The sequence below is a fragment of the Bradyrhizobium oropedii genome, assembly GCF_020889685.1.
Classification (GTDB): domain Bacteria; phylum Pseudomonadota; class Alphaproteobacteria; order Rhizobiales; family Xanthobacteraceae; genus Bradyrhizobium; species Bradyrhizobium oropedii.
Genome location: NZ_JACMYO010000013.1, coordinates 1 through 57,123, shown reverse-complemented (window position 1 = coordinate 57,123; position 57,123 = coordinate 1). Strand labels below are relative to the sequence as shown.

At 64.1% G+C, this 57,123-nt stretch carries 50 protein-coding genes, 1 tRNA gene and 3 pseudogenes (1 of these 54 only partly in view); 24 read left to right on the top strand and 30 right to left on the bottom strand.

The features are described from left to right. Positions 1–42, top strand: a tRNA-Thr gene (locus H8A95_RS06295); it begins 33 nt to the left of the window's first position. Between the two features lie 44 nt (positions 43–86). Here the strand turns inward: H8A95_RS06295 and H8A95_RS06290 are convergent. Both H8A95_RS06290 and H8A95_RS43730 read right to left on the bottom strand, forming a co-directional pair. Continuing rightward, positions 87–1,601 (bottom strand): restriction endonuclease, encoded by a 1,515-nt coding sequence (locus tag H8A95_RS06290; RefSeq protein ID WP_229182378.1) that lies wholly within the window; start codon positions 1,599–1,601, stop codon positions 87–89. 192 nt (positions 1,602–1,793) lie between these two features. Continuing rightward, positions 1,794–2,018, bottom strand: a complete 225-nt coding sequence (locus H8A95_RS43730; RefSeq protein WP_229182377.1) for a LysR substrate-binding domain-containing protein — start codon at positions 2,016–2,018, stop codon at positions 1,794–1,796. Positions 2,019–2,400: 382 nt separating this feature from the next. Between H8A95_RS43730 and H8A95_RS06280 the strand changes: the two genes are divergently transcribed. Further along, positions 2,401–3,054, top strand: a complete 654-nt coding sequence (locus H8A95_RS06280) for an FkbM family methyltransferase (RefSeq protein ID WP_229182376.1) — start codon at positions 2,401–2,403, stop codon at positions 3,052–3,054. 42 nt (positions 3,055–3,096) lie between these two features. Here H8A95_RS06280 and H8A95_RS43725 read toward each other — a convergent pair whose 3' ends face one another. Further along, on the bottom strand, positions 3,097–3,222 hold the full coding sequence (locus H8A95_RS43725) for a hypothetical protein (RefSeq protein ID WP_274613517.1): 126 nt from the start codon (positions 3,220–3,222) through the stop codon (positions 3,097–3,099). Between the two features lie 202 nt (positions 3,223–3,424). Between H8A95_RS43725 and H8A95_RS06275 the strand changes: the two genes are divergently transcribed. The 6 genes and pseudogenes from H8A95_RS06275 to H8A95_RS06250 all read left to right on the top strand — a co-directional run bounded on the left by H8A95_RS06275 (position 3,425) and on the right by H8A95_RS06250 (position 13,341). Further along, on the top strand, positions 3,425–3,745 hold the full coding sequence (locus tag H8A95_RS06275; RefSeq protein WP_229182375.1) for a hypothetical protein: 321 nt from the start codon (positions 3,425–3,427) through the stop codon (positions 3,743–3,745). A gap of 227 nt (positions 3,746–3,972) precedes the next feature. Continuing rightward, positions 3,973–4,722, top strand: coding sequence for an outer membrane protein (locus H8A95_RS06270; protein WP_229182374.1), 750 nt, complete (start codon positions 3,973–3,975; stop codon positions 4,720–4,722). Between the two features lie 240 nt (positions 4,723–4,962). After that, entirely contained in the window at positions 4,963–7,107 is a 2,145-nt protein-coding gene (locus H8A95_RS06265; RefSeq protein ID WP_229182373.1) for a methyl-accepting chemotaxis protein, read from the top strand. Between the two features lie 133 nt (positions 7,108–7,240). Beyond that, positions 7,241–8,305 carry an MBL fold metallo-hydrolase gene (locus H8A95_RS06260; RefSeq protein ID WP_229182372.1) on the top strand — a complete coding sequence of 355 codons (1,065 nt, stop codon included), beginning with the start codon at positions 7,241–7,243 and terminating at the stop codon, positions 8,303–8,305. A gap of 183 nt (positions 8,306–8,488) precedes the next feature. After that, a pseudogene (gene hemA / locus H8A95_RS06255) lies at positions 8,489–9,717 on the top strand (5-aminolevulinate synthase). Positions 9,718–9,831: 114 nt separating this feature from the next. Further along, positions 9,832–13,341 carry a PAS domain-containing hybrid sensor histidine kinase/response regulator gene (locus H8A95_RS06250; protein WP_229182371.1) on the top strand — a complete coding sequence of 1,170 codons (3,510 nt, stop codon included), beginning with the start codon at positions 9,832–9,834 and terminating at the stop codon, positions 13,339–13,341. A 2-nt stretch (positions 13,342–13,343) separates the two neighbouring features. On the opposite strand, the gene H8A95_RS06245 is transcribed toward H8A95_RS06250, so the two are convergent. Further along, entirely contained in the window at positions 13,344–14,765 is a 1,422-nt protein-coding gene (locus H8A95_RS06245; RefSeq protein WP_229182370.1) for an MFS transporter, read from the bottom strand. Between the two features lie 94 nt (positions 14,766–14,859). Between H8A95_RS06245 and H8A95_RS06240 the strand changes: the two genes are divergently transcribed. Next, positions 14,860–15,495 (top strand): helix-turn-helix transcriptional regulator, encoded by a 636-nt coding sequence (locus H8A95_RS06240; RefSeq protein WP_229182369.1) that lies wholly within the window; start codon positions 14,860–14,862, stop codon positions 15,493–15,495. Between the two features lie 3 nt (positions 15,496–15,498). Here the strand turns inward: H8A95_RS06240 and H8A95_RS06235 are convergent, their stop codons facing one another. Continuing rightward, positions 15,499–16,173, bottom strand: a complete 675-nt coding sequence (locus tag H8A95_RS06235; RefSeq protein WP_050630075.1) for a response regulator — start codon at positions 16,171–16,173, stop codon at positions 15,499–15,501. Between the two features lie 315 nt (positions 16,174–16,488). Here H8A95_RS06235 and H8A95_RS06230 point away from each other — a divergent pair, with 315 nt between their 5' ends. Continuing rightward, positions 16,489–18,153: an MFS transporter gene (locus tag H8A95_RS06230; protein ID WP_229182368.1), complete on the top strand. Its 1,665-nt coding sequence runs from the start codon at positions 16,489–16,491 to the stop codon at positions 18,151–18,153. 80 nt (positions 18,154–18,233) lie between these two features. On the opposite strand, the gene H8A95_RS06225 is transcribed toward H8A95_RS06230, so the two are convergent. The 3 genes from H8A95_RS06225 to H8A95_RS06215 are packed head-to-tail and all read right to left on the bottom strand — an operon-like array spanning position 18,234 to position 19,927. Next, on the bottom strand, positions 18,234–18,707 hold the full coding sequence (locus H8A95_RS06225; RefSeq protein WP_229182367.1) for a secondary thiamine-phosphate synthase enzyme YjbQ: 474 nt from the start codon (positions 18,705–18,707) through the stop codon (positions 18,234–18,236). A 54-nt stretch (positions 18,708–18,761) separates the two neighbouring features. Further along, a complete protein-coding gene (locus H8A95_RS06220) occupies positions 18,762–19,271 on the bottom strand; it encodes a hypothetical protein (RefSeq protein ID WP_229182366.1) in 510 nt (169 codons plus the stop codon). A gap of 32 nt (positions 19,272–19,303) precedes the next feature. Then, positions 19,304–19,927: a 2-hydroxychromene-2-carboxylate isomerase gene (locus H8A95_RS06215; RefSeq protein ID WP_229182365.1), complete on the bottom strand. Its 624-nt coding sequence runs from the start codon at positions 19,925–19,927 to the stop codon at positions 19,304–19,306. Between the two features lie 274 nt (positions 19,928–20,201). Between H8A95_RS06215 and H8A95_RS06210 the strand changes: the two genes are divergently transcribed. The 5 genes from H8A95_RS06210 to H8A95_RS06190 all read left to right on the top strand — a co-directional run bounded on the left by H8A95_RS06210 (position 20,202) and on the right by H8A95_RS06190 (position 22,851). Continuing rightward, positions 20,202–20,573, top strand: a complete 372-nt coding sequence (locus H8A95_RS06210) for an AtpZ/AtpI family protein (protein ID WP_163153092.1) — start codon at positions 20,202–20,204, stop codon at positions 20,571–20,573. Positions 20,574–20,645: 72 nt separating this feature from the next. Continuing rightward, positions 20,646–21,395: a F0F1 ATP synthase subunit A gene (locus H8A95_RS06205; protein ID WP_229182364.1), complete on the top strand. Its 750-nt coding sequence runs from the start codon at positions 20,646–20,648 to the stop codon at positions 21,393–21,395. Between the two features lie 55 nt (positions 21,396–21,450). Beyond that, a complete protein-coding gene (locus H8A95_RS06200; RefSeq protein WP_016847054.1) occupies positions 21,451–21,681 on the top strand; it encodes a F0F1 ATP synthase subunit C in 231 nt (76 codons plus the stop codon). Between the two features lie 114 nt (positions 21,682–21,795). After that, positions 21,796–22,362, top strand: a complete 567-nt coding sequence (locus tag H8A95_RS06195) for a F0F1 ATP synthase subunit B (protein ID WP_229182363.1) — start codon at positions 21,796–21,798, stop codon at positions 22,360–22,362. A 3-nt stretch (positions 22,363–22,365) separates the two neighbouring features. Continuing rightward, positions 22,366–22,851 carry a F0F1 ATP synthase subunit B family protein gene (locus tag H8A95_RS06190; protein ID WP_229182362.1) on the top strand — a complete coding sequence of 162 codons (486 nt, stop codon included), beginning with the start codon at positions 22,366–22,368 and terminating at the stop codon, positions 22,849–22,851. Positions 22,852–23,005: 154 nt separating this feature from the next. On the opposite strand, the gene H8A95_RS06185 is transcribed toward H8A95_RS06190, so the two are convergent. From H8A95_RS06185 to H8A95_RS06160, 6 genes are all read right to left on the bottom strand, one after another. Further along, positions 23,006–23,659, bottom strand: a complete 654-nt coding sequence (locus H8A95_RS06185; RefSeq protein WP_229182361.1) for a hypothetical protein — start codon at positions 23,657–23,659, stop codon at positions 23,006–23,008. A 130-nt stretch (positions 23,660–23,789) separates the two neighbouring features. Further along, positions 23,790–24,377 (bottom strand): GNAT family N-acetyltransferase, encoded by a 588-nt coding sequence (locus H8A95_RS06180; RefSeq protein WP_029079870.1) that lies wholly within the window; start codon positions 24,375–24,377, stop codon positions 23,790–23,792. A gap of 234 nt (positions 24,378–24,611) precedes the next feature. After that, positions 24,612–25,901, bottom strand: a complete 1,290-nt coding sequence (locus tag H8A95_RS06175; RefSeq protein WP_229182360.1) for a M16 family metallopeptidase — start codon at positions 25,899–25,901, stop codon at positions 24,612–24,614. Continuing rightward, positions 25,902–27,317: a threonine synthase gene (gene thrC / locus H8A95_RS06170; protein ID WP_229182359.1), complete on the bottom strand. Its 1,416-nt coding sequence runs from the start codon at positions 27,315–27,317 to the stop codon at positions 25,902–25,904. Positions 27,318–27,728: 411 nt separating this feature from the next. Then, the gene (locus tag H8A95_RS06165) at positions 27,729–28,355 is read right to left on the bottom strand and encodes a glutathione S-transferase family protein (RefSeq protein WP_229182358.1); all 627 of its coding nucleotides are present in this window, start codon (positions 28,353–28,355) and stop codon (positions 27,729–27,731) included. A 329-nt stretch (positions 28,356–28,684) separates the two neighbouring features. Next, positions 28,685–29,278, bottom strand: coding sequence for a GNAT family N-acetyltransferase (locus H8A95_RS06160; RefSeq protein WP_229182357.1), 594 nt, complete (start codon positions 29,276–29,278; stop codon positions 28,685–28,687). A 150-nt stretch (positions 29,279–29,428) separates the two neighbouring features. Here H8A95_RS06160 and H8A95_RS06155 point away from each other — a divergent pair, with 150 nt between their 5' ends. Beyond that, positions 29,429–29,710 carry a hypothetical protein gene (locus H8A95_RS06155; protein WP_229182356.1) on the top strand — a complete coding sequence of 94 codons (282 nt, stop codon included), beginning with the start codon at positions 29,429–29,431 and terminating at the stop codon, positions 29,708–29,710. A 186-nt stretch (positions 29,711–29,896) separates the two neighbouring features. On the opposite strand, the gene H8A95_RS06150 is transcribed toward H8A95_RS06155, so the two are convergent. The 5 genes from H8A95_RS06150 to H8A95_RS06130 all read right to left on the bottom strand — a co-directional run bounded on the left by H8A95_RS06150 (position 29,897) and on the right by H8A95_RS06130 (position 37,237). Beyond that, the gene (locus H8A95_RS06150) at positions 29,897–32,341 is read right to left on the bottom strand and encodes a penicillin acylase family protein (RefSeq protein ID WP_229182355.1); all 2,445 of its coding nucleotides are present in this window, start codon (positions 32,339–32,341) and stop codon (positions 29,897–29,899) included. Between the two features lie 62 nt (positions 32,342–32,403). Beyond that, positions 32,404–33,906 carry a glycerol kinase GlpK gene (glpK, locus tag H8A95_RS06145; protein WP_229182354.1) on the bottom strand — a complete coding sequence of 501 codons (1,503 nt, stop codon included), beginning with the start codon at positions 33,904–33,906 and terminating at the stop codon, positions 32,404–32,406. 267 nt (positions 33,907–34,173) lie between these two features. Then, a complete protein-coding gene (locus tag H8A95_RS06140) occupies positions 34,174–35,181 on the bottom strand; it encodes an SGNH/GDSL hydrolase family protein (RefSeq protein WP_229182353.1) in 1,008 nt (335 codons plus the stop codon). Positions 35,182–35,195: 14 nt separating this feature from the next. Next, a complete protein-coding gene (locus tag H8A95_RS06135) occupies positions 35,196–35,969 on the bottom strand; it encodes an SGNH/GDSL hydrolase family protein (protein ID WP_229182352.1) in 774 nt (257 codons plus the stop codon). Continuing rightward, positions 35,966–37,237: an OpgC domain-containing protein gene (locus tag H8A95_RS06130; RefSeq protein ID WP_229182351.1), complete on the bottom strand. Its 1,272-nt coding sequence runs from the start codon at positions 37,235–37,237 to the stop codon at positions 35,966–35,968. Before H8A95_RS06130 ends, H8A95_RS06135 begins: the two co-directional genes overlap by 4 nt. 342 nt (positions 37,238–37,579) lie before the next feature. Here H8A95_RS06130 and apaG point away from each other — a divergent pair, with 342 nt between their 5' ends. Further along, complete coding sequence (apaG, locus tag H8A95_RS06125; RefSeq protein WP_229182350.1) at positions 37,580–37,978, top strand: Co2+/Mg2+ efflux protein ApaG; 399 nt, start codon at positions 37,580–37,582, stop codon at positions 37,976–37,978. Between the two features lie 23 nt (positions 37,979–38,001). Here apaG and H8A95_RS06120 read toward each other — a convergent pair. Further along, a pseudogene (locus H8A95_RS06120) lies at positions 38,002–38,180 on the bottom strand (IS5/IS1182 family transposase); the annotation flags it as partial. 102 nt (positions 38,181–38,282) lie between these two features. Here H8A95_RS06120 and H8A95_RS06115 point away from each other — a divergent pair. From H8A95_RS06115 to H8A95_RS06095, 5 genes and pseudogenes are all read left to right on the top strand, one after another. Next, the gene (locus H8A95_RS06115; protein ID WP_229182349.1) at positions 38,283–39,398 is read left to right on the top strand and encodes an efflux RND transporter periplasmic adaptor subunit; all 1,116 of its coding nucleotides are present in this window, start codon (positions 38,283–38,285) and stop codon (positions 39,396–39,398) included. A 5-nt stretch (positions 39,399–39,403) separates the two neighbouring features. Further along, positions 39,404–42,469: an efflux RND transporter permease subunit gene (locus tag H8A95_RS06110; protein ID WP_229182348.1), complete on the top strand. Its 3,066-nt coding sequence runs from the start codon at positions 39,404–39,406 to the stop codon at positions 42,467–42,469. A gap of 157 nt (positions 42,470–42,626) precedes the next feature. Beyond that, entirely contained in the window at positions 42,627–43,115 is a 489-nt protein-coding gene (locus H8A95_RS06105) for a phosphoribosyl-AMP cyclohydrolase (RefSeq protein WP_229182347.1), read from the top strand. Between the two features lie 33 nt (positions 43,116–43,148). Then, complete coding sequence (locus H8A95_RS06100; RefSeq protein WP_229182346.1) at positions 43,149–44,786, top strand: SulP family inorganic anion transporter; 1,638 nt, start codon at positions 43,149–43,151, stop codon at positions 44,784–44,786. 196 nt (positions 44,787–44,982) lie between these two features. Beyond that, positions 44,983–45,530 (top strand): annotated as a pseudogene (locus H8A95_RS06095) (c-type cytochrome). A 246-nt stretch (positions 45,531–45,776) separates the two neighbouring features. On the opposite strand, the gene H8A95_RS06090 reads toward H8A95_RS06095, so the two are convergent. The 3 genes from H8A95_RS06090 to H8A95_RS06080 form a co-directional block, all read right to left on the bottom strand. Then, complete coding sequence (locus tag H8A95_RS06090) at positions 45,777–46,778, bottom strand: Hsp33 family molecular chaperone (protein WP_229182345.1); 1,002 nt, start codon at positions 46,776–46,778, stop codon at positions 45,777–45,779. A gap of 227 nt (positions 46,779–47,005) precedes the next feature. Next, entirely contained in the window at positions 47,006–47,932 is a 927-nt protein-coding gene (gene argF, locus H8A95_RS06085) for an ornithine carbamoyltransferase (protein ID WP_229182344.1), read from the bottom strand. Continuing rightward, entirely contained in the window at positions 47,932–49,140 is a 1,209-nt protein-coding gene (locus H8A95_RS06080) for an aspartate aminotransferase family protein (RefSeq protein WP_229182343.1), read from the bottom strand. The genes argF and H8A95_RS06080 overlap by 1 nt, the downstream gene beginning before the upstream one ends. Here H8A95_RS06080 and H8A95_RS06075 point away from each other — a divergent pair. After that, entirely contained in the window at positions 49,139–49,378 is a 240-nt protein-coding gene (locus tag H8A95_RS06075) for a hypothetical protein (protein WP_229182342.1), read from the top strand. The genes H8A95_RS06080 and H8A95_RS06075 overlap by 2 nt on opposite strands. A 260-nt stretch (positions 49,379–49,638) precedes the next feature. Next, the gene (locus H8A95_RS06070; protein WP_163153111.1) at positions 49,639–50,151 is read left to right on the top strand and encodes a GcrA family cell cycle regulator; all 513 of its coding nucleotides are present in this window, start codon (positions 49,639–49,641) and stop codon (positions 50,149–50,151) included. 217 nt (positions 50,152–50,368) lie between these two features. On the opposite strand, the gene phoB is transcribed toward H8A95_RS06070, so the two are convergent. From phoB to H8A95_RS06035, 7 genes are all read right to left on the bottom strand, one after another. Then, positions 50,369–51,079 (bottom strand): phosphate regulon transcriptional regulator PhoB, encoded by a 711-nt coding sequence (gene phoB, locus H8A95_RS06065; protein WP_016844067.1) that lies wholly within the window; start codon positions 51,077–51,079, stop codon positions 50,369–50,371. A gap of 128 nt (positions 51,080–51,207) precedes the next feature. After that, positions 51,208–51,924 carry a phosphate signaling complex protein PhoU gene (phoU, locus tag H8A95_RS06060; RefSeq protein WP_050403109.1) on the bottom strand — a complete coding sequence of 239 codons (717 nt, stop codon included), beginning with the start codon at positions 51,922–51,924 and terminating at the stop codon, positions 51,208–51,210. 97 nt (positions 51,925–52,021) lie between these two features. Then, positions 52,022–52,840, bottom strand: coding sequence for a phosphate ABC transporter ATP-binding protein PstB (pstB, locus tag H8A95_RS06055; protein ID WP_029079896.1), 819 nt, complete (start codon positions 52,838–52,840; stop codon positions 52,022–52,024). Then, the gene (gene pstA / locus H8A95_RS06050; RefSeq protein WP_163153113.1) at positions 52,837–53,682 is read right to left on the bottom strand and encodes a phosphate ABC transporter permease PstA; all 846 of its coding nucleotides are present in this window, start codon (positions 53,680–53,682) and stop codon (positions 52,837–52,839) included. The genes pstB and pstA overlap by 4 nt, the downstream gene beginning before the upstream one ends. A gap of 4 nt (positions 53,683–53,686) precedes the next feature. Continuing rightward, positions 53,687–54,676: a phosphate ABC transporter permease subunit PstC gene (gene pstC / locus H8A95_RS06045; RefSeq protein WP_229182341.1), complete on the bottom strand. Its 990-nt coding sequence runs from the start codon at positions 54,674–54,676 to the stop codon at positions 53,687–53,689. Positions 54,677–54,916: 240 nt separating this feature from the next. After that, on the bottom strand, positions 54,917–55,927 hold the full coding sequence (gene pstS, locus H8A95_RS06040) for a phosphate ABC transporter substrate-binding protein PstS (protein ID WP_229182340.1): 1,011 nt from the start codon (positions 55,925–55,927) through the stop codon (positions 54,917–54,919). 136 nt (positions 55,928–56,063) lie between these two features. Then, the coding region (locus H8A95_RS06035; protein ID WP_229182339.1) for an ATP-binding protein at positions 56,064–57,123 on the bottom strand (1,060 nt) is incomplete at its 5' end.

Genomic DNA, 57,123 nt, shown 5'->3' with positions numbered 1-57,123 from the left:
GTAATGGAGAGGTCGACAGTTCAATCCTGTCTGGCAGCACCATCCCATCTCCAATGAACCGCTGCCTGTCCGCCCGAGGAAACAGCCTAACTCGCTGACCGGGCCTCCGCCTCCATTGCCTTGCGCGCCTCGGCCAGATTGATCCGAAAATTCCGTCCGTGCTTTCGAAGCATCGCAATGAGGTGCTGACCATCCACGAGGGAAAGCGGCTTGTCCTTAGCGAACTCATAAGCGTCCGGCCCATACGTACTCGTCGTGACGATGATCCCACGATTGGCACCCTCGTTCATAACAGTACCGTACAGGTCCCGAACGGCGGCGACATCAACCGGCCGCGTGTAGCGTTTTGCTTGGAGAACATATTTTCCCCCGCGCAAGGGATCCGGATCGAACATGATTGCGTCCACGCCGCGATCACGAGATGCGCGGGTAACTTTTACCTCCACACCGTTCTTACCAAACTCCCACTCGAACAATTGACTAACGAGATGCTCAAAATCCTCCCAAGGCATGGCGGCAAGATTGGTTTCCGCTTCCAGCGTCTCTGCGACATCTTTGTTTTCGACGATGCGGTCATCCTCTTTGCTCATAACGAAGATGGGCCGAACTGGAGCGACCGACTCAACCGATGGCGTCGAAATGCCTTTGAGATGCCGAAAGCAGGCCTTCGGGTCGACCTTATGGAGTTGGAGTGCGACGAGGTCAGCTTTCGACGCCTGAAGGCTCGCGATAATACCTTCTTGCGGCGCGCCGGTCGCAGAATCGAACCAGCTTTGAGCGATGTTAATAGCAACGGTATCGAACCAGGCCCCCTCATCTGACATGGCAACGAGATAGGCCGCGCGCAGGCAAAGTGCGTAGAGCAGAGTTTCCGTTGCTCGCTTACGCTCCGCCGCGGACACCAAAGTCCAATCGGAATTCCAAGACTTGCTTCCCTTTGGCTTGACGATGGGAAGCTGCTTGAAGTCGGGCACGCGCACAGTCGTAAGTATTACGCGAGATGGCTGGTCGATCTCGACGTCGAAGGCCAACATTAGCAACGGATGCAGATGGTGCCGTACGTGTGAGATTGACATGAGCAACCGCAACGCGGCGTCATCGCCTTGCTCGCAAGCCTGTTTGAGCTGAGCGAGTTGTGTAGCCTCTCTCTTATACTGATCAAGGAACTGCTCAAAAAGCTGTTGGGCCTTCGCTTCTGCTTTGCTGGCGCGCTCTACAATGTACAGTTCGTATTGGCCTGGCACCGTTTTAGGACGCTCCGGAGCCTGCGGAAACTCAGGTATTGGAACGGGATTGAGCAATGCGTATCCGTGCGGCGGGCCCAAAGATTGCTCGGAAAGAATGCCAGAGGCCTCGGCGAGGCTGAGGGCCGACGGGTCTGTTCGAACCGAGAAAAATCCGAATGCGTCACTCTGCTCTTGAGGCTTCAGCGCTCCTGAATACGTCAGGTGCTTGAGGCTGCCTTCATAGGAGTCAAGTCTGTATCCGTATTGTCGCCATGGATCACGGGACACGTGGCACACGCTTGGGTTGGTGGAGGTCCGGTTCCCATATTGGTGAGCAAGCTTCCCTGTGTCGACGGCAAAGTAGCGGTCCGACAAAAAGTCGCTTCGCTGCGATATACGACAACCCGGACCTATCGATCGAAGGCGAGGAACGGCCACCAGCGCCTCCATCCAGATCCCTTGTTTTCAAAGACTTACGGGATCCGGCTTAGCGATCCCATCACCCCGTTGGCGGCACCATCCCTTTCCGCTGACCCATCAATGACTTACTGCCGAGTTTGGCGCCACTCAGGCGGCGAGCTGCCGGGCGATCGCATCGATCGCGACCCGGGTGCGGAGCGGCAGGAACTGCGCCTCCGGCCAGACCAGGAAATAGCTCAAGCACAGCGCCGCGTGATCGGTCAGGACCGGCACCAGCCGGCCGGCCTGCAGCCGATCTTCGACAATCCACCGCGGCAACCAGGCGAAACCCATCCCGGCATCGGCCGCAAGACGCTCGCCGATCGGACCCACGACCAATCCGGCGCGGCTCACTAGCCGCGGCCTGTTCGCATCGCGCGCCTCACCTTGTCGAACGACACGTCCCTGTCGATAATATCCGCGGCCGGCCTCGGTCATTATTTCTGCGGCAACCTACTTCTGCGATCCTTAAAGCCAATCACTGGCCGTACATTTTTGGTGAAATTGCTTCGAGCCGAGGCTCGACCAGCCTGAACAGGACATCTGCTCCATGTCATTTCCCGCTCGCCCGATCGCGTTCATCCTTGCCGCCTCGAACCACGGCACGATGATCGTCAATCGCAACGATTATAATGTCACGGGTTCCGGGGGCGCTTACGGGGTCGGATACCAGATCCTGAACGGGTCGAGCTTCGACGCAAGCGAAGTCGGCTTCATGCTGGCGCTGCTGAACCGGCGACGGCAGTATTTCGGCGATGGCGTGGTCGCGATCGACGGCGGCGCCAATATCGGCGTGCACACGGTCGAATGGGCGCGGCACATGCACGGTTGGGGGCGCGTGCTCAGCTTCGAAGCGCAGGAGATCGTTTACTACGCTCTGGCCGGCAACATCGTCATCAACAATTGCCTCAACGCGCGCGCCAAACTCGCCGCCCTTGGTGAGCACGACGGCGAATTGATCGTTCCGCAGCCGGATTATTTCGCGCACGCCAGCTTCGGCAGCCTCGAACTGCGCGAGCGCACCAATACCGAGAGTATCGGGCAGCGCATTTCGTACGATCCATCAAGCGGGAGCACCGTGCCGATGGTGCGCATCGATTCGCTCCGCCTCGACCGCGCCGACCTGTTCAAGCTCGACGTCGAAGGCATGGAACTGGACGTGCTGCGCGGAGCCCGGCAAACGCTGCAAGATCGGCGGCCGATCCTGCTGATCGAGGTGATCAAGTCCGACCAGGCCGCGATCCGGGGATTGCTCGACGCGTTGGGATACCGGTATTTTCCGGCCGGGCTCAATCTCATCGCACTCCACGCGGAAGATCCGGTCCTGCAGCACATGAGTCACAGCGACGGTGTGACAAGGCTCAGTTGATCGGGCCGAGAGCGGCGGATCTTAGTTATCGGCTTGCACGGCTCAGCGCATGATCAGCACGCCCGCCCCGCCGATCATCAGCACGACGTAGAACGCGAACACACTGCCGACCCATTTCCAATCGATCTGTCCGTGTTCGGGGCTGAGGCTTTCGATGATGCCGTGCATGATGATTTCCTTAAGGGCGCTTTCGCGCGAAGCGGGTACCGGTTCGCGTGAAGAAAGCGCGTCAAAACAAGAATCCGGAGCCCCGTTCCGATTCAATCGGAACGGAAAAGGCTTGAGAAGTCGCGTGCGCGGCGTATAGCCCGCACCTCGAGCAAATCATGTGACTCACTTCACACTTTGCTATCGCGGAGCCAACCCAAGCGTGACCGGCCCAGAACTGAAGAAATTGCGCGAACATCTCGGCGAGGCACTCGGCCGGAAGCTGACGGTGGCTGATATGGCGAAGCTGTGCGGGCTGACGGCTGACGGCGGCGCCGAAAAACTCCGCAAGTGGGAGGTCACCGGCCCGACCCCGAAGGTCGCCGGGCTGCTGCGCATCCTGGCGATGGCGAGCGAGCACTATCCGATCCTGGAGAAGTTCGACGTGTTCGATCGCCACGACGTTCCGGTCAAGGATCGTGCCGCGCGCCGCCAGGCGTTCCGCGAACAGATCCGCGACGACGTGCGCAAGCGACTGGCTTAGCGGACGGCCTGGTCAACAGGCCTCGCGGGTCCGCGCGCCGCGTTAAGCCTTCCTTCATTCCGGCTTAAGCGTCCGTTAGGCACAACAAAACGTTTCGCCGCAAAGGGTGCGACTTAACGCTCCAAGTCGTCTTCCGGTGACAGCATTTTATTCAAATGCGGGCTAACCCCTCGGCCATGGATGGCGCCATTCACGCTGCGCCTCATGACTTGTCCGGAGACTGCCCCATGAAGAAGTTCCTGCTCGCAACCGCAGCCGCAGCCGTTGCCGTCGTGGCCTTTGGCGCGACCGCCCAGGCCGCCGACCTCGGCTCCCGCGGCTATTATCAGAAGGCGCCCGCGCCTGTTTACGCCGCTCCGCTCTACAACTGGACCGGCTTCTATCTCGGCGGCCATCTCGGCGGCGTGTTCTCGGGCAGCAACAACACGTTCAACGGCCTCGCGCTGACCGACTCCAGCGCCCGCTTCATGGGCGGCGTGCAGGGCGGCTACGACTGGCAGCTGTCGCCGATGTGGGTGATCGGCCTCGAAGGCCAGTATTCCTGGGTCGGCAACCACCAGCTCAACGCGATCTTCCCGGGCGGTTACGCCTACAACAACAACCAGCGCGGCATTGCATCGATCACCGGCCGGGTCGGCTACACCTGGGGCCCGGGCCTGATCTATGTGAAGGGCGGTTACGCCTATTCCGACAACAACGAAACGGTGACGCTGGGTGGCGCGCAGGTACCCTTCGCGCTCAGCGACAACCACAGCAACGGCTGGACCATCGGCGGCGGCGCCGAATACATGTTCGCGCCGAACTGGTCGGCCAAGGTCGAGTACCAGTATTACGACTTCGGCGACAGCCGCTTCACCGCGCCGGGCGCGCTGGCGCAGTACGGCACCTTCCACAATGACGAGCACACCGTGAAGGCGGGCCTCAACTACCGCTTCAACCTCGGCAACCTCGGCGGCCCCGCTTACGGCCGCTACTGAGATTGCGAATACAACCAGGCGTAGAAAAGGCCGGCTCACGCCGGCCTTTTTGCGTCCGATCGCGTGCATCGATTCCGCACAGCGAACCAGGACGGCGCCGGCGCGCGTCAGCCCCGAAAAATCCCGCAGATCGTCGCAATTTTCCCGATTTTGTTAACCCGCCGCACCGATACTCCCGCGCCGGGGAAACATCCAAGAGTAGTAGTGGCCAGGGGTAGTGGGCCAAGGGGGCACGGGGCAATGGCGTTTCGGTTCAAGCTCGGCAAACCAAATCTCAAGCGTATCCGCCTGCCGCAGATGGGCGTCAGGGGCAGCCTGTTCGCAGCATTCGCCGTAATCGCCGGCATGGCGCTGGTGATCAGCGCAGGCGCCGGCATCGTGCTGCATCAGCTCGGCGGCACCATGAGCGATCTCTCCGGCCGCGACATTCCGCGGCTCGCCGCGAGCCTGCAACTCTCCGCGCAGAGCGCCTCGCTCGCAGCCCAGGGTCCCGGCCTGCTCGCCGTGCAGAGCGAGGATGCGCTGAACGACCGCACCAAGAAGGTGCAGGAGGTCGCGAAGCAAACCAACGCCAAACTCGGCGAGATCATCGAGCTCGGCGCCGACAAATCGGTCGTCAGCGCGCTGCAGGAGAACGTCAAGAACACCGACGAGGCGACCAAGAGCCTGATCTCGGCGGCGCATGAGCGGCTCGACGTCGGCGCGCTGCGCGACAAGCAGTACAATGCGCTGCGCAAGGCGCAGGGCTCCTTCGCCTCCGCCGCCGGTCCCGCGATGCTCGATGCGCAGACCCGGCTCAACGCCATCCTCGCCGCGGCCGAAGTCTCGGCCGACGATGCGACCGAGGCCGCCCGCACCGTCGGCCAGATCAGCAACGTGCTGTCCATCGGCAATCTGATGGCCGCCGACATGACCGCGGCGCTGTCGGCCAATTCCAGCGAGACGCTCGATGCGATCGAGGTGGAGTTCAAGAAGGGCCGCGAGCGCATCAAGTCCAACCTCGACGACCTGCCGAACAATCCGGCGATCGTCGCCGTGCGCGACACCGCGCAGAAGCTGCTCGTGCTCGGCGAAGGCAAGACCGGCGTGTTCAAGGTCCGCCAGAAGGAACTCGACTCGATCGATTACGGCCAGACCATCCTGGAAGAGACGCGCAAGCTCAATGTCGGGCTCGGCATCAGCGTCCAGCAGCTGGTCGACGCCGTGCAGAAGGAGACCGACGCGTCGACCTTCCAGGCCCGGCAGCAGATCTCGCTTGCAACGACGGTCATGATCGGCCTCGGCGCGCTGACGCTGGTCGGATCGTTCCTGTTCGTCTGGCTCTATGTCGGGCGCAACATCCTGCGCCGCATCCGCGGCCTGCAGCGCTCGATGCAGCTGTTGTCCGACGGCGATCTCGACACCGAGATCCCGCAGAGCCGCCAGCGCGACGAGATCGCGGTCATGGCCGACTCGCTGCAGGTGTTCCGCGAGAGCATGATCGAGAGCCGCGAGCTCACCGACAACCAGAACAAGGACCGCTCCGCCAAGGCGGAGCGCGCCTCCCGCATGGAGACGCAGATCGCAGCGTTCGAGTCCAACGTCCAGAGCGCGCTCGGCAGCCTGCAGACCGCGGCCAACTCGATGCAGTCGACCGCGCAGAGCATGTCGGCGACCGCCGACCAGTCGAGCGCATTGGTCAACGCGGTGGCCTCCGCCGCCGAGGAGACCTCGGTCAACGTGCAGACCGTGTCGGCCGGCACCGAGGAGCTGTCGTCGTCGATCTCGGAGATCGGCCGCCAGGTCGTCACCTCGGCGGAGATCGCCCGCAAGGCCGTGGAGGAAGCCAGCGCCACCGACACCACCATGCAAGGGCTTGCCGACAACGCCGCGCGCATCAGCGTCGTGGTCGACCTGATCCAGACCATCGCCTCGCAGACCAATCTGCTCGCGCTCAACGCCACCATCGAGGCGGCGCGCGCCGGCGAGGCCGGCCGCGGCTTTGCCGTCGTCGCCTCCGAGGTGAAGAATCTCGCGAGCCAGACCGCGAAGGCGACCGAAGAGATCCGCCAGCAGATCGTCAGCATGCAGGATGTGACGACCACCGCCGTCTCCGCGATCCGCAACATCTCGAGCACGATCGGCGAGATCAACGACGTCACCACTGCAATTGCGGCTGCCGTCGAGGAGCAGGGCGCGGCGACCCGCGAGATCGCCCGCAACATCCAGCACGCGGCGGGCGGCACCAGCGAGGTGTCGAGCAACATCGTCGGCGTCTCCACCGCCTCCGCCGAGGCCGGCGCCGCCGCCGGCGAGGTGCTGAGCGCCTCCGACGCGCTGCGCCGCGAGGCCGACGTGCTGCGCTCCGAAATCGACGGCTTCCTGTCGAACATCCGCGCGGCGTAGCAACGCCTCTGTGCGATCCGTAGCCCGGGCTTGATCCGGGTTACGGAATTCGGGTGCCATTCCACCCCATTCTCCGGACGACTATCTGATTTTTCGGCTGGCGCGGCGGGCCGTGTCCCGCTAAGCCGGTGGCATGCATACGAAGACCGACAGCCTTCCCTCCTCCGCGGAGGCACTGCGATACCCCTGGGAGAACCATCCCGGCCACGACCAGGTCGTGGAGGTGGCCCCCGGCGTGCTGTGGGCGCGGCTGAAGCTGCCGTTCCGCCTCAACCATGTGAACATCTACCTTCTCGCCGATGGCGACGGCTGGACCATGGTGGATGCCGGCTTCGGCAATGAGGAATCGATCGCGGCCTGGACCACGTTGTTCGAGGGACCGCTGAAGCACGTCAAGGTCAAGCGGCTGATCGTGACGCACTCGCATCCCGATCATGTCGGTCTCGCCGGCTGGATCACCGAGCGGTTCGACTGCCCGCTGTTCATGTCGCAGGTGGAATATCTGCAATCGGTCTATCACCAGAACCGCGGCACCGAGGAACGGCGCAACGCGCAGCGGCTGTTCTTCCGCCGCCACGGCATGGACGAGGACCTGACCGAGAAGCTGCTCGGCCGCGGCCAGGATTATCTGAAGCGCGTCTCGGTGCTGCCGCCGTCCTATCACCGCCTCACCCATGGCGACGAGGTCGTGATCGGCACGCGGCGCTTCAAGGTAATTACCGGCGGCGGACACGCGCTCGACCAGGTGATGCTGTATTGCGCCGCCGACAAGCTGTTCCTGTCCGCCGACCAGGTGCTGAGCAAGATCTCGCCCAATGTCAGCGTCTGGGCGGTCGAGCCCGAGCAGAACTCGCTCGGCGAATATTTGGCCTCGCTGGCCAGCCTGACCACCACTTTGCCCTATGACGTGATGGTGCTGCCGGGCCACGGCGTGCCGTTCTACGGGCTGAAGACCCGGATCAAGCAGCTCGCCGATCACCACGAGGAGCGCTGCCGGCTGATCGCCGAGGCCTGCCGCGAGGTGCCGCAGACCTCCAAGGAACTGGTCCCGGTGGTGTTCCACAAGCACGTGCTGGACGAGCACCAGATGGGCTTCGCCGCCGGCGAGCTGGTCGCCCATGTCAATTACATGCTGGTCGAGGGCCGCCTGACGGCCGAGATGCACGACGACGGCATGCTGCGCTTCAAGACGACCTGAGACCGGCCGGGCCCGTAATGCCCCGGGCAATTTGACCGAAATCAAGCCGGATAGACGGCCACTAGGGCAATTTGCCCAACTGCGACGCATGCCCGGATGTGGGCCAATGCATGGACATTAGAGCTGGAAAAGCTCTAAGAAGAAGCAGCTATTCCGGTCAGGTTCCGCTTTCTGGGTTTGCCGATGAATTACAGCCAGTTTTTCCAAACCGCCCTCAATCGCCTGCATGACGAGCGGCGCTACCGGGTGTTCGCCGACCTCGAGCGGATCGCGGGACGCTTCCCGCACGCGACCTGGCATTCGCCGAAAGGCAGCCGCAACGTCGTGATCTGGTGCTCCAACGACTATCTCGGCATGGGCCAGCACCCCAAGGTGGTCGGCGCCATGGTCGAGACCGCGACCCGGGTCGGCACGGCGCCGGCGGCACCCGCAACATAGCGGGCACCCATCATCCGCTGGTGCAGCTCGAGGCAGAGCTCGCCGACCTGCACGGCAAGGAAGCCTCACTGCTGTTCACCTCGGGTTACGTCTCGAACCAGACCGGCATCTCGACGCTTGCCAAGCTCATTCCGAACTGCCTGATCCTGTCGGACGCGCTGAACCACAATTCGATGATCGAAGGCGTGCGCCAAGCCGGCTGCGACCGCCAGATCTTCCGCCACAACGACGTCGCGCATCTCGAAGAGCTCTTGATCGCCGCCGGTCCCGACCGGCCGAAGCTGATCGTCTGCGAGAGCCTCTATTCGATGGACGGCGACGTCGCGCCGCTCGGCAAGATCTGCGATCTCGCCGAGAAATACGGCGCAATGACCTATGTCGACGAGGTGCATGCAGTCGGCATGTACGGCCCGCGCGGCGGCGGCATTGCCGAGCGCGACGGCGTGATGCGCCGGATCGACGTGCTTGAGGGCACGCTCGCAAAAGCATTCGGCTGCCTCGGCGGCTACATCGCCGGCCGCGCCGAGATCATCGACGCCGTGCGCTCCTATGCGCCGGGCTTCATCTTCACGACCGCCCTGCCGCCGGCGATCTGCTCGGCCGCGACCGCTGCGATCCGCCACCTCAAGACCTCGAACTGGGAGCGCGAGCGCCACCAGGACCGCGCCGCCCGCACCAAGGCGATCCTGACCGCAGCCGGCCTGCCCGTGATGTCGAGCGACACCCATATCGTGCCGCTGTTCGTCGGCGATCCCGAGAAGTGCAAGCGCGCCTCCGACCTGCTGCTCGAGGACCACGGCATCTACATCCAGCCGATCAACTATCCGACCGTCGCCAAGGGTACCGAGCGGCTGCGCATCACCCCCTCGCCCTACCATGACGACGGGCTGATCGACGCGCTGGCCGAGGCCCTGCTCCAGGTCTGGGACCGGCTCGGCCTGCCCCTGCACCAGAAGTCGCTGGCCGCCGAGTAACCCTATCCGTTTCCGACCCCGAATTCGGGCCGGTCGTGCGATGCACGGCCGGCCCTTTGCGTTATAATCCTGATACCCGGCCCTCCCAGCGGCCGGGACAGGAGATGAGCAGCGATGCTGCACGACTGGGGCGTTATCGCCACGGCGTTCGCCTACATCGGATTGTTGTTCTTCATTGCCAGCCGCGGCGACCGGATGTCGGCGGGCGAGCGCGGCCGTGCCAGCCAGTGGATCTATCCGCTGTCGCTGGCGATCTACTGCACCTCCTGGACCTTCTTCGGCTCGGTCGGCTTCGCCACCCGCACCAGCGTCGACTTCCTGGCGATCTATGTCGGCCCGATCGTGATGATCGGACTGTGCACGCCGCTGCTGCGCCGGGTGATCGGGCTCGCCAAGTCGCAGAACATCACCTCGATCGCCGACTTCATCGCCGCCCGTTACGGCAAGAGCCAGGCCGTCGCGGCGACCGTCGCGCTGATCGCGATCATCGGCTCGGTGCCCTACATCGCGCTGCAGCTCAAGGCGATGGCGTCGTCGCTGGAGACCATCCTGAGCGAGGATCAGGCATTCTCGAAAATCCCCGTTTTCGGCGACATCGCACTGATGGTGACGCTGGCGATGGCGGTGTTCGCGGTGCTGTTCGGCACCCGCCACACCGACGCGACCGAGCACCAGCACGGGCTGATCCTGGCGATCGCAGCCGAATCCATCGTCAAGCTGGTCGCCTTCATCGCCGCCGGCGCCTTCGTCACCTTCTGGATGTTCTCCCCGGTTGAACTCTATGAGCGCGCCCTGAAGACGCCGGAAGCGGTGCGTGCGATCGAATATGTGCCGTCGATCGGCAATTTCCTGATCATGACGCTGCTGTCGTTCTGCGCGATCATGCTGCTGCCGCGCCAGTTCCATGTCAGCGTGGTGGAGAACTCGACCCCCGCCGAGGTCACAAGGGCGCGCTGGCTGTTCCCGCTCTACCTCGTCGCGATCAATATCTTCGTGATTCCGATCGCGATCGCGGGTCTCGTCATCTTCCCGTTCGGCGCGGTCGATGCCGACATGTTCGTGCTGGCGCTGCCGATCGAGGGCAATTCGCAATTGCTCAGCCTCGCGGTGTTCGTCGGGGGCCTGTCGGCGGCGACCGCGATGGTGATCGTCGAATGCGTCGCGCTCTCGATCATGGTCTCCAACGACATCGTGCTGCCGCTGGTGCTGCCCCGCAGCGACGACGCCCGCGTCGGCCAGAAGGATTTCGGCGATTTTCTCCTGAAGGCGCGCCGCTTCTCGATCTTCGCCATCATGGTGCTGGCGTATTTCTACTATCGCGCGCTCGGCAACACCCAGCTGGTCGCGATCGGCCTGTTGTCCTTTGCCGCGATCACGCAGCTGGCGCCGGCCTTCTTCGGCGGCCTGTTCTGGCGCCGGGCCACCGCACGCGGCGCCATGGCGGGCATGCTGGTCGGCTTCGCGATGTGGCTCTACACGCTGTTCATCCCGAGCTTCCTGGAAAACTCCACCGGCGGCCTGATGCTGCTGCAACACGGGCCGTTCGGGATCGAGGCGCTGCGGCCGCAAGCGCTGTTCGGCGCCGACCTGCCGCCGCTGCTTCATGGCGTGTTGTGGAGCCTTGCGCTCAACATCCTCTGCTATGTCCTGTTCTCGCTGGCGCGCGCGCCATCCTCGATCGAGCTGTTGCAGGCCGACGTGTTCGTGCCCAATGCGCTGGCCCCGATCGCGCCGAGCTTCCGGCGCTGGCGCACAACGGTGACGGTCCAGGACATCCAGAGCACGGTGACGCAATATCTCGGCCCCGACCGCACCCGCGAGGCCTTCGCCGCGTTCGCCGCCGACCGCAATATCGTGCTGCAAACATCGGCGCCCGCCGACTTCGAGCTGCTGCAGCACGCCGAGCGGCTGATCGCCTCCTCGATCGGGGCGGCGTCCTCGCGCCTCGTGATGTCGCTCTTGCTGCAACGACGGACGGTGTCGGCCAAGGCAGCGCTGAAGCTGCTCGATGACTCCCACGCCGCGCTGCATTTCAACCGCGAGATCCTGCAGACCGCGCTCAATCACGTGCGCCAGGGCATCGCGGTGTTCGACGCCGATTTGCAGCTGATCTGCTCCAACCGCCAGTTCTCCGAGTTGCTGGGGTTGCCGCAGCATCTGGTGCAGCTCGGCATCCCGCTGCCGGAGATCCTCGAATTCATGGGCGCGATCAGCCCGCCGGCGACCGGCGACGGCGACAGCCTGCTGCAATTGCGCCTGCGCGCCTACACCACCGAGGGCGAGCCCTACCTGGAACGCTTCACCGACCGCCACCTGGTGATCGAGGTGCGCGCCAACCGCATGCCCGGCGGCGGGCTCGTCATCACCTTCTCCGACGTCACGCCGAGCTTCGAGGCCGCGGAGGCGCTGGAGCGCGCCAACGCGACGCTGGAAAAGCGGGTGCGCGACCGCACCGAGGAGCTGACGCGGCTGAATTCTGAGCTCGCCCTCGCCAAGGGCATCGCGGAAGACGCCAACGCCTCCAAGACGCGTTTCCTGGCGGCCGCCAGCCACGACATCCTGCAACCGCTCAACGCCGCGCGCCTCTATGTCACGAGCCTAGTCGAGCGCCAGAACGGCGGCGAGGATTCACGGCTGGTCGAGAACATCGACGACTCGCTCGAGGCGATCGAGGACATCCTGGGCGCGCTGCTCGACATCTCCAGGCTCGATGCCGGCGCCATGACACCGGCGATCACGAGCTTCCGGATGGCCGACCTGATGCGCTCGCTGGAGATCGAGTTCATGCCGATCGCCCGCGACAAGGGCCTCGATCTGCGCTTCGTGGCCTGCTCGCTGCCGGTCGAATCCGACCGCTCGCTGCTGCGCCGGCTGTTGCAGAACTTCATCTCCAACGCGATCAAATATACCCCGCGCGGCCGCGTGTTGATCGGCTGCCGCCGCCGCGGCGAGACGTTGCAGATCAGCATCTTCGATACCGGCGTCGGCATTCCCGTGCAGAAGCGCGGCGAGATCTTCAAGGAATTCCACCGCCTCGAGCAGGGCGCCCGGATCGCCCGCGGCCTCGGGCTCGGCCTGTCGATCGTCGAGCGGCTGGCGCGCGTGCTCAACCACCGCATCGCGATCTCGGCCAATGTGAGCGGCGGCTCGGCGTTCTCGGTCACTGTGCCGGTCGCGACCGCCGTCAACCACACCGCGGCCGTTACCACGGCCACGCCGCTGTCGAAGACACCGATGAGCGGCGCGCTGATCGTCTGCATCGAGAACGATCCCGCCATTCTCGACGGCATGAAGACGCTGCTGACGGCGTGGGACGCCGAGGTGATCGCGGTGACCGATCCCGACGCCGCGATCAGCGCGATCGAGGCCGCTGACGGCCGCGTCACCGGCGTGCTGGTCGACTACCATCTCGACCGCGGCAACGGCGTCGCCGCGATCCGCGAGATCCGCCGCCGCTTCGGCGACGGCATCCCGGCCATCCTGATCACTGCCGACCGCAGCCCCGCGGTGCGCTTGGCCGCGCGCGAGGAAAACATCGCGGTGTTGAACAAGCCGGTCAAACCGGCCTCGCTGCGCGCCCTGCTCGGACAATGGCGCACCCAGCAGATGGTGGCGGCGGAGTAGCCTTACGGCGGGCCGGCTTGCGGCTTGCGCAGCGCCCGCAGGCGGAGCCCGGCCGCAACGGCGAGCATGGCCGGCACCACAAAACTCGCCGGCACCCAGAAGGCGGCGCGCGCCATCGTGGCGTCGGCAATCGCAGCCGACAGGCCGCTGGCGTTTGCGATCAGCCCCGCGATCGCCGCACCGAACGCAAAGCCCATCTGCTGGATGGTCGGCACCGACGAGGCCGCGACCACTTCGTCGCCCGCCTTGGCACTGTCCATGATGCGATGTGCGACGAGCGGCCAGCACTGACCGATACCGGCTCCCAGCATCGCGATCGCCATGACCATCAGGATGATGGACGCCGCGCCGTCCGGACCGAGCCACCCGATCGCGGCAAGACCAGCTGCCATGATCGCAGGACCGGTCAGCATCAGGCGGTCCGCCCGGCGGGCCGACACGCCGGCCGTCAGCAGCGAGGCGGCGCTCCAGCCCAGCGAAGCGCAGGCGACGGTGAATCCGGCCGAGAGCGGATCGAAGCCGTGCAGTTGCTGCAGGAACATCGGCACGTAGATTTGCAGCGGACTGAAAGTGATGCAGAGCAGCAGCGCGAGCCACAGACCGACGCCGGTGCCGGTGCGCCAGGAGAACGCGTCGCTGGGCAGCAGCCGGGGTGACGCCAGACGATCGAGCCGCAACATTGCGACAAACGAGACGATCGCCATCACGATCAGGCCGAGCTTCAGCAAGGACGATCCGGCAGCAGAGGTGGCCGACGTCGCGGCGATGGCAAGGCAGATCAGCGCGACACGGCCGAGCGGTACGCGCGCCGACGACGTGCGCTGCGCCGCGGAGACCGGCGGCAGCACGAAGAAGGCAGCGATCGCCAGCACGACGGCCGTTGCGGCGCTGGCGACAAAGGCGCCGCGCCAGCTCGCGAAATGCGCAAACATCCCGCCGACCAGCGGGCCGATCAGCACCGACATGCTCCAGCTCGTCGACATCAGTGCGATCGTCCGCGACCACATGTGTTCGGGAAACGTACCGCGCACCAGCACATAGGCGACGGCAGCCTCGAGGCCGCCGCCGAATCCCTGGATCAGCCGGCCGGCCACGATCCAGCCCATCGCGGGGGCGAGCGAACACAGCACGGCGCCGACGCCGAAGATCGCAACGCCCACGCAGTAGACCTGCCGGGCGCCGAGCGCGGTTGAGAGCACGCCGACGCAACTCGCCGCGACGATGGAGGACGCCAGATAGGCGGTGGTCGGCCAGCTCAGCATGGCGACGCCGCCGAGTTCACCGACGATCGACGGCAGCACCGTCGTCAGCATCAGCACGTTCATGGATTGCAGCAGCACACCGCCGAGCAGGATGGCCAGTGTCGGGATCCATTCGCGCTTGAGGAGCGATCGCCATCCCGCGCGGACTTGTTGTTGCTCCATGTCGGAGTTCTCCATCCGGACTGGCGCCAAGGCAGTTGCACGCGGCGGCGATTTCCGGTTATTTTAGATAGCATCTTGTTTCTAAAATAAGCCGATGAGTCAAGACGACACAAACAGCCAGGATCGCATCCTGTTCGAACTGAAGACGCGCGGCCCGCAGACCGCTGCCGGCATCGGCGCGCGCCTCGACATGACGCCTGCCGGTGCGCGCCAGCATCTGCTCAAGCTCGAAGCGGCGGGCCTCGTCGAAAGCGGCGATGAACGCGAAGGACGCGGGCGGCCGCGGAAGTATTGGCGTCTGACGGCGCCGGGCCACGCGCGCTTTCCCGACCGCCACTCCGACCTCACGCTGGATCTGCTGCGATCGATGCGTGAGGTGTTTGGCGAGCGCGGTCTGGAGACGCTGATCGCGCATCGCGAACGCGCCGGCATTGCCGACTACCGGAAGGCGGTCGGAACCGAGGGCTCACTCCGACAGCGGCTCACGGCGCTCGCCCGGATCCGGAGCCGGGAAGGCTACATGGCGAGCGTGGTCAAGGACGCCGGCGGCTTCCTGCTGATCGAGAACCACTGCCCGATCTGCGCGGCGGCGGCAGCCTGTCAGGGCCTCTGCCGCTCCGAACTTGCGGTGTTTCGCGCCGTGCTGGGCAGCGACGTCGTGGTCGATCGCGTCGATCACATCCTGGCCGGCGCGCGGCGCTGCGCGTACCGGGTGATGCCGGCCGCCTGAGAGTCAGCTCGACGGCGTGCCCTGGCGCCACTGGCCGCCGGCGATCTTGGCGGCGGCGATCACGGCCTGAGTGCGGCTTTCGACGCCGAGCTTCTGCAGGATGGCGGAGACGTGGGCCTTGATGGTTGCCTCGGAGACGCCGAGCTCGTAGGCGATCTGCTTGTTGAGCAGCCCCTCGGACAGCATCATCAGCACCCGCACCTGCTGCGGGGTCAGCGTCACCAGACGGTCGCGCAGCCGGGTCATGTCGGGATCGCCGGCCGCCGACAGATCGGTGTCCGGCGGAACCCAGACGTCGCCCTCCATCACCTTCATGATGGCATCCCGCAACGTCTCGACGCCGAAACGCTTGGGGATGAAACCGGAGGCGCCGAAGTCGAGCGAGCGGCGGATGGTTCCGGCATCGTCGCTGGCGGAAACGATGACCACCGGAATCGCCGGATATTGCGCCCGCAGGTAGATCAGGCCGGAGAAGCCGCTGATTCCCGGCATGCTCAGGTCGAGCAAGATCAGATCGACCTCGGAGTCCCGTTCCAGGAGCGCGGTCAGATCCTCGAACGATCCGGCCTCGCTGATCGTGGCCGAACTCACGACGCTGGACACCGCCTGGCGCAACGCATCGCGGAACAGCGGATGGTCGTCGGCGATGACAAGATGAGTATTGGCAGCAGCAGTCATCTCAGTCCCACAAGCGGATTTTGGCAAACCCGCGCCGTTCGGTTGTCGCCCGCGCGGCAGTATCACGCAAGGGCTCGATAATACCAGATGCCAACGCAGTTAACCCGCCGAGCTTGTGCGCCGCAATAGACGCACGCAGGGTCGTTCCATCCAACTCTTGGCTCTGAAGATAAGTTCAAGCGTGCAAAAGCCAAAAGTCTTATTGGGACGGGTTTCACTGCGATGTTACCCTCAAATTAAGCCTAAGGCCCATTCGGGTCTAACCCGCCAGCCGGGGGCGAGCATGGCAGCAATAATTCGGGGGGAGCAATCCAGATGTCCACTATGACTGCAACTTCGGCGCGGCCCGCCGGCATGACGAAGGATGAGCGTTTCGTCATCCTGGCGTCGTCGCTGGGCACCGTCTTCGAGTGGTACGACTTCTATCTTTACGGTTCACTGGCCGGCATCATCGGCGCGCAGTTCTTCTCCGACTATCCGCCTGCCACCCGGGACATCTTTGCGCTGCTGGCCTTCGCTGCGGGCTTCCTGGTGCGCCCGTTCGGCGCGATCGTGTTCGGCCGGGTCGGCGACATCGTCGGCCGCAAATACACCTTCCTCGTCACCATCCTGATCATGGGTCTGTCGACCTTCATCGTCGGCCTGTTGCCCAGCGCCAAGACCATCGGGATCGCGGCGCCGATCATCCTGATCTCGCTGCGCCTGTTGCAGGGCCTCGCGCTCGGCGGCGAATATGGCGGTGCCGCGACCTACGTCGCCGAGCACGCGCCGCAGGGCAAGCGGGGCTACTACACCTCGTTCATCCAGACCACGGCAACGCTTGGGCTGTTCCTGTCGCTGCTGGTGATCCTGTTCACGCGAAGCTTCACCGGTGAAAAGGACTTCGCGGATTGGGGTTGGCGTATTCCGTTCCTGGTCTCCGTGCTGCTGCTCGGCATCTCGGTCTGGATCCGCCTGCGGCTGAACGAATCGCCGGTGTTCCAGCGCATGAAGGAGGAAGGCAAGACCTCCAAGGCGCCGCTGACCGAAGCCTTCGGGACCTGGAGCAACGCCAAGATCGTGATCCTCGCTCTGCTCGGCCTGACCATGGGCCAGGCGGTGATCTGGTACACGGGCCAGTTCTATGCGCTGTTCTTCCTGCAATCGATCCTGAAGGTCGACGGCTACACCGCCAACCTGCTGATCGCCTGGTCGCTGCTGCTCGGGACCGGCTTCTTCCTGCTCTTCGGCGCACTGTCGGACAAGATCGGCCGCAAGCCGATCATCCTCGCGGGCTGCCTGATCGGCGCACTCACCTTGTTCCCGATCTTCAAGATGATCACGACCAACGCCAACCCGGCGCTGGAAAAGGCCTATGAGACGGTCAAGGTGCAGGTCATTGCGGATCCCGCCGGTTGCGGCGATCTGTTCAACCCGGTCGGCACCCGCGTCTTTACGGCGCCTTGCGACACCGCCCGCGCCTTCCTCGCCCAATCGTCGGTGAAATACTCCACCATTCCTGGCCCGGCCGGCTCGCCGGTGAAGATCACGGTCAACGACAAGGAGGTGCCGTACACGGACGCCAAGACGTCGAACCCCGCGATCCTCGCAGCGGTGCAGGCGGCAGGCTATCCGAAGCCGGGTGACGCCGGCATCGTGAAGATGTCGAACCCGTTCGACGTCTTCCGTCCGCAGGTGGCTGCGATCATCGGACTGCTGTTCATCCTGGTGATCTACGTCACCATGGTCTACGGCCCGATCGCCGCCATGCTGGTCGAACTGTTCCCGACCCGCATCCGCTACACCTCGATGTCGCTGCCCTACCATATCGGCAACGGCTGGTTCGGCGGCCTGCTCCCGGCGACCGCGTTCGCGATCACAGCCTCGACCGGCGATATCTACTCCGGTCTCTGGTATCCGGTGATCTTCGCGGCAATCACCGTCGTGGTCGGCGCGCTGTTCATTCCGGAAACCAAGGACGTCGACATCACCAAGACCTGACCGGTCAACGCTTCAATCAAAATGCATCGGCCGCGGAGCGATCCGCGGCCGATGTCGTTTTGGAAGCCGGATCGAACGCGTCACCGCGTGGCGCCGATGAATTGCAGCACGATCTCGCGCCGGTGCGGACAGGCGCGATGCTCAATCAGATAGATGCCCTGCCAGGTGCCGAGCGCCATCTCCCCATCGAGCACGGGGACCTGCAGCGAGGTCGCCGTCAGCATGGTCTTGATATGCGCCGGCATGTCGTCGGGACCTTCGGTGTCATGACGCCAGCCGCCGTCTTCGGGCGCGGCGCGATCGAGCGCCGTCATCAGGTCGACCAGCACCGTCGGATCGGCATTCTCCTGGATCGTCAGCGAGGCCGAGGTGTGACGGATGAACAGCGTGACCGCGCCCTCGCCGGCGCGCACCTCGCGCAGGAATCTTGCGACCTCGCGCGTGACGTCGGTGAAGCCCGCGCCCTGCGTTTCGACCGTCAGGCGCGACGAAACGATGCTGGTTGCCGCGACGGAGGACGGCGCCGAGCGCGATACTTGCTTCGATAAACTCATCTTCCCTCTAGACCGTCGTCCCGGCGAAGGTCGGGACGACATTTTGCAGCCGCGTCAAATCTTGCCGCCATTGACGTCGCGCTGCACGCGGTTGGCCATCTCGATCAACCGCCGCCAGGCTCGCTCGACGAACGACATCATGCGGTCCATGTCGCGGTCGCTCGGCAGCGGGATCTCGATCTTGCGCTCGCCCTCGGCGACCTTCGGCTCAGCCTTCTTCAGCTGATCCGATTTCGGCAACGCCTCATCGGTCTTGGCCGACGGGGCGCGCGCGGCGAGCTCGCCCTTCAGCTTTTCATTGTCGGATTGCAGGCGCCCGATCTCGGCATCCAGCGCCGCCCGCTCGTCGGGCACCATGTAACAGGCCCAGCCGGCGCTCGAATTGGTGCAGGTCGACACCGCGCCGGTGCGCGTATCGAGCCGCAGGAAGCCGTCGCCGGCCGGAGACAATGCGTAGCGGCCGTTCTCGGTGTCGGGCGCGGTTTGCGCCGTCGCCGCGCCGCTTGAGATCAGAACGGCGGCAACTGCGATCGACAATTTCGACAGGGACATTGCGATGGGCATGGCTTGCTCCGCCTCAACTTTGCTTCCTGCCCCTAGACCACAGAGCTATAGGGCTTGCGGCCTGACTTCAACGCGTCCTCGAGCAATTCGATCCGGTCCTGGCCCCAGAACACCTCGCCATCGAGCACGTATCCGGGCGAGCCGAACACGTCGGCGTCCAATGCATCCTGGCGATTCTGCTCATAGGCCGCGCTGATCGCATCCGAGCCTGAGCGCTCCACCAGCTGCCGGCCCGGCATACCAGCATCATCGGCAAGCTTCACCAGCGTCGCGGCATCGGCAAGGTTGAGCTCAAGCTCCCACACCGCGGGATAGGCCCGTTGCAAAAACGGCTCGGGATCGAGCCCCGCCTCGAGTGCTGCGATCACGACGCCATCGGCGAGGCGACCGTTGAACGGCCAGTTGGCCGGCTGCAGATGAAAATTCAGCCCGCGCTTGTCGCGCCAGCGCTGCAACTCGATCAACCGGTAGCGCTGCCGCACCGGATGGCGCTTGGTGAGCGGCAATCCACCGGTCTCCGAGAACAGATCGACCAGCAGCACGGGCCGGTAATTTACCTTGAGATCGTAAGTGCTTACGAGCCGAACGAAGGGCTTGTGGCCGATATAGGCCCAAGGTGATTGCAGCGAGAAGTAGTAGTCGATCTGGCGCGGCATGCGGAACCTTGACTGTATGAGAGGATGGACTTTCGGTGATCCCAGCAGAGCCGGAAAAGCCACGCAACATCGCTCAATGCCACGCAAGCTGTTGCACTGCGAACACTGCGTCACTCTGACCTTGAATATCTCCAAATAAAACCAGCAGAATCAAAGCAATAACTGGTTACGACGCAATCTTGACTTGATTAGACGCGGTAAGTATGGTCCGCGCGGCTTTTGACGGGGACGGGCGCAATTTCCATCATCCGCGGCATCGGTTAGTGTTTGCAGCATGGCTGAGAACACCAACCACGGCGCAGATGGAAGTCGCGATCAATCGCCTCCTGACGAAGCTGCGCTTTCCGCAAGGCTCGGAAGTCTCGATCATCGGTTGTCAGAAATTCGCGACAGCCGCAGGAGCAAGACTGATCAATCCGGTAATGAAAGCGGGGACAGTGCGGCCAGAGCTTCGGCGATGGCGCTCGGTTTTCGTCTTTCCTCGGAGCTGATCGCGGGCGTTGCCGTCGGAGCGGCGATTGGCTGGGGGTTCGACCGTTTGCTGTCGACGTCGCCATTCGGCTTCATCGTGTTAACGCTGCTCGGCTTCGTCGCCGGCGTGGTCAACGTGGTGAGGTCCGCGGGCGTGGCCTCGGGCAAGCGCTGAGCGCTGGCGGGAAGTCACGACATTTGAAATTCGATTACCGGCACGATGGCCGGTGGACCAAGAGCCGCGCGGATGAAAATCGACCCGATCCATCAGTTCAATATCGAGCCCCTCTTCACGCTCGGCCACATCGGCAATCACACGATCGCCTTCACCAATTCGTCGCTCTACATGTTCATCGCGGTGCTGTTGATTGCGCTGCTGATGGTGGCGAGCGGCCGGGACCTGGTTCCGGGACGGCTGCAGTCGGTCGCCGAGATATCCTACGAATTCGTCGCCAGCACGATTCGCGGCAACGCCGGCGCGGAAGGCATGAAGTTCTTCCCGCTGATCTTCTCGCTCTTCATGTTCATCTGCGTCTCGAACCTGGTCGGCGTCGTCCCCTACACCTTCACGATCGCGACCCATCTGATCGTGACCGCAGCCCTTGCGCTGTTGGTGTTCTTCACGGTCCTGATCTACGGCCTCTACAAGAACGGCCTGAAATTCTTCAAGATCTTCGTCCCCTCCGGCGTTCCGATCTACATCCTGCCGCTGGTCATGTTCATCGAGATCCTGTCGTTCTTCCTGCGGCCGGTCTCGCACAGCGTTCGTCTGTTCGCCAACATGCTGGCCGGCCATATCGCGCTGAAGGTGTTCGCGGGCTTCGTGGCGATGCTCGGCTTCTCGCTGGGCGCGCTCGGCTGGGTCGGCGGCGTGCTGCCGCTCGCGCTTACGGTTGCGCTGTACGCGCTCGAACTGCTGGTCGCGTTCCTGCAGGCCTACGTGTTCGCGATCCTGACCTGCATCTACCTCAACGACGCCATTCATCCGGGACACTAAGCGGTCCGGGGAATCTCCACCCACCAATCTGTCTATCTTTCTCAAGGAGCTACAAATGGAACCGGCAGCAGCAAAACTTATCGGCGCGGGCATCGCGTGCATCGGCATGGGCGGCGCGGGCGTCGGCGTGGGCATCATCTTCGGCAACTACCTCGCCGCTGCGGTGCGTAACCCCTCGGCCGCTCAGGGCCAGTTCGGCAACCTGATCTTCGGCTTCGCCGTGACCGAAGCGCTCGGCATCTTCTCGCTGCTGATCGCGCTGCTCCTGCTGTTCGTTCCGCTCTGAGCGGCACCCCGGTTCCGCTTTAGCGGCAACCCGGTTCCGCTCTCGCGGTAACCAGTTCGCGCCGCCCAAGGATCGTTCCAAGGGCGGCGCGCATGACAGCAACAGGAGAACACCATGGCTGAGAGTCATGGCGAGGCAAAAGGCCAGAAAGCCGGCGCCCACACCGAGGCAGAAGGCGGACATCACGGCGGAGCCTTTCCGCCGTTCGATTCGTCCAACTACGCCTCGCAGCTGGTGTCGCTGGCGATTGCATTTGTCGCGCTCTATCTGATCGTGTCGCGTATCGCTCTGCCGCGTGTCGGCGGGACGATCGATGCACGCCAGAACAAGATCGAGGGCGATCTGGCCGAGGCGCAGAAGCTGAAGGACGAGTCCGACGCGGCGCTGAAGGCCTATGAAACCGAGCTGGCGAATGCGCGCTCCAACGCGCAGGCGATCGGCAACGAGACCCGCGAGAAGCTGAACGCGGCCTCGGAAGCCGAGCGCAAGGCTCTGGAAGACAAGCTGGCGGCCAAGCTCGCCGACGCCGAGAAGCAGATCGCAACGACCCGGACCAACGCCATGAGCAACGTCCGCGGCATCGCGGCGGATGCGGCCGGCGCCATCGTTCAGCAACTTGCCGGCGTCACGCCGGACGCGAATGCGGTCAACAGCGCCGTCGACGCTTCGCTGAAGGGATAGACGATGTTTTACGAACCGGAAACCTGGGTTGCGATCGCCTTCGTCGTTCTGATGGTCGTGTTCGGTTACCTCGGCGTCCACCGCACCCTGCTGACGGCGCTCGACCACCGTGCCGAGCGGATCAAGGCCGAGCTCGAGGACGCCCGCCGTCTGAAGGACGAGGCCAATAAGCTGCTCGGCGAGTACAAGGCACGCCGCGCCAGCGCGGAGCGCGAGGCCCAGGAGATCATCTCCGGCGCCAAGGCCGAAGCCGAACGGATCGCGGCCGAAGCCAAGACCAAGATGGAAGATTTTGTCGCCCGGCGGACCAAGACCGCCGAGAGCAAGATCGCCCAGGCCGAAGCTCAGGCCGTGGCCGATGTGCGCGCCGCCGCGGCCAACGCCGCCGTGACCGCCGCCTCGACCATCCTGTCGCAGTCGGTCAAGGGCTCGGTTGCCGACGACCTCGTCGGCAAGGGCATCGCCGAAGTCCGCTCCAAGCTGAACTGACGCGATCTCAACTCCTTCCAGAAAAGGCCGGCGCGAGCTGATCGCGCCGGCCTTTTTATTTGTCCAAATCCGTTCGCCTGATGCGGCTGGTTTTGCTTTGACGCGTTTTCCTCACGCGAACCGGTAACCCACTTCGCTCGAAAACGCGCCAGTCCTACTTCTTCTTGTGGGGGGCGGCGCGCGGCTTGGGCTCCGGCTTCAGGGCCTGCGGGTCGAAGCCGATATAGAAGATGTAGCTGTCGTTGTCGGCGGCCGATGGCGCCGGATAGACCAAATCCTCGGCGACCAGGCTGAACGGCACGCTGCCGCTCTCATCCATCTGCACTGTCGTCGTGTAGGCCTTGGTCGCGATCGTCTTCTCGCCAACGCCGCCCTGCACCACGGCGACGCGGAGCGGCACCTGGATCGACGGCGGCGCGCCCTGGGGACCGACGATGATCCGCCCCTGGATGCCGATCTTGGCGGTGATCATGCCGCTGTTCAGGTTGCATTGCCGCGCGGTGCGGGTGATCGAGGCCAGGAACTTGACGTCATTGCCGACCGCTTCCTTGCCGGTCGCGGCCACGGAATAGGTGGAGGCGCCAGAGCGGATCTGCACCGGCGGACAGGTCAGCTCGGCATCGGCGTCGTTGAGCTGCTGCGGCGCCGCGGGTGTCGCCGGCTTCGCCGAGTCGGACGAGCCGCCGCCGAACAGGCTCTTGAAGCGGTCGCTGAGCGACTGCGCCGAAGCCGCCGACGGCAGCAGGGCAGCCCCGAGCCCGATCGATACCGCCGCGGCGAGCGCGAACCTGATCACCCTGTCACCCATGCGATATCCCTAAACTCTCCAAATCCGGGTTCCCCGTTTCGCCGGCGTTATAGCAAGCCAATGGCGGCGAACCCAAGGCATCTTGAGAAGGCATGGAACGCGGCCTGCCATCGGCCAAACGGCTCGGGAATCAGCCGCGGAAGTCCTCGTGCAGCAGGCCGAACAGCAAATGGTCCTGCCAGATCCCGTTGATGCAGAGATAGCGCCGCGCCAGGCCCTCGCGGGTGAAGCCGCACTTCTCCAGCACGCGGATCGACGACGCGTTGGACGGAATGCAGGCGGCCTCGATGCGGTGCAGATTGAGCTCGCCGAACAGCGAGGGCAGCAGCACCCGCAGCGCCGTCGTCATGTAGCCGCGATGGGCGTGCGGCAGACCGACCCAATAGCCGATCGTGCCGGCCTGCACGATGCCGCGGCGGACATTGGCGAGCGTGATCCCGCCGATCATCACCCCGTCCGATTCGCGGAAAATGATGAACGGATAGGACCGATCAGCGGCGATATCCTCGGTGTAGCGGCGCAACCGGCGGCGGAAGCCGGCGCGGGTCAGGTCGTCGGAGGGCCAGATCGGCTCCCATGGCGTGAGATAGGCGCGACTGAATTCGCGCAACTGGGCCCATTGCGGGAAATCCGACATTTGCGGCGCCCGCAGCAGCAGCCCATGACCGCGCGGCATCAGTGCAGCCGGTCCGCTAGACGGCAAACGAAACAGGGCCATGGCCCAACACTCCCCCGACTTCTCCCTCGCCCCGCTCTTGCGGGGTCGAGACGAGCGAAGCTCGCTCTTAGAGGGTCGGCGTGAGGATCTTACCGCAAATCCGGTTTTGCGGCTCTACCCCTCACCCGAAGCCTTTGGCCATAGCCGAGGCTCCGCCTCGGCGTATGTCCGTCAACGGCCGCCGGTGGGCGGCCTATGCTCTCCCCGCAAGAGCGGGGCGAGGTGAACCTCAAATTAATGCAGCAGCGTCTTTGCCTTCGAGTTCGTCAATCCTTCCGCAAAAGACACCGCCGTGTCCAGACCCCTTCCGCTGCCGAGGGCAACGACGGCGGGTCGGCTGCGCGACAGCAGGGCGCGGGCGGCGTTGCGGCTCGATTCGACGCTGACCGCGTCGATCCGTGCCACCAGCTCTTCCACGGTCTGCGGCCGGCCATAGGCTAGCACATGACGCGCCAGTTGTTCGGCTCGGGATGAACAGCTTTCGAGCGCCATCAGCAGCCCGGCCTTCATCTGCGCCTTGGCGCGGGCGACCTCGGCCTCGGTCAGGGTTTCGACCGCATCATTGATGACGTCGACGATGACTTCCATCATTTCCGGCGCGTCGGCGGGATCGGTCCCGGTGTAGAGCCCGAAGAAGCCGGTATCGGTGTAGGGCGCATGGAAGGTGTAGATCGAGTAGCACAGCCCGCGCTTCTCACGCACCTCCTGGAACAGCCGCGACGACATCCCGCCGCCGAGCGTGTTGGTGAACACCTGCAACGAGAACAGCGACAGGTCGTTCTGCGGCACGCCTTCGAGCGCGAGCGTCAGATGCGCTTGCTCGAGATCGCGATGCACCACGCGCGAGCCGCCCTTGCCGAACATCGCAGCCTGCGGCTTCGGCGCCGGCGTGGCGTCGAAGCTGGAAAATTTCTGTGCGACGTCCTCGACGACGCGCTTGTGATCGACCGCGCCGGCGGCCGCGACCACCATGTCGGGGGCGCGGTAATGCGTCGAGAGATAGCCGCGCAGCATGTCGCGGTCGAACGCCTTCAGCGTCTTGGCGGTGCCGAGCAGCGAGCGCCCCATCGGCTGGTCCGGATAGCAGAGCTCGTTGAGGTGCTCGAACACGACGTCGTCGGGCGTATCCTGCGCCGCGCCGATCTCCTGCACGATGACGCTCTTCTCGCGCTCGAGCTCATCCGGCACGAAGGATGGGTTGGCGAGGATGTCGGACAGCACGTCGAGCGCCAGCGGCACGTCGGCCTTCATCACCCGCGCATAATAGGCGGTGGTCTCGGTCGAGGTGCCGGCATTGAGGTCGCCGCCGACCGCCTCGATCTCCTCGACGATCTCGCGCGAGGAGCGCCGCGCGGTGCCCTTGAACGCCATGTGTTCGAGCAGATGCGAGATGCCGTGCTCGTTCGGCTTCTCGTCGCGCCCGCCGACCCCGGCCCAGACCCCAAGCGCCGCAGTCTCCAGATGCGGCATGGTGTCGGTGACGACGGTCAGGCCGCTCGGCAGCTTGGTGATTTCAACGCTCATTCAGGCAACTCCCTGCTTGGCAGCACGGCTGACCGACAGCACGAAGCGCTCGACCTCGGCAGAATCATTCTTCATGACCGTCATGTGTTCGGACTTGGTCATCAACCCGCCGAGCCAGGCCGGCAGCTGCGGGCGCACCCCGCAGGCGGCCTCGACCGCATCGGGGAATTTGGCCGCATGCGCGGTCGACAGCACGATGTTCGGGATCTTGGAATCCGAGGTGTCGCGGTCGGCGACCGCGAGCGCCACCGCGGTGTGGGGATCGACCAGATCGCCGGCCTCGCGCCAGGCGGCGCGGATCGCAGCCGCGGTTTCGGTTTCGTCGGCACGGCCGGCGTCGAAATCACGGCGCACGGCGGCGAGCGTCGCATCGGGGAGTACGAAGCGCCCGGACTGCTTCAGCGAGGCCATCAGGCGGCGAACCTGATCGGCGTCACGGCCGCTCGCCTCGAACAGCAGCCGCTCGAAATTCGAGGATACCTGGATGTCCATCGACGGCGATGCCGTGGCGTGAACCTCGCGCACCTCGTAATTGCCGGTCTTCAGCGTGCGCGGCAGGATGTCGTTGACGTTGGCCGCGATGCGCAGCCAGCGGATCGGCAGCCCCATGCGCTTCGCCACATAGCCGGCGAAGATGTCGCCGAAATTGCCGGTCGGCACCGTGAAGTCGACGGTGCGCTGCGGCGCGCCGAGCGCGACCGCCGAGGTAAAGTAATAGACCACCTGCGCCACGATGCGCGCCCAGTTGATCGAGTTGACGCCCGACAGCGCCACCCGGTCGCGAAAGCGATGGTTGTTGAACATCTCCTTCACCAGCGCCTGGCAATCGTCGAACGTGCCCTCGATCGCGAGCGCGTGGACGTTGGAAGCGCCGGTCGTCGTCATCATGCGGCGCTGCACCTCGGAGATGCGCCCGTTCGGGAACAGCACGACGAGATCGACATTGTCGAGATTGGCAAACGCCTCGACCGCGGCGCCGCCGGTATCGCCCGAGGTTGCGACCACGATGGTGGTGCGCTGCGCGCGCTTGGCCAGCACGTGATCCATCAGCCGCGAGATCAGCTGCATCGCGACGTCCTTGAACGCCAGCGTCGGCCCGTGGAACAGCTCGAGCAGGAACTGGTTCGGCCCGGCCTGGTCGAGCGGCACCACCGCGGGATGCCGGAAGGTGGCATAGGCCTCGTTCGCCATGCGGCCGAGCTCGGCATCGGAAATCTCGCCGGCGGCGAACGGGCGGATGATCTCGACCGCGACCTCCCAATAGGGACGGCCGAAGAAGCCGGCGATGGTCTCGTGCGAAAGCTGCGGCCAGGTCTCGGGCACGTAGAGCCCGCCGTCACGGGCAAGCCCGGTCAGCATCACATCGCAGAAGCCAAGCACCGGGGCCTCACCCCTGGTCGAAATATACCGCGTCAAACCGCCCTCCAAAGGCTTCGATCCGAGCCTTAAGCCTTTGATATCATGGATTTATCGAGTTCGCCGCATGCGACCCGAACGGTTCACCATAGAAGATCGGACCGGCAATGGGTAGCCCGAAGCACGCGCCGCGGGGCCGGGTGGAGCGGCGGATGGTGTTGCCCGCGACTGATCACCGCCGGCGCCGCATTCACCACCGTCGTCCTGGCGAAAGCCAGGACCCATAACCACCGCATTCGCTAATGAACGGGATGCTGGCCCCAGCGTCGAGCAACAATTGAGATTCGGGGTAATGGGTCCTGGCTTTCGCCAGGACGACGTTGAGGGTGGTTCTCGATTCAAGATGTCAAACAACGCGGTGTCATCGCCCGCGAAAGCGGGCGATGACAGATGAGCTGGGCGTTACGCTCCCTACCCTTTCGGCGGCGCCAGCGGCTGCGCGATCTCCTGGAACGGCGGCAGCGCCTCGCAGCGCGCGGCGTGGGCTTGCAGCGCCGGATAGCGCGCATCGAACAGATGCGGATGTGCCTCGCCGGTGAAGCGCAACGCGCAGGCCACCGCGATGTCGGCATGACCGATGCGATCGCCCAACCAGTAAGGCGTCTGCACCGCTGCGCGCTCCTGCTCCAGCACCGCGAGCACACGGGAGATCTGCCCCTCGCAACGCTCGACCCACAGCTTGAGCTGCTCCTTGCGCAGCACGCGCTCATAGACCAGGCTCACCGCCTTGTCGGCAAGCCCGGTCGCCAGTGCCATGATGCGCAGATGCCGTCGCCGCTCGACGCCGGAGCGCGCCAGCATCGCCCGCTCCGGCCCGACCAGCTCGTCGAGATAATCCAGGATCGCCCCGCTCTCGATCAGCGCCTCGCCGTCGTCGAGCACCAGCGTCGGCACCCGCTGCACCGGATTGTAGGCCGCAACCTTCTCCGCATCGCCGAAGGTCGACCACGGCTTGTGCTCAAACGGCAATCCATAGAGCCGCAGCGCGATCGCGGTGCGGCGAACAAAGGGCGAGTCGTACTGGCCGATCAGGAACATCTGTCATCTCGTCGGTCATGCCGCGGCAGCCACTACCGGCGAGAGCAAGGCTTTCGGGGTTGCGGCCACGCCGGGGTCAAAGGTTGCGCTTTGCACCATCGTAGATGGACCGCGCGGCTTTGCAACACGCTGAGACATTCCGATGAAGCATCGCGAGCAATTAAGCCACATATTCAGTGTCGTCCCTGCGGAAGCAGGGACCCATAACCACCGGCTTCCGTTGCGGCAGAGGCTGGTGCCCCAGCGCTGCAAGCCAACTCACTTCGGTGGTTATGGGTCCCGGGTCGCGCTTACGCTTCCCGGGACGACAGCGGAGTCTGTGGCCGCAGCTACCCAATCACCGGCACATGCCTCGCCGCATCGCGCGGCAATTTGCCGTCGAGCCTCGGATCATCCGCCACCTCGATCTGCCGCTTGAACGCACGGAAGCCGGAGCGCTGGTAGAACGCGACCGCCGACGGATGGTCGAACGTGCAGGTGTGGACCCAGACGCGGCTGACGTCGCGCGACCAGGCGATCTCCAGCGCGCGGTTCATCAGGAAGCGCGCGGCGCCGGTGCCGATGAATTTTGCGGTGACGCCGAAATAGAGCAACTGGCATTCACCGGGCACGCTGAAGTCGAGTTCGAGCAGGCCTTCGTCCCGGCCGTCGCCGACCAGCCCGTAGAGCTCAACGCCGGGCGCGTGGATCCGTGAGGCGAGATCGGCGTCTTCGAGCCCGGTGCGGGTGAACCACAGCCACTCCTCGCCGACGCGGCGGTAGAGATCGCGATACCAATCGAGCGCGGGTGGATCGACCTTGCGCAGGCGCCACGCGCCCGGCGGATCATCGCGCAGCGGCGGACGTGCAGTCATTTCCAGATGTGTGACGACGGCGGCGATCTTGCCGGGAGGAATGTCGGAGTAACCGTCGGGCAGCAGCATTAAGCGACCTTTGTCTCTGCGTTGCCGGCCGGAGATATCCGGATGTCGCGGCAGATGCAATGCAACGCGGCGTAACAATGTTACCGATTTGTCAGTGGGTGATTCGGCGAATCAGCGGCTCCATGTGCAGAGGCCACCGGAGCAATGACCGTGTCGCGCCATCACACGCTGCCGCCGATCATCCACACGCCGCCGCCACCGAAGCCGAAGCCCACGCGGCGCCGGCGCGGCGTCGGGTTTGCCTATGGTGCGCGTGCGGCTGATGAAGCCGTGGACGTCGAGGACGGCGCGCCGGTACGTAGCGCTGCCGTGCTTCCGCAGCGTGCGCGTCCGGTCGAAGCGGCCGAGCGACGCGTGCCGTCGCCGAACGGCAAGCTCAGCGACGATACGCTGCGGGCGATGTTGGAGGTGCAGGAGAAGGATGCGAAGTAGCCAGAGGTGCGCACCACACACTCGCTGTCGTCCCTGCGAAAGCAGGGACCCATAACCACCGCGGTTTGTTGTTGCGATCGCTGTGGTCCCAGCACCGCAAAGCAATCGGCATTTGTGGTTATGGGTCCCGGGTCGCGCTTCGCTTGCCCGGGACGACAGCGGAGGTTTGGGCCGCATCGCCTCCCCTCACCTCGGCGTCAGCGTGATCGCCTCCGCAGTCGCGGCTTCCACGGCGCCGCGGCTGTAGAGCAACGGCACATATTGGCCCGTCGCCCACAGCGGCGCGAGGTCGCGGTAGTGGCCGCTGAAGGGATCGCCGGATTGGCCTGGTGTGTTGATGGTGCGGCTCGCATCCCAATTGCCGACGTCGAGCACCATGCGGAACGAGGCGCCCGAGGTGAGATGATAGTCGGAGCGGCGGTAATTGGCGGCACGCGGCACGTTGGCGGCGCCGCCATAGGCGAGCGGGCCGACCGTCATCTGCATGGCTGTCGCCTTGTCGGCGAGCGGCATCAGCGCGTGATCGAACTTCGCGACATGCAGGCGGCCCCAGCGCCAGGTCGACGCATCGCCCCCGAGCTTGTCGGTGACATCGGCGACGGCCGCGCCGAGGCTATCGCGCAACACACGGTCGCGCGCGCCCGAGGGATCGCTCCCGAGCGACGCATCGGGCTTTTCGAGATAACCGACGATGGCGGAAATGCTCGACGCCTCAGGCGCGATCAGCTCGGCCACCTTCGGCGCCGTGGTCTTGAGCAGCACCGGGCCGAGATGGTTCGCGATCCACACTTCATAGACCGCAGCCGCAGCGCTATCCGCTGCGTCGCGCGCGTCCCACGCCCTCAGGAGATCGAGACCCTTCTTGACGTTGGCATCATCAGACGTGAGCGGCTTCAACAGCGCGACGAGACGGCGCGCGATCATGCCGGTGTCGTCGTTCTGCAACGCCATCGCATCCGCCAGCGTCACCTTGCTGTTGGCTTGCAGTACCTCGACGATGCGCTGCCAGCGCGCGCTGTCGGACCATTCGAAGCCGACCCGGCGCTCATTGACCGGATAATCCGCCGGCAGGTTCATCTGGTTGGCGGTGGCGATGAAGCCCTGCTTCGGCTGATACAGCTTCGGCAATTCGTCGAGCGACAGAAAACCCTGCCACTCGTAGCGGCCGTCGCCGGGCACCGGCATCAAGCCGTCGAAGCTGATGCGGCGCGGCGTCTTGCCGGCAGCGACCCAGCCGATATTGCCTGACGTGTCGGCATAGACCTGGTTCTCCGACGGCGCGCCCCAGCGCCGCATCGCGCCGAGGAAGCCGCCCCACGTCTTCGCGGTCATGTAGTCGGAGGAGCCGAAATAGGCCGAGGTGCCAGGCTCGAACCAGATCGAGCGCACGGCAAACGCATGCTTCTTGTCGGCGTTGACAAGGATCACCGGGCCGTGGCGGGTGAACTTCAGCTCGAGGTCGCGGTCGGCTTCGCCCTTCACCGCTTCCTTTTCGTGCACGATGCGCATGTCCTCCCAGCCCGTGCCGTAGCGGTACTGGTTCGGATTGTCCGGGTTGAGCTCGTAGACGTAGAGGTCTTCCTGGTCGACGTTGAAGATGGTGAGACCGAACGCGATGGTGTCGTTATGGCCGATCGAGATGCCCGGCAGCGCCGGCTCGCCGGCGCCGATCACAGACATACCGGGCGCGTTGAGGCCGACGATGTAGCGCAGCGACGGCACCGAATGCTCGCGATGCGGATCGTTGGCGAGGATCGGACGTCCGGTCGCGGTGCGCGAGGCCGCGATCACCCAGTTGTTGGAGCCGATGGTGTCGCGCTGCTGATCGGCCTCGGCGAGGTATTTGTCGGGATCGTGCGCCAGCGCCGCCTTCTGGTCCTTCGGGGCCGCGAACGTGACCGGGCGGGTGGCTAGGTCATAGGCCGCGAGCACGCCCTTCGGCACGCTGCACGGATCGAGCCCGTCGGGGATATTCGTGGTCCATTCCGGCTCCAGCTTGACGCGGAAGCGATCGGCATCGAGGCCTGCGGCGCAGGCCACCAGCGCGCGCTTCACCTCGGAAGCGACGTTGCGCGTCAGGCCATGGCTGCGAACGCGCACGACGTCCTCCGCCGACCACAGGTCCGGCTTCGTGCCGGCGATCCTGAACTCGATCGGCAGCGGCCGCTTGCCCGCGATGACGTCGGCGACATAGGCATTGACGCCGGCGACGAAGGCCTCGGCATAGGTTTTCGCCTTCGGACCATAGGCGGCCCATTCCGCATTCATGTCGCCACGATAGAGGAACAGCCGCAGCGCCTTGTCCTGCTCGGCATAAGCGGGGCCGAAGTCTTTTGCCAGGAGACCGAGGCCGCGCTTGCGCCAGAGATCGATCTGCCAGAGCCGGTCGCGCGCTGCGTTGAAGCCCTGCAGGAAGAACAGGTCGTGCTCATTGCCGGCATAGATGTGCGGGATGCCCCAGACATCGACCAGGATCTGGCCCGGCGCCTTCAGCCCGGCGACGTCGGTCTTGACCTCACGCGCTGCGACGAGCGGGCTTGGCTTCTCGCGCGCGGTGGCGGGAGCTGCCAGCGTCGCGGCGCAGAGCGCCGCGGTGAGTAGCCTGGTGACTCGGTTGATATCCGTGTTCATGTTGTTCTCCGATGGTTGTTGTTTTTGCTTGCGAGACTTGAGCCGGAATTTTTCTTCCGGCGCTACTCCCCCTCGTCGCTCGCCAGCACGCCCTTCACGGCGCGGGTCCAGCCGGCGAGCTTGCGCTCGCGCGTTGCTTCGCTCATTGCCGGCCGGAAGCGGTGCTCGAGCCGCCAATTGTCGGCGAATTTCGCGGGCTTTGGATAGACCCCGGCCTCGAGGCCGGCGAGATAGGCGGCGCCGAGCGCCGTCGTCTCCTGGATCATCGGGCGATCGACCGGCGCGTTGAGCAGATCGGCGAGCCGCTGCATGGTCCAGTCGGATGCGGTCATGCCGCCGTCGACGCGCAGCACGGTGTTGGCGGCGTTCGCCTCCGGCCAGTCGGTGCGCATCGCGGCCCACAGATCGAAGGTCTGGTAGCAGACGCTCTCCAAGGTCGCGTGGGCGAGCTCGGCCGGGCCGGTGTTGCGGGTGAGGCCAAACAGCGCGCCGCGCACGCGCGGATTCCAGTACGGCGCGCCCATGCCGACAAAGGCCGGCACCAAATAGACGCTCTGCATGGAATCGGATTTGTCGGCGAGCGGCCCGGTCTCGGCGGCATGCTTGATGATGCCGAGCCCGTCGCGCAGCCACTGCACTGCGCTGCCGGCGACGAAGATCGAGCCTTCGAGCGCATAGGTGCGCTCGCCGCCGAGCTGATAGGCGATGGTGGTGAGCAGCTTGTTCTTCGAGGCCACCGGCGTGGTGCCGGTGTTAAGCAGCGCGAAGCAGCCGGTGCCGTAGGTCGACTTCATCATGCCGGGCTCAAAGCAGGCCTGGCCGATGGTCGCGGCCTGCTGGTCGCCGGCAATGCCCGAGATCGCGATCGGGCCGCCGAACAGATCGGCGGTGCTCTCGCCGAACCGGGCGGAGGAATCCTTCACCTCGGGGAGCATCGAGCGCGGCACGCGCAGGAGGTTGATGAGGTCGTCGTCCCACGCACCGGTGTGGATGTTGAACAGCAGCGTGCGTGAGGCGTTGGTGGCGTCGGTGGCGTGCACTCGGCCGCCGGTGAGCCGCCACAACAAATAGCAGTCGACGGTGCCGAACAGCAGCTCGCCGCGCTCGGCGCGTTCGCGCGCGCCCGGCACGTGATCGAGTATCCAGGCGACTTTCGTCCCGGAAAAATAGGGGTCGATGATCAGGCCGGTCTTGGCCGAGATCGCCGGCTCATGGCCCTCGGCCTTGAGCCTGGCGCAGATATCGGCGGTGCGGCGGTCCTGCCAGACGATGGCGCGGTGCACGGCCTGGCCGGTGGCGCGGTCCCACACCACGGTGGTCTCGCGCTGGTTGGTGATGCCGATCGCGGCGATGTCCTTCGCCTTCAGCCCGGCCTTCTCCAGCGCCTCGCGGCACACCATCACGGTCGAGGTCCAGATGTCCTCCGGCTCGTGCTCGACCCAGCCGGAGGCCGGGAAATGCTGCGGAAACTCCTGCTGCGCGACCGCGGCGATGGAAATGTCGCTGCGAAACACCATGGCGCGCGACGAAGTGGTGCCCTGATCGATGGCCAGCACGAAAGACATGAGCGTTTCCCTTGAGGCTTGGTAGAGGCGCCAAGGGAGCGGATTACCGCGGCGAGGTCAAGATTGCTGGTAGGCGCGGCCGGACGGTCGATCGATACAAAAGCCTGCGACGGTATCAGACCCGTCATCCTGAGGTGCGAGCGGAGCGAGCCTCGAAGAATCGACGGCCACCAGCCGGGCCGTGCATCCTTCGAGGCTCGCCGAAGAGGCTCGCACCTCAGGATGACGGTGATAGAGCAGGCGCAGGAAGGGAAGCCGGGCGGCCGATCACATCGGCCGGTAGGTCCTGACGTCGCCGGGGACGTTGACGCCGATCTTGATCGCGCCGACCGAGCGGATGATGTCGTCGCCGAGCAGCTGGGCGAAGCAGGCATAGCCCCAGTCGTTCATGTGCAGACCGTCGGCGGTGACGAAATCGTCGATCGGGATCGCCTGCTTCTCGTGCCAGTCGCGCATCACCTCGAAGCGCGGGAAGATGCCGACATGGCGCAGCGCGGCGATGCGGCCGAGCAGTTTCACCATGCCGCGTGCGCTTTCGGGGCGTTCGGTGATGCGCGGCGAATATTGCGGATCGACCAGCACGACATCCGCACCGTCGGCCTGGATGCGCGCCACGCCGTCCTCGACCTGCTTGGCGGTCTCTGACGGATCGAGGTTGCGCAGCACCGCGTTGGTACCGACCTGCCAGATCACCATGTCGGGATGCACGTCGATCACTTCGGTCTGCAACCGCCGCATCATCTCGGGCGCGTCTTCACCGCCCTTGCCGCGGTTGAGCACGGTGATGTCTGCGGAAGGGTACTGCCGGCGCAACTGTCCGGCGAGCCGGTTGGGATAGGTGAATTCCGGCGCCGACGAACCATAGCCCTGGGTCGAGGACGAGCCGAACGCGATGATGATAACCGGCTTGCCGGCCGCGAGCTTGGCCGCGACATGCGGCAGCGAGCCGGTGGTGTTCGGCACGCCGGTCGGCTGATGACAGGGCACGCGGTGGAAGATGTCGCTCGCGGATTTCGCGACCTGCTTCACCTTGTCGAGCGCCTTGGCGGCGACGCCCGGTTGCTGATCGGGCGTGTCGGCGGCGATCACCGCGGGCTTGGCCGCATCAGTCCTGGCTGCTTCAGTCTTTGCACCCGATGAGAGCGCGGCATGCTGGTCGGCCTGACCGGTCTGCGCACACAACGGCACAACCGAGAGCGGCGCGAGCAGCGCCAGCGCCGCCACGGCGCACAGGCCTCGCGCTACCGAAGAGCGAAAAGGGAAGGCAAAACGCATCAACTCTGCTTCCTCTAATTCTGCTGCACCGGGCCCAGATGGGCCGCATCGATCACGAATTTCGCCAGTGCGCGGCCGAGACAGGCATGAACCTTCTTGGCCAGATCGACACCATGCGAGGTGCTGAACAGGTCAAAATATCCGGCGTCGCTCCACTGCTTCATGATCGCGAACCGGTCGAACAGCGGAACGTCGTGCTGCTGCGCCACCACCTTGATATTGTCGAGATATGGCGGTGCAGAGATCATTGTCTCCGTACGCGGGCTGTATTGCAGATTGACCAGCACCACGTCGGTCCCGGCGCCCCGCAACGCAACAACGCCGTCGTTGATGGCGGTACGGAAATCGTCGGGATCGGCTGCTCGCATAGCATCGACCGTTCCGGTCTGCCAGATAACCAAAGTAGGCTTTTTTGCCTCAACAAGCTTAACAAGGGTTCCCGCGGTCTCCTCGGCGGTGCTCTTTCCCTGTAATTCTACGGATAGATCGATGGTGGCGGCCGGAAACGCCTCCTTCAGCGCCGTTTGCAGCGTGGCCGGATAGGCGCTCGCCTCGTTGCCGGGGATGGTCGAGGAGCGGCTGCCCACCACCAGCACGTTGAGCGGCTGATTGGCCTTCACCGCATCGGCGACCTTCGGCAGCGAGCTTTCGCTCGCCAGCAGATAGGCGGGCACGTCGCAGGGCGGCGCCGGTGGTGCAGGATCGGGAGTGTCGCCGGCGCGCACGGGCGCGGCCGCCAAACAGGCGGCCAGCAGCATCAGGCCCAGCATCGTCCGCGCGGACTTCATGCTCCCCCTCCCGCCATATCGGCGTTGCCGGCGGCACCTTTTTTCGAGGCGCCTTTGTCGGCGGAGTGCTTGTACCACGAAATAATCCACGCCATCCCGCACATGATGAGGATGCCGCAGACGCTGATCAAGGCGTGCAGTGCGGCACCGCCGGAGACTTCGGCAAGCACGAAGTGACCGGCAAAGGCGAGGAATACCCCGAGACAGAATATCTCAAGCGAATGCTGGCCACACAGGATCAATGGTCGCAGCCAGGGCGATTTCAAGCCCGGCCAATCCCGGGGCAGGAAGCGCACGGTGAGGGCTGCGAGCGCGAGGAAATGCGCGAACCGCAACACGTCCAGGTCGGTCTTGTTGATCGGATACATCCATTGCTCGATGAGCTTCGGCATGATGTGGCCGAGCTGCGGCACGTACCAGGTCAGTGTCACGAAGAACGCGGCGACCAGATAGACGATGCAGATCCACATCGTGATGTTCGACGACAGGATGCGCGACATCCGCCGCGCGCCGCCGAGCGCGCACCAGGCACCGAACACGAACAGCAATTGCCAGGCGAACGGATTGAACGCCCAGAAGCCGTTCGGATAGGCCGACAGATAAAGGTCGAACTGCCAGGTCAGCGCGTAGAGCACGACCGACAGGCCAAGCGTCACGTCGGGCTTCCATTTCATCAGCCACAGGATCAGCGGCAGGAACAGCATCAGGACGATATAGAGCGGCAGCACGTCCATGTTGACGGGCCGGAAGCGCAGCAGCAGCGCCTGGACGATGGTGACGTCGGGCTGCTTGAGGAAGTCCATGATCCCCATTTCCTCGCTGTAGAGCGGGTTCTCGAACGAGGTCGCGACATACGAGATCTCGGCGAGGAAGATCGTGAACAGGAAGACATGCGCGACATAGATCTGCCAGACCCGGCGCAGGATGCGCGCAGTCGCGATCACGAAGCCGCCCTCCAGCATCGCGCGGCCATAGACGAAGGCCGCGGTGTAGCCGGAGATGAAGATGAATATCTCGGTGGCGTCGGAGAAGCCGTAATTGCGGATCGTGAGCCAGGTCAAAAGATTGGTCGGCAGATGGTCGATGAAGATCAGCCACAGCGCGAGCCCGCGGAACAGGTCGAGCCTGAGCTCGCGCTCACCGGTCGCCGGCAGCGTGATCGCGGGCGCGGCAACCTTCGCCTTGGCCTCGCTCCTGGTGTCGCTCTTGGCCTCGGCCTTGGCGTCAGCCACCGGCGCACCGGCTATGGGATCGGCAATCGAGCTCATCAAACACCGTGTCGGCCGCGGACGCCCCGCATGCCCAGCTGAAAAGATACTATTCGCGTACGACTTGCCGACAAAGCGCAGAGTGCGGCGACATGCGGCCGCGCTTTAGAGCGGAACTATGTTGAAACCGCGATGAACGGATGGCCCCAAATCCGGCTTTCCGAGTCCCGCTTTCCAAATCCGGCTGCCCAAGCCCGGCTGCCCAAGTCCGGCTGCCCAAGTCCGGCTTTTCACGGCCCGGCAGGCGATTGGTTCCGGCGAGCCAATTCGCTATGATAGTCACCTGTTTGTGCGTGATCCGGTCAGAACGGATCACGTGCCGAGATTATCGGATTGAGCCGTATGTACCGCGCCGTTACCCGCCAGATCGAAGTCACCGTCGAGCCGAACTTCATGCCGGATCGCTCGTCGGTCGACCGGCGCGAATATTTCTGGTCCTACAAGATCGTGATCGTCAATTCGGGCCCGGAAACGGTGCAGCTGCGCACGCGGCACTGGATCATCACTGACGCCACCGGCCGCCGCCAGGAGGTGCGCGGCGAAGGCGTGGTCGGCGAGCAGCCGGTGCTCGCGCCCGGCGAACGCTTCGAATACACCTCCGGCGTGCCGCTGCCGACCGCCTCCGGCTTCATGACCGGCAGCTACCAGATGGTCACCGAAGCCGGCGAGCGCTTCGACGTCGACGTGCCGACATTCTCGCTCGACAGCCCGAGCCCGAACGGGAAAAGGGTGTTGAACTAGGACGTGCACTCGTTAGCGCGAAGGTTGCGGGCCCGATAGAGCCAAGGACTGAAGCAGATCGGCTTGTTGCGATCGCTTTTCGGCCCGATGTTGGCCCGGCCCCCCTTGTTGATGGCGAGTTCTCTGATCCAGTCGGCGTCATATCCACGATCGGCAAGCGGCATGGATCCCGACCTCAGGCGACCAGGAGTTTGCCGGCAAGACCTTAAGGCACGAGCACATAACCGCCAGTCTTCCAAGCCGCAAGTGGACGGTCTAACCAATTCGGCTATGATATAGGAAGTCCTTAGCGCGGAGCTTGGTTGTGAACTCCGATCAGAAAGCGCTTGCGATAGCCACGGGACTGATCCTGCTTCTTGGCCTATGCAATTGCTCGGAAAAGCAGGGCGAACCTGCCGAGCAGCCGGTTCGCGGGCTTCGCGCCTACAAGGTCGCTGCGACGGCGGAGAGCCGTTTGCGCCACTTCCCAAGCATCCTGCAGCCCGCCGATGTGAGCCGTCTATCCTTCGAAATCGCCGGACAGCTCAGGGCCGTAACTCTGGAGGCTGGCCAAAAAGTCCAATTGGGAGACGTCCTGGCAGAAATCGACCCGCGGTCGCTGCAGACACAGGTCGACCAGGCGAGCGCTGGCGTAAAGCAGGCTCAGGCGCAGTTGGACAATGCCGACGCGGAATATCAGCGCCAGGATCAGCTTCTGAAGAGAGCTGTTACGACACAAGCCAACTTCGATCGCGCCAACGCAGCACTCCTTACTGCCAAAGCGCAGCTCGACCAGGCGCAACGTCAACTGGATCTGGCAACCCACAATCTTGATCGAAGCAAGCTGCTGGCTCCCTTCAGCGGCACAATTGCCGGCGTCGAGGTGAAATCATTTGCGCAGGTGGCGGCAGGTCAATCGATCGTTACGCTGTATAGCGACGACAGCTTCGAGATGGACTTCCTGGTGCCGTCAGGAACGTTCCAGACGCTCACGGTTGGACAGTCGGTCGTCGTAAAAGTCGCCGACAGATCCGATCTTTCCCTCAAGGGGGAGATCAAGGAGCTGGGCTCGAAGGCCCAACAAGTGTCGGCATTTCCAGTCGTGGTCAGGCTCAAGAACAGCGCGCCCGGCCTTAATGCCGGCATGTCGGTCGAGGTGACGATAGAGGAGCCTCTGGTCGGCGGCAGCGCAAGCGGCTTCTTGCTGCCGCTGACCGCGCTTGCTCCGGAGGGCGGCAGCGATTTGCGGGGTATCGCGACCGTATTCCTTTATGACGCGGCGGGCTCGACGGTCAAAAGGCGCCAAATCACCGTTGGCGGCATTCGCGACAATCGACTTGTCGTCACGGAGGGGCTCGGTGTCGGTGACATCGTAGCCTCCGCCGGCGTGTCCTATTTGACTGATGGCGAGAAAGTGAAGCTTCTTCCGCTACAGGAGTAGCGCTTTTGAATTTCCTAACCCGGTTCGGCCTGGCGCGCTCCCGCTTCACCATCACCATCATGGTCGGCCTGCTGGTGGCGGGCTTTGCGCTGTATCCTGATTTTCCAAAACGCGAAGATCCGGTCGTGGTGATTCGAACGGCCGTGGTGTCCGCGCTGTTTCCGGGAATGGCCCCCGAACGCATGGAAAATCTCGTCGCCGTTCCGATCGAGAGGAAGATCAGGGAACTTGCCGAGGTCAAGGATATTCGTTCGCTGGTAATCGAGGGATCACTGGTCGTTTACGTCGACCTCGAGGACGAAGTCGGCGATGTCAACGCGGCATGGCAACGCCTGCGCGACAAGATGACCGACGTCAAGATCGAGCTGCCAGACAACACCATCGGCCCCTTCGTCAACAGCGACTTCGGCGACGTCGCGATTGCTACGGTTGCAATCACGGCCGAGGGTTTTACGCAGCGCGAGATGAAGGATGTCGCGGACGATTTCCGCAAGAAGCTCTATTTGGTTCATGGGGTGGCCAAGGTTGAAGTGCTGGGGGTTCAGGAAGAACGTGTCTGGCTTGAGATCGACACCAGCAAGCTGGCGGCCGTCGGCGCTCAGGTGACCACCCTTGTCAAGGATTTACAAACGCAGAACGTCATCCTGCCAGCCGGAAATATCGTAGCCGACGGCACTCGAATCCTGCTGGAGGCTTCCGGCGATTTTCCAAACGTGCGCGCCATCGAAACCATGTTGACCCGGGTTGGCACAACGGAGAATCTGGTGCGGCTGTCCGACGTCGTCTCGGTGCGCCGCGACTACGTCTCGCCGAAGGTAAAACCGATCTTTTTCAATGGTCGGCCCGCCGTCGTGCTCAGCATCGTGATGCAACCGGATCAGGACGTTACCCAACTCGGGAAAAAACTTCGCGCCTTTGCGCGCAGCTATCGGGACGCGCTGCCGATCGGTTACGAAATCGATTTCGCGGCCTATCAGGCCGAACAGGTCAGCGCCGCAGTCAATTCGGCGCTCTCAAGCGTCGCCCAGACGTTCCTCGTCGTCGGCGCGATCGTCATCATCTTCCTCGGGCTGCGGGTCGGATTGATCGCAGCGATGATCGTTCCCTTTGCCGTGATGTTCTCGCTCATCGGGATGCGCGTGCTCGGTATTGCGCTCGAGCAGGTTTCGATCGCAGCGATCATCATTGCACTTGGGCTCCTGGTCGATAATGGTGTCGTCATCGTCGAAGACATCATCAGTCGTGTGGGACGGGGCATGCCGCCTGCGGATGCCGCGCTGGCGTCCGGGCAGCAATACGCTTTCCCCCTCCTGGTCTCGTCGATCACGACGGTTGCCGCATTTCTTCCGCTCTTCCTGCTCCCGGGAGCGGTGGGCGAATACGGCTTTTCACTCGGCGCTGTCGTCGCGGTTACGCTGGGCGGCTCATGGATTGCCGCGCTTTATATTCTTCCTGCCCTGACGGTCTGGTTCATGGGCGCGAGAATCCGCACAAGCAGTGAAAGCAATCCCGAGTCGGGCCTTCACAAGGCCTATGGCGCGGTACTGCGCGTGGTGCTTCGTGCCTCTCCGGTCGTGTTGGGCATCTGCGGTGTGCTGGTCGTGCTTTCCGTCATGCAGTTCGGCCGGATCCCCAAGCAGATGTTTCCGCTCAGTGAACGTAACCAGTTCCTGATCTACATGAACATGCCTGACGGCACCGATATATCGGAGACCGAGAACAGCGCCTTGAAGATTTCCCGGTGGCTTGCGGACGCAAAAGAAAACCCGGAGATCGCGAGCCACATCCTTTATGTCGGCGATGGCGGGCCGCGGTTCTATCTGTCGTTGACGCCGGTGCCGGCGGACCCAGGTACGGCCTTTTTTCTGGTCAACACCAAAGATTATCAGGGGGCCGTTCGCGCCGCGGATCGTGCATGGAAGTATTTATTCCAAAATCATCCCGAAGCGCGATTCAAGATCAAGCGGCTTGCGATGGGGGGAGTGGAAGCTGGCATCGTCGACGTCGAAATATCGGGGCCGGATGCAGATCGCCTTCTCGCGCTTAGCGCGCAAGTGCAGTCCCTGTTCCGGAGCGCGCCCGGAATTCGGGACAATGATGACGACTGGGGCAACAAGGTCATCAAGGTCATTGTCGACGTCAATCAAGACCGCATCCGGCAGCTTGGGCTGACGTCTGAAGAAATAACCCAGCAGTTGAGAACATATTTCACGGGAACATCGGTTTCGGTCTATCGCGAGGGCGACAACTCGATCCCGATCGTATTCCGGGCAGGCGCGGAAACACACAGAAGCATCGAAGGGCTCACCAGCGCCACCTTCGCGAACAATGGAAGCCTGATTCCGCTTGCCCAGGTCGCGACATTACGGATGGGTTTTGACTTTTCGAGAATACGCCGGAAGAACCAGGAGAGGACGGTCATCGCCACCGGCCGCAGCGCGACGCTGACGGCCGGCGAGCTTCTGGCGTATATCCAGCCCGGCCTGAACAAGCTCGATCTCGGCGGCGGCTACCAGGTCGTTATCGGCGGCGAGATCGAAAAGAGCGCCGAGACCAATCAAAGACTCAGCAAATGGCTTCCGGCTGCCCTTGTGGTCATGGTGTTTGCGATCATCCTGCAATTCAATTCGTTCCGTCGCACGCTGCTGACGTTCGTGACGATCCCGTTGATTTTTGTCGGGATACCCTGGGCGCTTCTGGCGACCGGACAGCCGCTGTCGTTTTTCGGAACGCTCGGGATCATCAGCCTTGCCGGCATCATCATCAACAACGCGATCGTGCTGATCGACCAGATTGATATTGAGCGCGAGACGCTGGAGCTGCAGGAGGCCGTGGTCGCCGCGTCCAAAAAGCGGTTGCGTCCGATCCTTCTGACCTCGGCGACAACCGTTCTCGGGTTGATGCCCATGGCGATCTTCGGTGGAGCGCTTTGGAAACCGATGGCCGTCCTGATGATGTCAGGGCTTGCCGTGGCGTCGATGCTGACGCTGCTGTTTGTTCCTGCCGGGTACTTGTTGCTGTTCGGCTTCCGCGGAAAGCCCGGCCACGCCGTCGATCACGCGGGACGCTAATTCCGGGCGGAGAGGCGTGTCGGCATGAGTTCACGGGCTGGAGTCGCTCGCTGCGGTATCGCGAAATCGGTTCCCACCGGGCAGACGGACTGCTAATCATAGGTACTCTGCTCGCAAACTTGTCTGCCGACCAAGAAGCCAAGAATTGGAGCACCCTATGATTCCCATCACCGAAGACGACGTCAATGCCGTTCAGCAAGCCTGGTGCGACGCACTGATACGCATTGGTGCGGTGCACGCCGAAGGCGGTGACTTCCGCGCCGTCGCCAGCGCGCTGATCGATGACCTATACGATTACGCAGAGGGGACCGTCTTCTTCAAGCCGACACTTGCCTTCGGCAAGAACGCGTTCCGCAGCACAAAGCAGGGTGCGCTGTCCTACTTCGTCGCAGGTGATCCCGACTTCCCGGAGGATAAGGGATTTGCGCTGAATCACTGGGTGAAGGTCTGGTACGACAACAACGCCGCGGAGAACGGAATCCAGATTCACGGCAACATCGCCATCACCATGGGCAATGTTTATGCGCAGAGCGCATCCGGGGGTGAGATCATGGTGGACAAGACCTTCGTTTTTCGCCGCTGCGCCGACGGCCGGTTGCGGCTCTGCGCGCACAAATCGGCGCTGCCGTACTCGCCGGACAACTGAGACAGCGCAGGGCCTCCAGGCGGGTCGATAATAATGGTTGCCAGATTTATTCCGAGCCGGGGGGATTTGTTTGGCGGGCTTTCCGCAGGCGTCGTTGCTCTGCCGTTATGCCTCGCGCTCGGCGCCCTCTCGGGTCTTGGCCCGGAAGCCGGTCTCTATGGTGCCATCGTGCTCGGGATACTCGCCTCGCTATTCGGTGGCACGCCGGTGCTTGTGTCTGGCCCCACCGCGCCGATGACGCTGGTCTCGGCCGGCGTCGTCGCCGCGAGCATGCTTCCCAACGGCCAGGTGAACCTTGCTTTCGTCGTCGCCGTCTTTCTGCTGACGGGGGCACTGCAGGCGCTGATGGGGTTGCTGCGCCTCGGGAGTTACATCCGCTACGTGCCGTACCCGGTGATCTCCGGATTCATGAGCGGCATTGGCGTCCTGATCTTCATCCAGCAAATTTTCCCGATGGCCGGAATGGCGGCGCCTTCCTCGGATCCTGCAAAGATACTTGCCAAACTTCACACGCTGCCCGCCGGATTCGCCTGGCCCGTCGCGCTGATGGCCGCGGCGACGCTTGCAATCATCTATCTCCTGCCGCGCGTCACGCGGGCGGTGCCCTCATCCGTCGTCGCCCTGGTTCTGGTGACCGGGGCCTCGCTCCTGTTCGGCGTGGACGCGCCGCGCATTGGCGCCATCCCGTCCGGGCTGCCGGCCTTTGTCGTGCCCGAATTCGACTTCACGCGGATGAGCTTCATCGTGACCACGGCGCTGGAGCTCGCATTGCTCGGCGCCATCGATTCGCTGCTGAGTGCCTTGCTGGCTGACAACATCACGAAGACCCATCACGCCAGCAACCGCGAGCTGATCGGACAGGGCATCGGCAACATGGCCGCGGCGCTGGTCGGTGGGCTGCCGGGCGCCGGCGCCAGCATCCGCACCATCGTCAATATCGAGGCCGGCGGCAGCACACGTCTGTCGGGGGTCGTTCACGGCCTATTCCTGCTTGCGGTGTTGCTCGGCCTCTCCGGTGTGGTGCGATATATCCCGACTGCGGTGCTGGCCGGTATCCTGGTCGCGGCCGGCCTCAGCTGCATCGACAGGCGTGGCCTGGGCCACATCACAAAGGTGCCGCGCGCTGATGCGGCGCTGATGCTCCTGGTGCTGGTGCTGACGGTTTTCTCCGGGGTGATCGTCGCCGTCGCCGCCGGCCTGATCGCAGCCTCCTTCGTCTTCATGAAGAACGTCGCCGATCTCTCCGAACAGCAGACCACCATCGGCCCGATGGCAGACGAGTCCTGGGCCGACGAGCTTAGCCTGCCCGCGGCGGACCGCGACCGGCTCCTTGTCAAGCGCCTCGAAGGTCCGCTGTTCTTCGGCTTCGCCCGCGGTTTCGCGGACATCGCCATGCGCGCGCAGGGCGGCAAGTTGCTGGTGCTCCGCATGGACCGAGTCCGCTTCATGGACCAGTCGGGCGCCTATGCACTTCAAGACGCGTTGATCGACCTGAAGGCCGCCGGCCAGCGCATCCTCATCGTCGGGCTGCCAGTGGCGCAGCTCGACATCTTGAAGACGCTCCACCTCGTTCCGGATGTCGTGCCGGAGAAGGACCTGTTTGAAGATTTTCGCTCGTTGAAGGACGTTCTGCCACGCATACTGGCCGAGACAGGGGCGATGCGACACTAGCCCTTGTTCTGAGGGCGATCTGATAGCTAACGCTATTTTCTCTTGATGTTGGCGGCTTTGGGTAGCCGTGGCGTTCGCAGGGCAAATGCGGAGGGCGAGTGACGATGTGTCGCTCGGCCTCGCGGGCGGCGGAAAATTGGTCGGCGGTTCGCACAAGACAATATCGCTCGAACTGCGCGGAGAGGGGGAGTTAAAAATGGATTCCTTCGAGCTGAACAAGATACTCGGTGCAATTCTGGGAACTTGCATCCTTTTGTTGGTGACGAGCTTCGCCGCCAGCGCAATTTTTGCGCCCGCGATACCGACAAAGCCGGGCTATGAGATCGCGGTGAAGGAAGAAGCGCATGGTAGCGGCCAGGAAGCCGCGCCGGCACCCTCTGAGCCAATCGAGAAGCTGCTGCAGACCGCCTCGGTCGAGAGGGGAGCTGAGTCGGCCAGAAAATGCGCGTCCTGCCACACCTTCGAGAAGGGGGCCCCAACCGCGTTGGCCCAAATCTCTTCGGAATCGTCAACGATCACCGAGGCGAGGGGCGCGGATTCAATTTCTCTACGGCCATGAAGGCGAAGGGCGGCACGTGGACCTTTGACGAGTTGAATAGGTTTCTTGCCAATCCAAGAGGGTACATCCCCGGCACTGCAATGAGTTTTGCTGGTATCCCCAGAGACGGCGAACGGGCCGATCTGATTAGTTATCTGCATACCCTTTCGGATAATCCGGTACCGCTGCCGACAGCGGCGAAGTAGCAGAAAGGTGAAGTTATTCTGAACGTCCCGGACCAAGCTTTTGCGGCGTTCATGTCGCCGAAGAGGCGCCTAGCGCGTGTTGTCATACCCACGCAGGCGGGGCATCCAGTACGCCGCGGCCTGTCCGTATCCACAAACAGACGTCTCTGGAATACTGGATCACCCGCTGGAGCCTTTCATCGGGCTCGCCGAAGGCGAGACCCGTTGGCGGGTGATGACGAGCGTTGTGTGTGACGACGAACGCGTCTACTCGACGCCGGCTTCCTGCGGCGTGAACTCGTAGACCGACGAGCAGAACTCGCAGGTCACCACGACCTTGCCGTCCTTGACCATCTCGGCGCGATCGTTCGGCGCAAAGCTCTTCAGCATCGACGACACCGCGTCGCGCGAGCAGGAGCACTGCGCGCGCAGCGGTTGCGGATTGAAGACGCGAACGCCGCGTTCGTGGAACAGGCGGTACAACAGCCGCTCGCCGGAGAGATCGGGATCGATCAGCTCGACATCCTCGACGGTCGAGATCAGCGACTGGCCCTCGATCCAGGCGTCGTCATCCGGCACGCTGTGCGTCGCCGTGCCCTCCGGCGCGTCGCCGGGATGCAGATCGGCCTGCTTGGCGCGCTCCGGGGCCTTGGGCAGGAATTGCAGCAGGATGCCGCCGGCGCGCCAGTGCAGCTTGCCGCCCTCGCCGCCGCGCATCTCCTCGCCGACCGCAAGCCGCACCCGCGTCGGAATCTGCTCCGAGCGCAGGAAATATTCGTGGGCTGCCTCTTCGAGGCCGCCGCCGTCGAGCGCGACCAGCCCCTGGTAGCGGCTGGTGTTCGAGCCTTGATCGATGGTCATCGCAAGATGGCCCTTGCCGAGCAGCTCGCCTGAGGTCTGTCCCGGCTTGAGAAGCGCCGCGTCGTAGCGCGCATAGGCACGCAGCCGGTCGGGCGCCTGGAAATCGACGATCAGCAGCGAGACCGGGCCTTCGGTCCGGGTCTGCAGGATGAAGCGGCCCTCGAACTTGACGGACGAACCGAGCAGCGTGGTCAGCACGATGGCCTCGCCGAGCAGCTTGCCGACCGCCGGCGGATAATCGTGCTTGTGCAGGATCTCGTCGAGCGCGGGTCCGAGCCGGGTCAGCCGGCCGCGCAAGTCCAGCGCGCCGACCTCGAAGGCCAGCACGGCATCGTCGACGGGAACCGCTGACGGCGCGCGAGTGGGCGTCTCGGTCGTGATTTTGATGTCGGGGGATTGTGAAACCATGGCGCTCTATCTGGGGTCTCGGACCGTGGAATAAAGGGGTTCAGCATACCGAGGATCGACGTCGTCCCTGCCTTGTGCGCAATTGCGCACTGGAGCAGGGACCCATAACCACCGGTGTGAGTTGCTGCGCCAAGCTGGGGCCCCAGCCTTCGCAAATTTACAACGGTGGTTATGGGTCCCGGGTCGCGCTTCGCTTGCCCGGGACGACGACGTTTACTGATCTACGACTACGCGACCGTGTCGAAGCACCAGGCCAGGATGCCCTTCTGCGCATGCAGGCGGTTTTCCGCCTCGTCGAACACCACGGATTGCGGGCCGTCGATCACCTCGTCGGTGACCTCCTCGCCGCGATGAGCGGGCAGGCAGTGCATGAACAGGGCGTCAGGCTTGGCGAGCGACATCAGCTTGGCATTGACCTGATAGGGCCGCAGCGCGTTGTGACGGTGCTCACCCTCCTTGTCGCCCATCGACACCCAGGTGTCGGTGACGACGCAGTCGGCGCCGCGCACGGCGGCCTCCGGGTCGGTGCCGAGTTTGATCGGCGCGCCGGTCGCCTTGATCCAGTCGCGCATCGGCTTCTTCGGCGAGAGCTCCGGCGGGGTCGCGACATTGAGCTGGAACTTGAACCGTTCGGCTGCGTGCGCCCAAGAGGCCAGCACGTTGTTGTCGTCGCCGGTCCAGGCCACCGTCTTGCCCTCGATCGAGCCGCGATTTTCCTCATAGGTCATGAGATCGGCCATCACCTGGCAGGGATGCGAGCGCCGGGTCAGACCGTTGATGACGGGAACGGTGGCGTGAGCCGCGAGCTCGAGCAGCGCGTCATGGTTGAGGATGCGGATCATGATCGCATCGACATAGCGCGACAGCACGCGCGCGGTGTCGGCTATGGTCTCACCGCGGCCGAGCTGCATCTCTGCGCCGGTCAGCATGATGGATTCACCGCCGAGCTGGCGCATGCCGACGTCGAACGACACCCTTGTGCGGGTCGACGGCCGCTCGAAGATCATCGCGAGCGTCTTGCCTTCGAGCGGCTTCCTGCCCTTCTCATGCGCCTTCAGCTTCGCCTTCATGGCGGCTCCGGCGGAGAGCATGGTGCGTAGCTCGGCGAGCGGCAGCTCGTCGATGTCGAGGAAGTGACGGACCGGCTTGCTCATCACCCCGCCGCCTTCTTCGGCTGTCCCGCCGAGAGCGTTGCGCAAGCGCGCTCGAGCGAGGTGATCGACTGGTCGATCTCGGCCTCGGTCACGATCAGGGGCGCCAGGAACCGCACCACATTGTCGCCGGCGCCGACGGTGAGCAGCTTCTCGTTGCGCAGCGCGGCGATCAGGTCGCCCGACGGCACCACGGCCTTGACGCCGATCAACAGGCCCTCGCCGCGCACATCCGACAGCACGCCGGGATAGCGGTCGATCACGGAAGCGAGCTTCTGCTTGAGCAGCAGCGACATCTTCTGCACGTGGTCGAAGAAGCCGGGCTTCAGCATGACGTCGAGCACTGCATTGGCGGCTGCGACCGCGAGCGGATTGCCGCCGAAGGTCGAGCCGTGCGAACCCGGCGCCATGCCGGCCGCCGCCTGCGCCGTCGCCAGCACCGCGCCGATCGGGAAACCGCCGCCGAGCGCTTTCGCCAGCGACATCACGTCCGGCGTGACGCCGGTGCGCTTGTAGGCGAACAGTTCGCCGGTGCGGCCCATGCCGGTCTGCACCTCGTCGAACGCCAGCAACAGGCCATGCTCGTCGCAGAGCGCGCGCAACGCCTTGAAGAACGCCTGCGGCGCCGAGCGCACGCCGCCCTCGCCCTGCACGGGCTCGATCAGGATGCCGGCGGTGTGCGGGCCGATCGCCTTCTTGACCGCCTCAATGTCGCCATGCGGCACCTGGTCGAAGCCGTCCATCGGCGGGCCGAAGCCCTCGAGATATTTCGCCGAGCCGGTCGCAGCCAGCGTGCCCAGCGTGCGGCCGTGGAAGGCGCCCTCGAAGGTGATCATGCGGTAGCGCTCGCCATGGCCCTTGGAGAAGTGATGGTGGCGGACCAGCTTGATCACGCCCTCCATCGCTTCCGCGCCGGAATTGCAGAAGAACACGAAGTCCGCAAAGCTCTGCTCGCAGAGCCGCGCGGCGAGCACCTCGCCGTCCGGGCTCTTGAACAGGTTCGACATGTGCCAGAGCTTGGTCGCCTGTTCCTGCAGCGCCTTGACCAGATGCGGATGCGCATGCCCGAGCGCGTTCACCGCGACGCCCGAGGTGAAATCGAGATAGCGGTCGCCGTTGGTTGCGATCAGCCAGGCGCCCTCACCGCGCTCGAAGCCGAGATCGACCCTGGCGAAGACGGGGAGCAGATGCGACGAGGCGCTGTTGGTCATGGCGTTCACTGACGGTTTTGAACCGACAATTGCCGCGCGCCTTGACGCCAGCGCAGCAACGGCCAGCTTCGGAAAACAAAACGTGCCGCCTTTGCGGGCGGCACGTGAGGAGCATTCTATGCGGCGGCTGGTCGGTGTCAATCGCCGGGAGCCTGCCTTTGCCGGCCTTCCTGCAATGCGAAACCAGCGCAATCCGGAGCATTCCGGTGCGGTGGAAAAGCCTCATTGCAATGCTTAACTTTGTGGGAACATGTGGACGCACGGCCGCGGACTCTTGCGCCAGAGTCACGCCATATTGTAGCGTTTGGCCTGTCGGGTACGACATCTCGTGCGGCAGTACTGGACCCTCTAAGTAGCCTTCGTGTCTCACGTAAACGTTCGGGCGCAAGACCGCGCCCGGCGAGGGCTAAGGGATTCTGGCCGCAGGGATATTTGTCCAGATTTGGCTCGCAGCGCCGTTCCAATGACTGGCCGGCGCCATGCGAAAGGAAGAATGCGATGACGGTATTGACCTGGTCCGACGATCGCGTCGAGCAGCTGAAGAAGCTCTGGGAGTCTGGCCTTTCGGCCAGCCAGATCGCAGCGGAACTTGGCAATGTGACGCGAAACGCCGTGATCGGCAAAGTGCACCGGCTCGGCCTCTCCGGCCGCGCCAAGGCCCCCTCGACAGCCGCCCCGCGGCAGCGCAAGGCCCGTCCCGCCCAGCACATGATGCGGGTGGCGCGCCCGGTCTCGCGCGGCAACACCGCGCTCGCGCACGCCTTCGAGGTCGAGATGGAGGCCGATCCGATCTCCTACGACAACGTGGTGCCGATGAGCCAGCGGCTGTCGCTGCTCGAGCTCAACGAGGCCACCTGCCACTGGCCGGTCGGCGATCCGTCGAGCCCGGAATTCTTCTTCTGCGGCGGCAAGGCACTCGGCGGCCTGCCCTATTGCGCGCATCACTCGCGCGTCGCCTACCAGCCCGCCGGCGACCGCCGCAGGCCGTCGGCGAAGCCACAGATCAAGTAAGCACTCGGGAAACAGCCTGAACTGCAAAAGCAAATCCCCGCAAAAGCGGGGATTTTTTTGTTGTCGCCGTCATTGCGAGGAGCGAAGCGACGAAGCAATCCATCGTTCCGCATTTTCGGTAAGATGGATTGCTTCGCGGAGCTTGTCATCCGGCGGCGCTTCGCGCCGACCGGGTGGCTCGCAATGACGGGACCGTTGTTGCGATTGTTGCCAGCCGTTACGGCTGCGGCTCGGCCTTAGCGAAGCGGTCGTCGAGCGCATAGCCGGCGCCGCGCACGGTGCGGATCGGATCCTGCTCGCGGCCCGGATTGAGCAGCTTGCGCAGCCGGCCGATATGCACGTCGACGGTGCGTTCATCGATATAGATGTCGCGGCCCCAGACGCTGTCGAGCAGCTGCTCGCGGCTGAACACGCGGCCGGGATGCTCGAGGAAGAATTCGAGCAGGCGATACTCGGTCGGCCCGAGATCGATCGGACGGCCCGAGCGCGCCACGCGGCGCTTCTCGCGGTCGAGCTCGATGTCGCCATAGGTCAGCACGGTCGCAAGCCGTTCCGGGCTCGCGCGGCGCAACAGGCCCTTCACCCGCGCCAGCAGTTCCGGCACCGAGAACGGCTTGACGATGTAATCGTCGGCGCCGGTAGCGAGCCCGCGCACGCGCTCGCTCTCTTCGCCGCGCGCGGTCAGCATGATGATCGGAAGCTGCTTGGTCTCGGGCCGCGCCCGCAGCCGGCGGCACAGCTCGATGCCGGACAGGCCCGGCAGCATCCAGTCGAGTACCACGAGGTCGGGAACGCGCTCCTTCAGGCGGGTGTCGGCATCGTCGCCGCGCCCCACCGTCTCGACATCGTAGCCTTCCGCATCGAGGTTGTAGCGCAACAGCGTCGTCAGCGCTTCCTCGTCTTCGACTACCAGAATGCGTGCGCTCATCGGTTTAAGTTCTTTCTCTGTGGTGATCCGTTGCCCAGACGCAAACCGAAACGCTTACTTCCGTCGGCATGATCCCCGCGGAAACGATTTGTCGCGAAGACAATCCATTTCCGCACGCGCGGACCATGTCAGGTACCCGGCACCGTGGTGGCAAAGTTGGTCATGTCGCCCTTCGGGCGCTTGTCGGTGATCTGCTGGCCTTCGATCATGTAGAACACGGTCTCGGCGATATTGGTGGCGTGATCGCCGATCCGCTCGATATTCTTGGCGCAGAACATCAGATGGATGCAGAACGAGATGTTGCGCGGATCCTCCATCATGTAGGTGAGCAGCTCGCGAAACAGCGAGGTGCAGATCGCATCGACTTCCTCGTCGCCCTTCCAGACGTTCATCGCCGCCGGCAGATCGTGCGCGGCATAGGCGTCGAGCACCGACTTGACCTGCGACAGCACGAGGTCGGTCATGTGCTCCAGGCCGCGGATCAGCTTCAGCGGCTGGAAATCGCTCTCCAGCGCCGCGACGCGCTTGCCCATGTTCTTGGCGAGGTCGCCGATCCGCTCGAGGTCGGTGGCGACGCGCATCGCGCTGACGATTTCGCGCAGGTCGATCGCCATCGGCTGGCGGCGGGCGATCGTCAGCACCGCGCGCTCTTCGATGACGCGCTGCAGATTGTCGATCTCGATGTCGGCGGCGACCACGCGCTTGCCGAGCGCGACGTCGCGACGGATCAGCGCGTCGACCGACTCGGTGATCATCCGCTCGACGAGGCCGCCCATCTCGGCGACCAGGCGGGTCAACTCCTGCAGGTCGCTGTCGAATGCCTTGGCGGTATGTTCAGAAGCCATCGCTTGTCTCCCTCATGATCCCGGGGATCATGATTTGGTGTCCTCAGTTTCGCACGATCCGATCGAAAAACCGGTGCCCACTTTTGCGGATCATGCGCTAGCCGAACCGGCCGGTGATGTAGTCCTGGGTGCGTCGATCGCTCGGCGAGGTGAAGATCTTGTTGGTGTCGTCGAACTCGATCAGCTCACCGAGATACATGAAGGCGGTCTTGTCGGAGACGCGCGCCGCCTGCTGCATGTTGTGGGTGACGATCGCGATCGTGTAGTCCTCGGAGAGCTCCTGGATCAGCTCCTCGACCTTGGCGGTCGAGATCGGATCGAGCGCCGAGCACGGCTCGTCGAACAGGATCACTTCGGGACGCACCGCCACGGTGCGCGCGATGCACAGGCGCTGCTGCTGGCCGCCGGAGAGCGACAGGCCGGAGGCGTTCAGCTTGTCCTTGACCTCGTTCCACAGCGCGCCGCCGCGCAGCGCCTTCTCGACCCGGTCGTCCATCTCGGACTTCGAGATCTTCTCGTAGAGGCGGATGCCGAAGGCGATGTTCTCGTAGATCGTCATCGGGAACGGCGTCGGCTTCTGGAACACCATGCCGACCCGCGCGCGCAGCAGATTGAGGTCGAGCTTGGGATCGAGAATGTTGGTCTGGTCCAGCATCAGCTGGCCGACCGCGCGCTGGCCCGGATAGAGATCATACATCCGGTTGAAGATGCGCAGCAGGGTCGACTTGCCGCAGCCCGACGGGCCGATGAACGCCGTGACGCGGTTGGTGCCTAGCGTCAAATTGATGTTCTTCAGCGCGTGGTGCTCGCCGTAATAGAAGTTGAGGTTGCGCACCGTGACTTTCGGCGGCGCTTCCGGCAGTGGAACCTGGGGAACGTGGCTCGCGACGGTCGTGGAGACGGAAAGCTCGGTCATTTTGCGGCCCTTTCGGCACCAAGGATACGCGCGCCGATATTCAGCGCGAGCACAGTGAAGGTGATGAGCAGCGCACCGCTCCACGCCAGCTCTTTCCAGTAGGCGTAGGGGCTCTGCACGAAGTTGTTGATTGTCACCGGCAGGTTGGCCATCGTCTTGGTCAAATCCCAGCTGAAGAACTGGTTCGACAGCGCGGTGAACAACAGCGGCGCGGTTTCACCGGCGACACGGGCGGTCGCCAGCAGCACGCCGGTGATCAAGCCGCTACGCGCAGCACGATAAGCGATCCGCTTGATCACCAGCGAACGCGGCAGGCCGAGCGCGGAGGCCGCCTCGCGCAGCGGATTGGGCACGAGCAGCAGCATGTCCTCGGTGGTGCGCAGCACGACCGGGATCACGATCACGGCGAGCGCGAGACTGCCTGCGATCGCCGAGAAGCCGCGCATCGGCACCACCACCGCGCCATAGATGAACAGGCCGATAATGATCGAAGGCGCGCTGAGCAGGATGTCGTTGATGAAGCGGATCACCGAGGTGAGCTTGTCGTGCTTGCCGTACTCGGCGAGGTAGGTGCCGGCGAACAGGCCGAGCGGCGCGCCGATGCCGACGCCGATCACCGTCATGATGACCGAGCCGACAATGGCATTGAGCAGGCCGCCTTCGGTCGAGCCCGGCGGCGGCGTGTTCTGGGTGAACAGCTGCACGCTGAGGCCGGCAAGGCCGTTATAGACCAGCGTGAACAGGATCAGCGCGAGCCAGGTGACGCCGAACAGCGCCGCGCCGACACAGAGTGCGCGAATGACGATGTCGCTGCGGCGGCGGGATTTGTAGATCGGGTTCATGGCGCTATTTCCCCGCTTTCGTTTCAAGCCGCATCAGCATCAGCCGCGCGCCGGCGAGCACGAAGAAGGTCAGCACGAACAGCAGGAGGCCGAGCAGGATCAGGCCGGACTGGTGCAGGCCGTCGCTCTCGGCGAATTCGGAGGCGATCGCCGCCGAGATCGTGGTGCCCGGCGCGAAGATCGACGACGAGATACGGAACGAGTTGCCGATGATGAAGGTCACCGCCATCGTCTCACCGAGTGCGCGGCCGAGCGCCAGCATGATGCCGCCGATCACGCCGACGCGGGTGTAGGGGATCACAACGTTGCTGACCACTTCCCAGGTGGTGCAGCCCATGCCGTAGGCGGCTTCCTTGAGCACCGGCGGCACGGTCTTGAACACGTCCACCGAGATCGCGGTGATGAAGGGCAGCACCATGATGGCGAGGATCAGCGCGGCGTTGAACAGGCTGAGATAGGACGGCGGCCCTGCGAACACCGCACCCAGCACCGGAACGCCTTCGAACAGCCTGATCATGAAGGGCTGGAACGTGTTGGCGAGGAACGGGCCCAGCACGAAGAAGCCCCACATGCCGTAGATGATCGAGGGGATGCCGGCGAGCAGCTCGATGGCGATGCCGATCGGGCGGCGCAGCATCTGCGGGCAGAGCTCGGTGAGGAACACGGCGATACCGATGCCGACCGGAATGGCAACCATCATCGCGATGACCGAGGTGATCAGCGTGCCGTAGATCGGGCCGAGCGCGCCGAGCACCGGCGGATCGGCCGAGGGCGCCCAGCGCTGCGTCCAGAGGAAGGCGAAGCCGTATTCCTTCATCGCCGGCCAGGCGCCGGCGATCAGCGACAGGATGATGCCGCCGAGGATCAACAGAACCGAAATCGCCGAGATGCGGGTGATCCAATAGAAGGTGAGGTCACCCAGCTTGAAGGCGCTGAGGGCCTTGGCGCGATCGTAAGGTCCGGCGGCTTCCATCACATCGCTCTGAACAGCCATGTCTGCCACGCCAATTCCCTCTTTTTTATTTGAAAGCTGCACCAACCGCTACGCCCCCGAAGCGATCTTCACTGACGCATGAGGCCGGGCGTCGTTCCGGTTGCGCCTCCCGGGACGCGAACCCCGGGCCCAATCCACGTATCTTGCCGCGCATCTTGCCGCGGTGATGGGGCCCGGTCTTGGTCGCTCGACCTGTGCCGCCCTTGGGAGGCGGCACAGGCCTTATTCGAAGCGTTGGACTTAGCTCTTGATGTCCGAAGACCAGGTCTTCTCGATCAACTTGACGACCGAGTCCGGCATCGGGATGTAGTCGAGCTCTTCGGCCGCCTTGCCACCCTTCTCGAAGGCGTACTTGAAGAACTTGAGCGCTTCCTGCGAGGCCGCCTTGTCGGTCGCGTCCTTGTGCATCAGGATGAAGGTCGCCGCGGTGATCGGCCAGGAGGCTTCGCCCGGCTGGTCGGTCAGGATCACGTAATAGCCGGGGGCCTTGGACCAGTCGGCATTCGACGCAGCAGCCTGGAAGGCGGCAATGGTCGGCTGCACGGTCTTGCCGGCTTTGTTGACCAGCGCGGTGTAGGTCAGCTTGTTCTGCTTGGCGTAGGCGTATTCGACATAGCCGATCGCGTTCTTGGTCTGGCTGATGTTGCCGGCAACGCCTTCGTTGCCCTTGGCGCCGACGCCGACCGGCCATTCGACCGCGGTGCCGGAACCGACCTTGGACTTCCAGTCGGCGTTTGACTTGGAGAGGTAGTCGGTGAAGTTGAAGGTGGTGCCCGAACCATCCGAGCGGCGGACGACGGTGATCGCATCGGCCGGCAGGGTCAGCTTCGGATTGAGCTTGGCGATCGCCGCGTCGTTCCACTTGGTGATCTTGCCGAGATAGATGTCGCCGAGCACTTCGCCGGAGAGCACGAGATCGCCCGACTTCACGCCTTCGACGTTCACGACCGGAACGATCGCGCCCATCACCATCGGCCACTGGACGAGGCCGTCCTTCTCGAGCTGCTCGGCCTTGAGCGGCGCGTCAGTCGCACCGAAGGTCACGGTCTTGGCCTGGATCTGCTTGATGCCGGCGCCCGAACCGATCGACTGATAGTTCAGGCCATTGCCGGTGTCCTTCTTGTAGGCGTCAGCCCACTTCGAATAGATCGGGAACGGAAACGTTGCGCCTGCGCCGGTAATATCGGCAGCGAAGGCCGACGTCGACGCGGCGACCAAGCCGGCAGCGACGATTGCTTTGATGAAATTCATGGGGTCGTCTCCATCTTGTGAGCGAAGCGCCGAATGCGCCCGATCGCGCTCACACCGGTCCATCTAGGAGCGGTCGGTGCTGCTTTTACGAAGGTTGGATGACAGTTCGATGACAACACTAAGCGGCTGAAAATGCTTAGCTTTGGGTCGGAAACGGGGTCTTCGGCCGGGGAAAACAGGCGGTAAAAGTGGCGCCATTGTTCGGCACGCTTTCGATCACAAGGCGCCCGCGATGACGGTTAAGAATATGTTTCACCAGCGATAATCCGAGGCCCGTTCCGCCCTGGTTTCGGCTGTCGCCGACGTCCACCCGGTAGAACCGTTCGGTCAGCCGCGGCAGGTGCTCCGGGGCGATGCCGGGGCCGAAATCCCGTACCAGGACACGGATTTCGGGGGTCCCCTCGCCCGATGCGCCCGAAACGGTCTGATTGAGCGACACTATGACGCGGCCGCCCGAGGCGCCGTATTTGAGGGCGTTCTCGATCAGGTTCTCGAACAGGCGGAGCAGTTCCTCACGGTCGCCGGCGATCGTGACCGGGGTCTGAGGCAGGTCGACATCGATCTCGACCTGACGCTCGCTGGCCAGCGCCTCGAGGCCGTCGGCCACTTGGCGGATGATCGGCACGATGTCGATCGACGCCTCGGGCCGCACATGAGCCGACAGCTCGACCCGCGACAGCGACAGCAGATCGTCGATCAGCCGCGCCATGCGGGTGGCCTGGGTATGCATGATGCCGAGAAAGCGCTCGCGCGCCCGCGCGTCCTCACGCGCCGGCCCCTGCAACGTGTCGATGAAGCCGGACAGCGCGGCGAGCGGCGTGCGCAGCTCGTGGCTGGCGTTGGCGACGAAGTCGGCGCGCATCTCCTCGACCCGACGCAGCGGCGTCAGATCGTGGAAGGTCATCAGCATGCACTTCTCGGTGCCGCCGAACTGGGTCGGCACCGGCACCGGCGTGATCACCAGTTCCATCCAGCGATCGACCGGAACGTGATCGCTGTAGGTGGCGCGGCGCGGCTCGGTGGTCGCGATCGCCTCGCGCAATGCGGTGATAATCTCCGGCGAACGCAGGGCAAATTGCGCCAGTTCGTTCCTGCGCAGCGCCGGCGCAAGCTCGGCCGCGGCGGCGTTGAGATGGATGACGCGGCCGGCGCGATCGAGCAGCACGGCCGGGTCCGGCATGCCGGCGACGACGGCG

Coding starts and splice junctions, on each gene's coding strand:
- H8A95_RS06280 (WP_229182376.1), top strand. CDS start 2,401: ATGCTGGCGCTGCTGAACCGGCGACGGCAGTATTTCGGCGATGGCGTG.
- H8A95_RS43725 (WP_274613517.1), bottom strand. CDS start 3,222: ATGCACGGCATCATCGAAAGCCTCAGCCCCGAACACGGACAGATCGAT.
- H8A95_RS06270 (WP_229182374.1), top strand. CDS start 3,973: ATGAAGAAGTTCCTGCTCGCAACCGCAGCCGCAGCCGTTGCCGTCGTG.
- H8A95_RS06265 (WP_229182373.1), top strand. CDS start 4,963: ATGGCGTTTCGGTTCAAGCTCGGCAAACCAAATCTCAAGCGTATCCGC.
- H8A95_RS06260 (WP_229182372.1), top strand. CDS start 7,241: ATGCATACGAAGACCGACAGCCTTCCCTCCTCCGCGGAGGCACTGCGA.
- H8A95_RS06250 (WP_229182371.1), top strand. CDS start 9,832: ATGCTGCACGACTGGGGCGTTATCGCCACGGCGTTCGCCTACATCGGA.
- H8A95_RS06245 (WP_229182370.1), bottom strand. CDS start 14,765: ATGGAGCAACAACAAGTCCGCGCGGGATGGCGATCGCTCCTCAAGCGC.
- H8A95_RS06240 (WP_229182369.1), top strand. CDS start 14,860: ATGAGTCAAGACGACACAAACAGCCAGGATCGCATCCTGTTCGAACTG.
- H8A95_RS06235 (WP_050630075.1), bottom strand. CDS start 16,173: ATGACTGCTGCTGCCAATACTCATCTTGTCATCGCCGACGACCATCCG.
- H8A95_RS06230 (WP_229182368.1), top strand. CDS start 16,489: ATGTCCACTATGACTGCAACTTCGGCGCGGCCCGCCGGCATGACGAAG.
- H8A95_RS06225 (WP_229182367.1), bottom strand. CDS start 18,707: ATGAGTTTATCGAAGCAAGTATCGCGCTCGGCGCCGTCCTCCGTCGCG.
- H8A95_RS06220 (WP_229182366.1), bottom strand. CDS start 19,271: ATGCCCATCGCAATGTCCCTGTCGAAATTGTCGATCGCAGTTGCCGCC.
- H8A95_RS06215 (WP_229182365.1), bottom strand. CDS start 19,927: ATGCCGCGCCAGATCGACTACTACTTCTCGCTGCAATCACCTTGGGCC.
- H8A95_RS06210 (WP_163153092.1), top strand. CDS start 20,202: ATGGCTGAGAACACCAACCACGGCGCAGATGGAAGTCGCGATCAATCG.
- H8A95_RS06205 (WP_229182364.1), top strand. CDS start 20,646: ATGAAAATCGACCCGATCCATCAGTTCAATATCGAGCCCCTCTTCACG.
- H8A95_RS06200 (WP_016847054.1), top strand. CDS start 21,451: ATGGAACCGGCAGCAGCAAAACTTATCGGCGCGGGCATCGCGTGCATC.
- H8A95_RS06195 (WP_229182363.1), top strand. CDS start 21,796: ATGGCTGAGAGTCATGGCGAGGCAAAAGGCCAGAAAGCCGGCGCCCAC.
- H8A95_RS06190 (WP_229182362.1), top strand. CDS start 22,366: ATGTTTTACGAACCGGAAACCTGGGTTGCGATCGCCTTCGTCGTTCTG.
- H8A95_RS06185 (WP_229182361.1), bottom strand. CDS start 23,659: ATGGGTGACAGGGTGATCAGGTTCGCGCTCGCCGCGGCGGTATCGATC.
- H8A95_RS06180 (WP_029079870.1), bottom strand. CDS start 24,377: ATGGCCCTGTTTCGTTTGCCGTCTAGCGGACCGGCTGCACTGATGCCG.
- H8A95_RS06175 (WP_229182360.1), bottom strand. CDS start 25,901: ATGAGCGTTGAAATCACCAAGCTGCCGAGCGGCCTGACCGTCGTCACC.
- H8A95_RS06165 (WP_229182358.1), bottom strand. CDS start 28,355: ATGTTCCTGATCGGCCAGTACGACTCGCCCTTTGTTCGCCGCACCGCG.
- H8A95_RS06160 (WP_229182357.1), bottom strand. CDS start 29,278: ATGCTGCTGCCCGACGGTTACTCCGACATTCCTCCCGGCAAGATCGCC.
- H8A95_RS06150 (WP_229182355.1), bottom strand. CDS start 32,341: ATGAACACGGATATCAACCGAGTCACCAGGCTACTCACCGCGGCGCTC.
- glpK (WP_229182354.1), bottom strand. CDS start 33,906: ATGTCTTTCGTGCTGGCCATCGATCAGGGCACCACTTCGTCGCGCGCC.
- H8A95_RS06140 (WP_229182353.1), bottom strand. CDS start 35,181: ATGCGTTTTGCCTTCCCTTTTCGCTCTTCGGTAGCGCGAGGCCTGTGC.
- H8A95_RS06135 (WP_229182352.1), bottom strand. CDS start 35,969: ATGAAGTCCGCGCGGACGATGCTGGGCCTGATGCTGCTGGCCGCCTGT.
- H8A95_RS06130 (WP_229182351.1), bottom strand. CDS start 37,237: ATGAGCTCGATTGCCGATCCCATAGCCGGTGCGCCGGTGGCTGACGCC.
- apaG (WP_229182350.1), top strand. CDS start 37,580: ATGTACCGCGCCGTTACCCGCCAGATCGAAGTCACCGTCGAGCCGAAC.
- H8A95_RS06105 (WP_229182347.1), top strand. CDS start 42,627: ATGATTCCCATCACCGAAGACGACGTCAATGCCGTTCAGCAAGCCTGG.
- H8A95_RS06100 (WP_229182346.1), top strand. CDS start 43,149: ATGGTTGCCAGATTTATTCCGAGCCGGGGGGATTTGTTTGGCGGGCTT.
- H8A95_RS06090 (WP_229182345.1), bottom strand. CDS start 46,778: ATGGTTTCACAATCCCCCGACATCAAAATCACGACCGAGACGCCCACT.
- argF (WP_229182344.1), bottom strand. CDS start 47,932: ATGAGCAAGCCGGTCCGTCACTTCCTCGACATCGACGAGCTGCCGCTC.
- H8A95_RS06075 (WP_229182342.1), top strand. CDS start 49,139: ATGGCGTTCACTGACGGTTTTGAACCGACAATTGCCGCGCGCCTTGAC.
- H8A95_RS06080 (WP_229182343.1), bottom strand. CDS start 49,140: ATGACCAACAGCGCCTCGTCGCATCTGCTCCCCGTCTTCGCCAGGGTC.
- H8A95_RS06070 (WP_163153111.1), top strand. CDS start 49,639: ATGACGGTATTGACCTGGTCCGACGATCGCGTCGAGCAGCTGAAGAAG.
- phoB (WP_016844067.1), bottom strand. CDS start 51,079: ATGAGCGCACGCATTCTGGTAGTCGAAGACGAGGAAGCGCTGACGACG.
- phoU (WP_050403109.1), bottom strand. CDS start 51,924: ATGGCTTCTGAACATACCGCCAAGGCATTCGACAGCGACCTGCAGGAG.
- pstB (WP_029079896.1), bottom strand. CDS start 52,840: ATGACCGAGCTTTCCGTCTCCACGACCGTCGCGAGCCACGTTCCCCAG.
- pstA (WP_163153113.1), bottom strand. CDS start 53,682: ATGAACCCGATCTACAAATCCCGCCGCCGCAGCGACATCGTCATTCGC.
- pstC (WP_229182341.1), bottom strand. CDS start 54,676: ATGGCTGTTCAGAGCGATGTGATGGAAGCCGCCGGACCTTACGATCGC.
- pstS (WP_229182340.1), bottom strand. CDS start 55,927: ATGAATTTCATCAAAGCAATCGTCGCTGCCGGCTTGGTCGCCGCGTCG.